The 54614-nt window shown below is 58.9% G+C and carries 63 protein-coding genes and 7 pseudogenes (1 of these 70 running past the window's edge); 32 read left to right on the plus strand and 38 right to left on the minus strand.

The genetic code is table 11. The features are described 5' to 3' along the window. A partial coding sequence (locus EO99_RS0120625) for an SDR family NAD(P)-dependent oxidoreductase (protein ID WP_029620478.1) occupies positions 1-236 on the plus strand: 236 nt, incomplete at its 5' end. 30 nt (positions 237-266) lie between these two features. Here EO99_RS0120625 and EO99_RS25970 read toward each other — a convergent pair. Next, positions 267-1939, minus strand: a pseudogene (locus EO99_RS25970) (sensor histidine kinase). 662 nt (positions 1940-2601) lie between these two features. Here EO99_RS25970 and EO99_RS0120635 point away from each other — a divergent pair. The 5 genes and pseudogenes from EO99_RS0120635 to EO99_RS0120645 all read left to right on the plus strand — a co-directional run bounded on the left by EO99_RS0120635 (position 2602) and on the right by EO99_RS0120645 (position 6345). Beyond that, positions 2602-3243, plus strand: a complete 642-nt coding sequence (locus EO99_RS0120635; protein WP_235776893.1) for a hypothetical protein — start codon at positions 2602-2604, stop codon at positions 3241-3243. Positions 3244-3322: 79 nt separating this feature from the next. Further along, entirely contained in the window at positions 3323-5197 is a 1875-nt protein-coding gene (locus EO99_RS25975) for a methyl-accepting chemotaxis protein (RefSeq protein WP_051680002.1), read from the plus strand. A gap of 189 nt (positions 5198-5386) precedes the next feature. Continuing rightward, positions 5387-5611: pseudogene (locus tag EO99_RS28700) on the plus strand (hypothetical protein); the annotation flags it as partial. Then, positions 5612-5986, plus strand: a pseudogene (locus EO99_RS28335) (type II toxin-antitoxin system VapC family toxin); the annotation flags it as partial. 107 nt (positions 5987-6093) lie between these two features. After that, on the plus strand, positions 6094-6345 hold the full coding sequence (locus EO99_RS0120645) for a hypothetical protein (RefSeq protein WP_029620481.1): 252 nt from the start codon (positions 6094-6096) through the stop codon (positions 6343-6345). Positions 6346-6839: 494 nt separating this feature from the next. Here EO99_RS0120645 and EO99_RS0120650 read toward each other — a convergent pair whose 3' ends face one another. Beyond that, positions 6840-7748: an alpha/beta fold hydrolase gene (locus EO99_RS0120650; RefSeq protein ID WP_029620482.1), complete on the minus strand. Its 909-nt coding sequence runs from the start codon at positions 7746-7748 to the stop codon at positions 6840-6842. A 99-nt stretch (positions 7749-7847) separates the two neighbouring features. On the opposite strand from EO99_RS0120650, the gene EO99_RS0120655 reads away from it, so the two are divergent. Further along, positions 7848-8468: a TetR/AcrR family transcriptional regulator gene (locus EO99_RS0120655; protein ID WP_037112626.1), complete on the plus strand. Its 621-nt coding sequence runs from the start codon at positions 7848-7850 to the stop codon at positions 8466-8468. A gap of 126 nt (positions 8469-8594) precedes the next feature. Here EO99_RS0120655 and EO99_RS0120660 read toward each other — a convergent pair whose 3' ends face one another. Continuing rightward, positions 8595-9530, minus strand: coding sequence for an AraC family transcriptional regulator (locus EO99_RS0120660; RefSeq protein ID WP_037112628.1), 936 nt, complete (start codon positions 9528-9530; stop codon positions 8595-8597). 72 nt (positions 9531-9602) lie between these two features. On the opposite strand from EO99_RS0120660, the gene EO99_RS0120665 reads away from it, so the two are divergent. Further along, a complete protein-coding gene (locus EO99_RS0120665) occupies positions 9603-10430 on the plus strand; it encodes an oxidoreductase (RefSeq protein WP_029620485.1) in 828 nt (275 codons plus the stop codon). Between the two features lie 70 nt (positions 10431-10500). Here the strand turns inward: EO99_RS0120665 and EO99_RS0120670 are convergent, their stop codons facing one another. The 13 genes from EO99_RS0120670 to EO99_RS0120730 all read right to left on the minus strand — a co-directional run bounded on the left by EO99_RS0120670 (position 10501) and on the right by EO99_RS0120730 (position 20577). Beyond that, complete coding sequence (locus tag EO99_RS0120670; protein ID WP_029620486.1) at positions 10501-10974, minus strand: GNAT family N-acetyltransferase; 474 nt, start codon at positions 10972-10974, stop codon at positions 10501-10503. 41 nt (positions 10975-11015) lie between these two features. After that, a complete protein-coding gene (locus EO99_RS0120675) occupies positions 11016-11591 on the minus strand; it encodes a DUF308 domain-containing protein (RefSeq protein WP_029620487.1) in 576 nt (191 codons plus the stop codon). Positions 11592-11638: 47 nt separating this feature from the next. Next, positions 11639-11998 carry a hypothetical protein gene (locus tag EO99_RS0120680; RefSeq protein WP_051680003.1) on the minus strand — a complete coding sequence of 120 codons (360 nt, stop codon included), beginning with the start codon at positions 11996-11998 and terminating at the stop codon, positions 11639-11641. 145 nt (positions 11999-12143) lie between these two features. Further along, positions 12144-12920, minus strand: a complete 777-nt coding sequence (locus EO99_RS0120685; protein ID WP_029620489.1) for a molybdopterin-binding protein — start codon at positions 12918-12920, stop codon at positions 12144-12146. Then, positions 12917-13771 (minus strand): cytochrome b/b6 domain-containing protein, encoded by an 855-nt coding sequence (locus EO99_RS0120690; protein WP_029620490.1) that lies wholly within the window; start codon positions 13769-13771, stop codon positions 12917-12919. The genes EO99_RS0120685 and EO99_RS0120690 overlap by 4 nt, the downstream gene beginning before the upstream one ends. A gap of 95 nt (positions 13772-13866) precedes the next feature. Next, on the minus strand, positions 13867-14496 hold the full coding sequence (locus EO99_RS0120695; RefSeq protein ID WP_029620491.1) for a hypothetical protein: 630 nt from the start codon (positions 14494-14496) through the stop codon (positions 13867-13869). A 71-nt stretch (positions 14497-14567) separates the two neighbouring features. Further along, the gene (locus EO99_RS0120700; RefSeq protein WP_029620492.1) at positions 14568-15158 is read right to left on the minus strand and encodes a TetR/AcrR family transcriptional regulator; all 591 of its coding nucleotides are present in this window, start codon (positions 15156-15158) and stop codon (positions 14568-14570) included. Between the two features lie 43 nt (positions 15159-15201). Then, on the minus strand, positions 15202-15594 hold the full coding sequence (locus EO99_RS0120705) for a RidA family protein (protein ID WP_037112646.1): 393 nt from the start codon (positions 15592-15594) through the stop codon (positions 15202-15204). A 105-nt stretch (positions 15595-15699) separates the two neighbouring features. After that, complete coding sequence (locus EO99_RS0120710) at positions 15700-16683, minus strand: aldo/keto reductase (protein ID WP_029620494.1); 984 nt, start codon at positions 16681-16683, stop codon at positions 15700-15702. 76 nt (positions 16684-16759) lie between these two features. Next, positions 16760-17515, minus strand: coding sequence for an SDR family oxidoreductase (locus EO99_RS0120715; protein ID WP_029620495.1), 756 nt, complete (start codon positions 17513-17515; stop codon positions 16760-16762). A 126-nt stretch (positions 17516-17641) separates the two neighbouring features. Then, positions 17642-19060 carry an MFS transporter gene (locus EO99_RS0120720; RefSeq protein ID WP_235776894.1) on the minus strand — a complete coding sequence of 473 codons (1419 nt, stop codon included), beginning with the start codon at positions 19058-19060 and terminating at the stop codon, positions 17642-17644. A gap of 84 nt (positions 19061-19144) precedes the next feature. After that, positions 19145-19798: a TetR/AcrR family transcriptional regulator gene (locus tag EO99_RS0120725; protein ID WP_235776895.1), complete on the minus strand. Its 654-nt coding sequence runs from the start codon at positions 19796-19798 to the stop codon at positions 19145-19147. 395 nt (positions 19799-20193) lie between these two features. Next, positions 20194-20577 (minus strand): winged helix-turn-helix transcriptional regulator, encoded by a 384-nt coding sequence (locus tag EO99_RS0120730; protein WP_029620498.1) that lies wholly within the window; start codon positions 20575-20577, stop codon positions 20194-20196. A gap of 47 nt (positions 20578-20624) precedes the next feature. On the opposite strand from EO99_RS0120730, the gene EO99_RS0120735 reads away from it, so the two are divergent. Further along, positions 20625-21434 carry an SDR family NAD(P)-dependent oxidoreductase gene (locus tag EO99_RS0120735; protein WP_029620499.1) on the plus strand — a complete coding sequence of 270 codons (810 nt, stop codon included), beginning with the start codon at positions 20625-20627 and terminating at the stop codon, positions 21432-21434. 97 nt (positions 21435-21531) lie between these two features. Here EO99_RS0120735 and EO99_RS0120740 read toward each other — a convergent pair whose 3' ends face one another. Further along, positions 21532-22404 (minus strand): AraC family transcriptional regulator, encoded by an 873-nt coding sequence (locus EO99_RS0120740; protein ID WP_029620500.1) that lies wholly within the window; start codon positions 22402-22404, stop codon positions 21532-21534. Positions 22405-22534: 130 nt separating this feature from the next. Here EO99_RS0120740 and EO99_RS0120745 point away from each other — a divergent pair, with 130 nt between their 5' ends. The 4 genes from EO99_RS0120745 to EO99_RS0120760 are packed head-to-tail and all read left to right on the plus strand — an operon-like array spanning position 22535 to position 25047. Next, positions 22535-23278: an SDR family NAD(P)-dependent oxidoreductase gene (locus EO99_RS0120745; protein ID WP_029620501.1), complete on the plus strand. Its 744-nt coding sequence runs from the start codon at positions 22535-22537 to the stop codon at positions 23276-23278. Between the two features lie 11 nt (positions 23279-23289). Further along, on the plus strand, positions 23290-23691 hold the full coding sequence (locus EO99_RS0120750) for a VOC family protein (protein ID WP_029620502.1): 402 nt from the start codon (positions 23290-23292) through the stop codon (positions 23689-23691). Positions 23692-23695: 4 nt separating this feature from the next. Continuing rightward, complete coding sequence (locus tag EO99_RS0120755) at positions 23696-24037, plus strand: YybH family protein (protein ID WP_081852153.1); 342 nt, start codon at positions 23696-23698, stop codon at positions 24035-24037. 20 nt (positions 24038-24057) lie between these two features. Beyond that, a complete protein-coding gene (locus EO99_RS0120760) occupies positions 24058-25047 on the plus strand; it encodes a saccharopine dehydrogenase NADP-binding domain-containing protein (RefSeq protein ID WP_029620504.1) in 990 nt (329 codons plus the stop codon). A gap of 46 nt (positions 25048-25093) precedes the next feature. Here EO99_RS0120760 and EO99_RS0120765 read toward each other — a convergent pair whose 3' ends face one another. The 4 genes from EO99_RS0120765 to EO99_RS0120780 all read right to left on the minus strand — a co-directional run bounded on the left by EO99_RS0120765 (position 25094) and on the right by EO99_RS0120780 (position 27629). Next, on the minus strand, positions 25094-25480 hold the full coding sequence (locus EO99_RS0120765; RefSeq protein ID WP_210165094.1) for a VOC family protein: 387 nt from the start codon (positions 25478-25480) through the stop codon (positions 25094-25096). Positions 25481-25506: 26 nt separating this feature from the next. Beyond that, entirely contained in the window at positions 25507-26220 is a 714-nt protein-coding gene (locus EO99_RS0120770) for an SDR family NAD(P)-dependent oxidoreductase (protein ID WP_268871313.1), read from the minus strand. Between the two features lie 120 nt (positions 26221-26340). Next, positions 26341-26889 (minus strand): nuclear transport factor 2 family protein, encoded by a 549-nt coding sequence (locus EO99_RS0120775; RefSeq protein WP_235776896.1) that lies wholly within the window; start codon positions 26887-26889, stop codon positions 26341-26343. Beyond that, positions 26889-27629, minus strand: coding sequence for an SDR family NAD(P)-dependent oxidoreductase (locus tag EO99_RS0120780; protein ID WP_029620508.1), 741 nt, complete (start codon positions 27627-27629; stop codon positions 26889-26891). Before EO99_RS0120780 ends, EO99_RS0120775 begins: the two co-directional genes overlap by 1 nt. Before the next feature lie 140 nt (positions 27630-27769). Between EO99_RS0120780 and EO99_RS0120785 the strand changes: the two genes are divergently transcribed. Beyond that, positions 27770-28384: a TetR/AcrR family transcriptional regulator gene (locus EO99_RS0120785; RefSeq protein WP_029620509.1), complete on the plus strand. Its 615-nt coding sequence runs from the start codon at positions 27770-27772 to the stop codon at positions 28382-28384. Further along, positions 28350-28691, plus strand: coding sequence for a hypothetical protein (locus EO99_RS27630; protein ID WP_156034928.1), 342 nt, complete (start codon positions 28350-28352; stop codon positions 28689-28691). The genes EO99_RS0120785 and EO99_RS27630 overlap by 35 nt, the downstream gene beginning before the upstream one ends. Here the strand turns inward: EO99_RS27630 and EO99_RS28505 are convergent. Both EO99_RS28505 and EO99_RS28510 read right to left on the minus strand, forming a co-directional pair. Then, a complete protein-coding gene (locus tag EO99_RS28505; protein WP_210165092.1) occupies positions 28654-29127 on the minus strand; it encodes an SDR family NAD(P)-dependent oxidoreductase in 474 nt (157 codons plus the stop codon). The two genes, EO99_RS27630 and EO99_RS28505, sit on opposite strands and share 38 nt — an antisense overlap. Beyond that, complete coding sequence (locus EO99_RS28510) at positions 29093-29410, minus strand: SDR family NAD(P)-dependent oxidoreductase (RefSeq protein WP_210165093.1); 318 nt, start codon at positions 29408-29410, stop codon at positions 29093-29095. Before EO99_RS28510 ends, EO99_RS28505 begins: the two co-directional genes overlap by 35 nt. Positions 29411-29639: 229 nt before the next feature. On the opposite strand from EO99_RS28510, the gene EO99_RS0120795 reads away from it, so the two are divergent. After that, positions 29640-30590 (plus strand): AraC family transcriptional regulator, encoded by a 951-nt coding sequence (locus EO99_RS0120795; protein ID WP_029620510.1) that lies wholly within the window; start codon positions 29640-29642, stop codon positions 30588-30590. A gap of 345 nt (positions 30591-30935) precedes the next feature. On the opposite strand, the gene EO99_RS0120800 is transcribed toward EO99_RS0120795, so the two are convergent. Beyond that, positions 30936-31835: a LysR family transcriptional regulator gene (locus EO99_RS0120800; RefSeq protein ID WP_029620511.1), complete on the minus strand. Its 900-nt coding sequence runs from the start codon at positions 31833-31835 to the stop codon at positions 30936-30938. A gap of 191 nt (positions 31836-32026) precedes the next feature. Here EO99_RS0120800 and EO99_RS0120805 point away from each other — a divergent pair, with 191 nt between their 5' ends. The 5 genes from EO99_RS0120805 (at position 32027) to EO99_RS0120825 (ending at position 35900) form a co-directional block, all read left to right on the plus strand. After that, a complete protein-coding gene (locus EO99_RS0120805) occupies positions 32027-33310 on the plus strand; it encodes a serine hydrolase domain-containing protein (protein ID WP_029620512.1) in 1284 nt (427 codons plus the stop codon). A 33-nt stretch (positions 33311-33343) separates the two neighbouring features. After that, positions 33344-34225: an NmrA family NAD(P)-binding protein gene (locus EO99_RS0120810; protein ID WP_029620513.1), complete on the plus strand. Its 882-nt coding sequence runs from the start codon at positions 33344-33346 to the stop codon at positions 34223-34225. A gap of 74 nt (positions 34226-34299) precedes the next feature. Then, positions 34300-35130: an aldo/keto reductase gene (locus EO99_RS0120815; RefSeq protein ID WP_029620514.1), complete on the plus strand. Its 831-nt coding sequence runs from the start codon at positions 34300-34302 to the stop codon at positions 35128-35130. A 237-nt stretch (positions 35131-35367) separates the two neighbouring features. Further along, positions 35368-35613, plus strand: coding sequence for a CopG family ribbon-helix-helix protein (locus EO99_RS0120820; protein WP_029620515.1), 246 nt, complete (start codon positions 35368-35370; stop codon positions 35611-35613). Continuing rightward, a complete protein-coding gene (locus tag EO99_RS0120825) occupies positions 35610-35900 on the plus strand; it encodes a type II toxin-antitoxin system RelE/ParE family toxin (RefSeq protein ID WP_029620516.1) in 291 nt (96 codons plus the stop codon). The genes EO99_RS0120820 and EO99_RS0120825 overlap by 4 nt, the downstream gene beginning before the upstream one ends. A 106-nt stretch (positions 35901-36006) precedes the next feature. Here EO99_RS0120825 and EO99_RS0120830 read toward each other — a convergent pair whose 3' ends face one another. The 5 genes from EO99_RS0120830 to EO99_RS0120850 form a co-directional block, all read right to left on the minus strand. After that, positions 36007-36300, minus strand: coding sequence for a type II toxin-antitoxin system RelE/ParE family toxin (locus EO99_RS0120830; RefSeq protein ID WP_029620517.1), 294 nt, complete (start codon positions 36298-36300; stop codon positions 36007-36009). Further along, positions 36300-36554 carry a type II toxin-antitoxin system ParD family antitoxin gene (locus EO99_RS0120835; RefSeq protein WP_029620518.1) on the minus strand — a complete coding sequence of 85 codons (255 nt, stop codon included), beginning with the start codon at positions 36552-36554 and terminating at the stop codon, positions 36300-36302. The genes EO99_RS0120830 and EO99_RS0120835 overlap by 1 nt, the downstream gene beginning before the upstream one ends. 147 nt (positions 36555-36701) lie before the next feature. Further along, positions 36702-37964, minus strand: coding sequence for a type II toxin-antitoxin system HipA family toxin (locus tag EO99_RS0120840; protein ID WP_029620519.1), 1263 nt, complete (start codon positions 37962-37964; stop codon positions 36702-36704). After that, positions 37961-38188, minus strand: a complete 228-nt coding sequence (locus EO99_RS0120845; RefSeq protein ID WP_029620520.1) for a helix-turn-helix domain-containing protein — start codon at positions 38186-38188, stop codon at positions 37961-37963. The genes EO99_RS0120840 and EO99_RS0120845 overlap by 4 nt, the downstream gene beginning before the upstream one ends. 147 nt (positions 38189-38335) lie before the next feature. Then, complete coding sequence (locus EO99_RS0120850) at positions 38336-39247, minus strand: HNH endonuclease (RefSeq protein ID WP_029620521.1); 912 nt, start codon at positions 39245-39247, stop codon at positions 38336-38338. 155 nt (positions 39248-39402) lie between these two features. Between EO99_RS0120850 and EO99_RS0120855 the strand changes: the two are divergent. Continuing rightward, positions 39403-40881 (plus strand): annotated as a pseudogene (locus tag EO99_RS0120855) (hypothetical protein); the annotation flags it as partial. Between the two features lie 171 nt (positions 40882-41052). Here EO99_RS0120855 and EO99_RS0120860 read toward each other — a convergent pair. After that, entirely contained in the window at positions 41053-41316 is a 264-nt protein-coding gene (locus tag EO99_RS0120860) for a hypothetical protein (RefSeq protein ID WP_029620523.1), read from the minus strand. 346 nt (positions 41317-41662) lie between these two features. Between EO99_RS0120860 and EO99_RS25985 the strand changes: the two are divergent. The 4 genes and pseudogenes from EO99_RS25985 to EO99_RS26915 all read left to right on the plus strand — a co-directional run bounded on the left by EO99_RS25985 (position 41663) and on the right by EO99_RS26915 (position 43186). Continuing rightward, positions 41663-42306: pseudogene (locus EO99_RS25985) on the plus strand (plasmid pRiA4b ORF-3 family protein). Continuing rightward, positions 42209-42463 (plus strand): hypothetical protein, encoded by a 255-nt coding sequence (locus tag EO99_RS27870; RefSeq protein ID WP_162179331.1) that lies wholly within the window; start codon positions 42209-42211, stop codon positions 42461-42463. The pseudogene EO99_RS25985 and the gene EO99_RS27870 overlap by 98 nt, the downstream one beginning before the upstream one ends. 107 nt (positions 42464-42570) lie before the next feature. Next, positions 42571-42834 (plus strand): annotated as a pseudogene (locus EO99_RS26910) (type II toxin-antitoxin system RelE/ParE family toxin). A 37-nt stretch (positions 42835-42871) separates the two neighbouring features. Continuing rightward, positions 42872-43186, plus strand: coding sequence for an addiction module antidote protein (locus EO99_RS26915; RefSeq protein WP_077067133.1), 315 nt, complete (start codon positions 42872-42874; stop codon positions 43184-43186). A gap of 130 nt (positions 43187-43316) precedes the next feature. Here EO99_RS26915 and EO99_RS26920 read toward each other — a convergent pair whose 3' ends face one another. Then, on the minus strand, positions 43317-43610 hold the full coding sequence (locus tag EO99_RS26920; protein ID WP_029620524.1) for a type II toxin-antitoxin system RelE/ParE family toxin: 294 nt from the start codon (positions 43608-43610) through the stop codon (positions 43317-43319). After that, the gene (locus EO99_RS26925) at positions 43607-43915 is read right to left on the minus strand and encodes a type II toxin-antitoxin system RelB/DinJ family antitoxin (protein WP_077067134.1); all 309 of its coding nucleotides are present in this window, start codon (positions 43913-43915) and stop codon (positions 43607-43609) included. Before EO99_RS26925 ends, EO99_RS26920 begins: the two co-directional genes overlap by 4 nt. Before the next feature lie 130 nt (positions 43916-44045). Here EO99_RS26925 and EO99_RS25995 point away from each other — a divergent pair. Next, a pseudogene (locus EO99_RS25995) lies at positions 44046-44919 on the plus strand (hypothetical protein); the annotation flags it as partial. A gap of 327 nt (positions 44920-45246) precedes the next feature. Here EO99_RS25995 and EO99_RS0120890 read toward each other — a convergent pair. Genes EO99_RS0120890 through EO99_RS26930 form a run of 3 tightly spaced genes read right to left on the minus strand, consistent with a single transcriptional unit; the run spans position 45247 to position 46550 of the window. Further along, on the minus strand, positions 45247-45741 hold the full coding sequence (locus tag EO99_RS0120890; protein WP_029620525.1) for a DUF523 domain-containing protein: 495 nt from the start codon (positions 45739-45741) through the stop codon (positions 45247-45249). Then, positions 45738-46193, minus strand: coding sequence for a GNAT family N-acetyltransferase (locus EO99_RS0120895; RefSeq protein ID WP_029620526.1), 456 nt, complete (start codon positions 46191-46193; stop codon positions 45738-45740). Before EO99_RS0120895 ends, EO99_RS0120890 begins: the two co-directional genes overlap by 4 nt. Before the next feature lie 9 nt (positions 46194-46202). After that, positions 46203-46550 carry a DUF3088 domain-containing protein gene (locus EO99_RS26930; RefSeq protein ID WP_077067135.1) on the minus strand — a complete coding sequence of 116 codons (348 nt, stop codon included), beginning with the start codon at positions 46548-46550 and terminating at the stop codon, positions 46203-46205. Between the two features lie 176 nt (positions 46551-46726). On the opposite strand from EO99_RS26930, the gene EO99_RS0120905 reads away from it, so the two are divergent. The 3 genes from EO99_RS0120905 to EO99_RS0120915 all read left to right on the plus strand — a co-directional run bounded on the left by EO99_RS0120905 (position 46727) and on the right by EO99_RS0120915 (position 49818). Continuing rightward, complete coding sequence (locus tag EO99_RS0120905; RefSeq protein ID WP_029620527.1) at positions 46727-47350, plus strand: hypothetical protein; 624 nt, start codon at positions 46727-46729, stop codon at positions 47348-47350. 327 nt (positions 47351-47677) lie between these two features. Further along, on the plus strand, positions 47678-48100 hold the full coding sequence (locus EO99_RS0120910; protein ID WP_051680004.1) for a thiol-disulfide oxidoreductase DCC family protein: 423 nt from the start codon (positions 47678-47680) through the stop codon (positions 48098-48100). Positions 48101-48165: 65 nt separating this feature from the next. Next, positions 48166-49818: a DUF4166 domain-containing protein gene (locus EO99_RS0120915; RefSeq protein ID WP_235776897.1), complete on the plus strand. Its 1653-nt coding sequence runs from the start codon at positions 48166-48168 to the stop codon at positions 49816-49818. 270 nt (positions 49819-50088) lie between these two features. Here the strand turns inward: EO99_RS0120915 and EO99_RS26935 are convergent, their stop codons facing one another. From EO99_RS26935 to EO99_RS0120930, 3 genes are all read right to left on the minus strand, one after another. Continuing rightward, positions 50089-50670, minus strand: a complete 582-nt coding sequence (locus EO99_RS26935) for a type II toxin-antitoxin system VapC family toxin (RefSeq protein ID WP_077067136.1) — start codon at positions 50668-50670, stop codon at positions 50089-50091. After that, positions 50660-50956: a hypothetical protein gene (locus EO99_RS0120925; protein WP_029620531.1), complete on the minus strand. Its 297-nt coding sequence runs from the start codon at positions 50954-50956 to the stop codon at positions 50660-50662. The genes EO99_RS26935 and EO99_RS0120925 overlap by 11 nt, the downstream gene beginning before the upstream one ends. 222 nt (positions 50957-51178) lie before the next feature. After that, positions 51179-51760 (minus strand): carboxymuconolactone decarboxylase family protein, encoded by a 582-nt coding sequence (locus EO99_RS0120930; protein ID WP_029620532.1) that lies wholly within the window; start codon positions 51758-51760, stop codon positions 51179-51181. 779 nt (positions 51761-52539) lie between these two features. On the opposite strand from EO99_RS0120930, the gene repA reads away from it, so the two are divergent. After that, positions 52540-53751: a plasmid partitioning protein RepA gene (gene repA, locus EO99_RS0120935; RefSeq protein WP_029620533.1), complete on the plus strand. Its 1212-nt coding sequence runs from the start codon at positions 52540-52542 to the stop codon at positions 53749-53751. Next, positions 53751-54614 carry the 5' portion of a plasmid partitioning protein RepB gene (repB, locus tag EO99_RS0120940; RefSeq protein ID WP_081852156.1) on the plus strand. 177 nt of this gene lie beyond the right edge of the window, so 864 of the gene's 1041 nt are visible here — the first part of the coding sequence; it begins with the start codon at positions 53751-53753; its stop codon lies off the right edge, out of view. Before repA ends, repB begins: the two co-directional genes overlap by 1 nt.

Genomic DNA, 54614 nt, shown 5'->3' on the forward strand with positions numbered 1-54614 from the left:
ATGCCCCGCGCGGCGTGCGGGTAAATGCCATCGCACCGGGGTGGATCGCAACGCCGCTGACCCAGGCGCTGCAGGACGATCCGGCACGCGCCGGTCCGATCCTGGCGCGAACGCCGATGGCGCGCTGGGGCACGCCGGAAGACCTGCAGGGCCTGGCGCTTTTCCTGACACGTCCCCACGCCGGCTTCATCACCGGGACGATCATCCCGGTCGACGGTGGCTACGCCATCTCCTGACAGTGCCCCGACACGCGACATGCTGCCGGTTCAGCGGCGAAACTCGGTTATCCCTCGCCGGATGGCGCACTCGGTTCCGGTAAAAAAAATCAGTTGGAAGGCGATTCCCTCAGGCCGATAGTCCAGTCTGGTCTCGGCCCTCGCCTTGGACGGAAAGGCTCTTTCGATGAGGACGGAGCCAAAGCCTCGCCTCGTCGGTGCCGAAACGCGCGGTCCGCCGCTCTCTGTCCAGTCCAGTATGACGTTGCGGCCATCGCACTTCCACTGAACCTCGACCCGCCCCTGTTGGCTGCCCAGGCTGCCGTACTTGGTGGCATTGGTTGCCAGTTCGTGGATCACCAGCGACAGCGGCAAGGCGACGTCGGCTTCAAGCATCACCGGCGGTCCTCCACATGGATGCGATCCTCGTCGGGATCTATGTGAGCCCGCAGTGCCGCCGAGACGACGTCGGCGACAGATGAGGAGGACGTCTCTCTCGAGAGGATAAGGTCGTAGGTCGAGGCAAGCGCCGCCAGCCGCTGCGAAAATGACTTGTAGCGCGCCGGATCGGCGCGACCGAACGTCTGGCTGGCGATGGCCTGCACCAGCGAAAAGCCATTCTTGACGCGATGTGCCAGTTCTCCGACAAGCAGGCGTCTCTCCTCCTCCTCCTCCTCACTGCGGCGACGGCGATCCTCAAGCTCGTCAAGGAGCCGGTCCAGCGTCGCACCGACATTGGCCAGCGCGTCACCGGTCCTCATGCCCGTCCTTGCCCTTGCGTCACCCTCCCGCCATCGGTCCATGACACCTGAAATCCGGCCGATAGGTCTGAGGATGAATCGGTCGCCGATCAAGATCGCCATGACGAATACCGCAAGTGCTCCGCCGCAGATTGCCAGAGCATTCATCAGCGTTGCCCGGTTCAAGGAACCGAAGGCTTCTTCACGCGAGAAGCCCGCGCTGACATAGAGCGGACTGGAAGGGAGCGCTATGGGGCGATAGGCCAGAATCCTTTCTGTTCCGTCCTGGCTTTTGACCGTGGTGACTCCGGGACGCGTGGCGTGGATGAGCGCCCGATACTCATCGGGGATAACCGTGCCGACGAACCGTTCCGGCAGGGGAACCCGCGCAAGGATGGACCCCTTGCCGTCGGCGATCGTCACGGCGTTGCCTGGGGAAACGCCCCGTTCGGTGAGGCGGCTTTGCAGCCAGTCGAGGCGAATCCCCGAAACGACAACGGCTCGGACACTGCCTGCTTCAAGCAACGGCATGGCGAGCGGAAGGACGGCCGCTCCGGAGATGCGGCTCGACGTGTAGGTGCCGACGACGAAGTCCTTGGTTGCCACCGCCTGTTGGAAATAGGCGCGATCGGCAAAACGCGTCCCGCTGGCGGGGTCGAGGCTGCTGCAGATAGCATTGCCGTCCAGGTCGACCACGAAAATGGCGCGGATGTTGTCAACCCTGTCGGCGACCGAGCGAAGGGCGCGTTTACATTCCGGCACGTCGAGGTCAAGGACGGAAGGCATCGCCGTGACAGAGACCAGCAGGGCATGAACACCCTCGATAATGCGCTCGACCTCCGAGGCTGCCTGTCGTGCGGCCTGGGACGCGGAATCATGGATCTCCTGGCTTCGCTGCTCGCGAAGCGCGTATTCGTTGTACGCCAGCATTGCCACGACCGGCGCAAGTGCCGCAAGCGCTACGGCGACCAACTTCTGCCGCACGGATGTCCTCCCTCACTCCCGCTACCTAGCACGAGATCTTGCCTTGGGCTATTGCATAGCAGGCAACGGCCCGCCGGAAGAAGTCACGGCTCAACTCGGCCTCGGCTGGCCCACGCGGTCTAATTCGGAACGCAGAGTCCCGGCGAAGGAGCGGAAGTCGCAGTTTCCGTGCAGCCTGATCACCCGGCATGGGCAAAGTTCTCCGGCAGCGGCGCTGTCGGGCGCGAGGCCCCAATCAAGATAGAGCCATTCCGCGACACTGGGCACGGAGAGCGCGACGGCAAGATCGGGTGACGGCGGCTTCGTTGGTGACCGCCCGGAATCCCTTGATGCCGGATGGCGCTGCGCAAGCGCCCTTGCGGAAAGACCGGAACCGGACGGCTGTGCATGACACACCGGCATGCTTTGGTGGTCCTTAATTTCCATGTTGACGGTTCTTCAGCCCCGCCTCTTTAGATGCGTTCTCAGGCGGCAGCAAACTTCAATTGGGTGTCTCTCGGGTGTCGCCCGTCGCGCGATGCCCGTGCGTCCTTGGCCAACAATAGATCCGGCACGACGCCATGGCCCGGCATGAAACCGTCGCCAGCTCCGCAACCTCCCGACCCAACACCCGATCTGCTGCCGGGGCCCGAGATACATATTAAGATTTTCTTCAAAAGAATATGCAAAAGTTTCGGACATGGAGGAGAAAACACATGGTCTTATCTCGCGCTCTACTTGCTGCCGCCTTGATCGCGGCTATGGGTCATACCGCACGCGCCGAGCCATCCCCACCGGACAGTGCGCTCATCACGGCGCAAGTTCTTCAGGAGATCAACGACTGGATCAATACCGACATCGTCCGTGTCAGCATCATTGCGCAGAACAAGCGTTATGACCATCCTGGCGCGGCGTCGATTGCAGCGCTCGACAGCCAGTGGGTCAAGGAGCGCGAGAATCCGGACAAGCCTCTGATCGCAGCCACGCTGTCAAACCCTCTGTCGGTCTATCTTTCGCGGATGCAAGGGAAATCGCTTGGGCTTTACCCGGAGATCTTCGTCATGGACCAGAATGGCCTCAACGTCGGCCAAAGCTCCATCACCAGCGACTTCTGGCAAGGCGATGAGGACAAGTTTCTGAAGACCTTCGAGGTTTCTGCCGATGCTGTGTTTATCGACGAGGCCGAGTACGACAGCGAGTTCGGCATCTGGCGGACGCAGGTGAGTATGACTGTCAACGATGCCGATGGCGGCCAAAAGATCGGCGCCGTGACGGTGGAACTCAATCTGACGGAACTGGAGCGCCGTGCCTCATCCGGCACGTGAAGCTGGTCGGTTTACCGCACCTTCAAGCATGCTTGGACGGTTTCACGCCAAGCAGAACAATCCCGATAGGACTTCAATCGTGATCAGAAACATCTCTGTAGCATCCAAGGGCTTTGCCGCTTTCGGCATCCTCGCTCTCATCGCCGTGGCATCGAGTGCCTACATCTTCAACAGAGCTGTGGTTGCGACCGACCTTGTCGAGAACAATCAGACGATCGTTCAAATGTTGAACGCGACCGGTGAGCTTGCCGATGTGGTGACGGCCACAGACCTGGCCGTCAAAAGCTTCCTGCTGACTGGCAATCGCGACTTCGTCGAGACCTATCAGAGGCTTGGCGCCAGTGCCGCGGAGCAGTACGCGTCGCTCCAGCAGCTGTTTTCCGATCATGCCGCTGGCGAGCTCCCTGCCCTGCGCACAGCCTTTGCCGGCATCCAGGATTGGCGCACACAGGTTACCGACCACCAGATCCAGCTGATGCGCGATCCGTCGACGGTGGAGCTCGCACGGGCATTGCAGGCGACAGACGCCGGCGCTGACGCTCTCGATCTCTTCTACACTCAACTTCGGACAATCTCCGAGGTCCTGCGGCAGCGAGCCGGAGACGCGGCCGCTGCGCAGAAGCATGCGCTGGAACTGGTAGAATGGATCGGGGCGGCGTCGGCGCTGCTGATGATCCTGGTTGCCATCATGATGGCCGTCTTGAACTTCAGGTTGGTTTCGCGTCCCTTGCGGCAGTTCAGCGAGATCATGTCCCGGCTCGCCAACGGCGACCTCGATGTACCCTCCGTCAAGGCTGGACGTGATGAAATCGGCACGATGGCGTCGACACTGGAGGTCTTTCGGGACGCAGCCGTTGCCAATCGCCGCCTCGAGGCAGAGGCCGGCGATGCGCGCCAACGTGCCGAGGGCGACCGGGCGGCAGCGCAACAACGGGCCGAGGCGGAAGCAGCGGAGCGTTTGCGCATTGCGACTTCAGGCCTGGCTGCCGGATTGAAGCGCCTTGCCGAAGGTGATCTTTCGTTCCAGCTTACGGAGGCCTTTGCTCCCGATTTCGAGCCGCTGCGCCACGACTTCAATCAAAGCGTCGTGCAACTGGGTTCGACGTTGGCGGCGATCTCCAGCGGCATCACCCGAATGGAAGCCGGGACCGCCGAAATCGCCGCGGGCGCGGACGATCTGTCGCGGCGGACAGAGCGACAGGCAGCATCTTTGGAAGAGACCGCAGCCGCCGTTGAAGAAATCACGGTCAACGTTGCCAATTCATCGCGGCGCACGGGTGAGGCGCGCGAACTGGCTGGACGTGCAAACACGGCAGCCTCCCAGTCGTCACAGGTCGTCGGCCATGCGGAAGAAGCGATGCGCCGGATCGAAGGTAGCTCGAAGCAGATCTCGAACATCATTGGCGTGATCGACGAAATTGCCTTCCAGACCAACCTGCTTGCCCTCAATGCCGGCGTCGAGGCGGCCCGCGCCGGCGAGGCCGGGCGGGGCTTTGCCGTCGTCGCCCAGGAAGTGCGCGAACTCGCCCAGCGTTCGGCCAATGCTGCCAAGGAGATCAAGACACTGATCCAGACGTCGACGACCGAAGTGTCCGGCGGCGTTGATCTGGTGCGCAAGGCTGGCGAAGCGCTTCGCACGATTGGTGGATTCATCGAAGAGATGAACACCCACGTCGATTCGATCGCCACGTCGGCGAAGGAGCAGTCAACGGGTCTGAGCGAGGTCAACCAGGCTGTCAACTCCATGGACCAGACGACCCAGCAGAACGCGGCGATGGTGGAACAGTCAAGTGCTGCATCGGCCGCCCTTGCGTCTGAGGCAGCTGGACTGAGACAGCTTGTCGAGAGTTTCCGGTTGGCCGGGAAAGCCGGCCGCGAAGAGCTGGATGAGGAAGCGCGGCGGATGGCCCGTCCTATCGAAGCGGCGCCTCCTTTGCGGGCCGCTCGCCGGTAGGGCCGGTTGAGCGGTCGCGGCGGGAAAAATCCGAAGCAAGCAAAAGCACGGGGCAAGCGAAGTCCGCACGCGTCTGCCGATCTGGTTATCCCAGACCGTGAGCCCGCTCATCGTCAATGTGATCAGCCCTCAGTCGCTTCCAGCCACCGTCCGGGTCGAAGCGACGAGCTATTCATCGACCAAGGAGCAATCGATGGGGGGCCGGCACGGCTTGACGACCGCCGTTCTCAGCAGCACCTCTCTGATAGTTCTTCGGAAAAGAGAGGGACGCATTGCAAGGGCACGAAGGAGACGGCTGCTGTCGTTCGCCAGGCACTGGAGACAGTTGTGCGCGTTGAATCCGGCAAGCGGTTGATCGCTCTCGGTGGCTCTACTCCCGACGCTGATGCTGCACCACGCCGACGGAGCCAAGCGATCCTCGTAGACACCTCAGTTTGGATCGATCATTTTAGACGCGGTGACGTCGAGCTGCGAAGAAGCATCGAGGATGACCGGCTGCTCTGCCATCCCTTCGTTGTCGGTGAACTGGCGCTAGGTAGTCTTTGAGAGCGGGATGCCGTTATAGCTTTCCTCGCAGCTCAACGCGAAGCGCCGGTCGCAGCCTACTTTGAGGTGATGACGGTAATCGACCAATACGCGATATTCAGCATGGCTACTGGTTATACAGATGCGCACTGCTGGCTGGCTTCAGTACTCCTTGATCGGCGGGCAAGCTTGTGGACAAGAGATAGACGCCTGATGGGCGCAGCCCAAAAGGTTGGCGCCACAGTTCATGAATCTCTGCACAGCCCCCACCAGAAGACAAGCGACGCCTGTTTAGGGTTATACGCCTTGAACCACTGCGGGCGGAGAGTCAGAAGAATTTCGAGGCGGCCTAGCGTGGCACGCTTTTCGCGATGACCCTGGACCCAGACAGCCTTGCAGCCAGATTCCGCAATTGGCCGACCGACATCTCGGTGGAACAGTTCCTCCAGATTGCTTACGACATGAGCAAGATCAATGCCCAGGAGAAGGTAGATATGGGGCTCCTCATCCATCTCATCGCTTGGTTGTACGAGGAACCGGCGCTTCTTGGCCCTTGGCATATGTCGACCCGAAACACTGAAGAGACAATGGCCGAGGTCATTGCTACGCGGCTCGATCTCTGACCGCGTGATTTCGATGTGATGCTCTGCGCTGCAACTGTCGCCGCGGCAATGCGAACCGTCGACGAGACAGTCAGCCGTGGCGCGGTGAAATACGGACAGATCCCGACCGTCGCTGACACTAATGACCGCCTGGCTCAAGCGATACGACGCGCGAGCACGCTTCCGTTCTGCGATCCCATCACGCCAAGGCCCAGGTGAAGGATAAGCAGTTTAAACTCCGGCCAAATGCGGTCGGCTGCCGCGACGTCACCTTTCAGGTGTAAACGCGCTTATCCCCGCTTCGCGCCCGACAGCCGAAGCTGCCAGCAACTCTCCTCCACATAAGGCGACTGATTCAACGCACTGAGAGGGGAGAAAGGCGCTCTGCCCTCTCTCCCCCACAAGCGCTAAACCGGTCTCCCCATACTTCGGCCTTCGGCCTGCAGCACCGGTCGCATTTTCATGAAATCCGTCTCCGCCCTTCGGTGGGTGATCCCCCAAACCGGCTCCCTATGCTACTTGCTGCCCTGGGCAGAAACCGCAAACCTGGCCAGATCCTTGTTGAAACGCGCCGCTTCTTCAACGAAAGGCGCGTGACCGGAATCGTCGTAGATCTCCCACTTGATCCGATTGTTCAAAAACTTTGCGCGTGCAATGCTTGCCTCAGGCAGTACCAGATTGTCCTTGCCGCCGTAGATCAACAGAACAGGCACTTTCGCCCTGGGCAGGCCCTCTTCTGCCTGAACCGTCATCGAGGGGACCGTTCGGGTCATCAGCCACGATGCGGTGGCTGCGTTGGAAAGGAGCCGTTCAAACGTTGTCCGGTCTGGCGGCGTTTGGAAGCAGAGAGCCAGAAACGTCCGTACCGCGTCGAGATGCGTCCGCAGGTCCTGTGACGCTAGTCCTGCATAGACCTCCGGGTGCGGCGTGATGAGGTCCGGTTTCAGCTCGATCACACCGTCTACGTAAACCAAACCGCCAATCCCGGCGTCGCCATGCGCGGCAAGATAATTGGACAGCACTACGCCACCAAGAGACCAGCCCACAAGAACGGGGTTCTTTGCATTGCTTTCCTTCAACACCGCCGCAAGGTCGTCTGCCCAGCGGTCACCGTCTTTATAAGCGGAGGCATCATCCGGTTTTCCCGACTGTCCGTGCCCCCTAAGATCATAGGTAATCAGCCGAAACCTCTGCATGTCGGGGTCGCTGGTCTGCTTGTCCCAGTTGATGCGGCTGCCGAGCAGGCCATGGACGAATACGATCGGCTGACCTGCGGGGTTTCCTGTTTCCTCGACGGCGATCGACACGCCATCGGATGATTGCACGGTGTATTCTCTGTCGGCAGCCGCGGCGGCCGACACGCTCGAAAGCAGCACAGCAGCGACGAACATACCTTTTGCGGCTCGGGTGAAACGTCCTGACATAAATTCTCCGATGCGTTGCGGCCAAGACCATCTTAACTGTAGTGGGCACTAAAAACTAACAACTTGATTTCTTCTGTCAAGCAGTCTTTAGTGATCACTATGGATAAGCCGATTAGAAGACGGCGGGGCGGACCGCGAACCTTCAACCGCAACGAGGCGGTCGACATCGCCATGCGGCTGTTCTGGCGGCACGGTTATGAGGGTGTGTCGCTCAACGACCTGACGACCGCGATCGGGATTGCGCCGCCGAGCCTCTATGCCGCGTTCGGCAGCAAGGCGGGGCTTTATCGTGAGGCCCTCGATCGTTACTCCGGAATACCCGGCGCGCTTCTCAACCTCGATAAAGCGTCATCGCTGGACGATGCGGTGGCGTTGATCTTGCGACAGGCTGCTGATGCCGCCACAGATCCCTGCGGAGAACCAGGATGCATGGTATCGAGCGGAATGCTCCAATGCGCAGAAGAGCATACCGCCCTCGCCCTTGTATTGTCGGAGCGCAGGGATGCTATGCGCGAGACAATTGCTGAAGCGCTCCGGCGTTGGCTTGAGCCAGACCGAGCGTCCTCTGTAGCTCGCTTTTTGGTCGTCGTGCTTCAGGGCATGTCCGTCCAGGCCCGCGACGGCGCCACCCGCGAGGACCTTGAAGAGGTCGTGCAAGAGGCTTCATGCGTTTCCGCACGCGATAATGGGGCGCCGGCCAGAGCAGCGGGAAGTGTATAAGCTCTTGAGCGGATTCGAACCATCGGCCAGTATCAAAAGCTATCTAAGGTGTTTCAGAACCTTCGCTTTTTGCTATTCAGGGTGTATCGGCGGCTGATGTGCCGGTAGCTGCTTTACCAGAAACGCTCATGCAGCTAGCTCGCCGAGATGCTGCCTGATCCACTTGGACTCTTCAGAAGCTGTTCGTCCAAAGTGCCTTTTGAAGTCACGGCTGAACTGGGCAGGGCTCACGTATCCGACCAATACCGCGACTTCGGCGATCGTTTTATCGCTGCGAGCAACCAGCAGTCTGGCTTCGTGAAGTCGCATTGCCTTGAGGTACTGCATCGGGCTTGTACCGGTGAGGTCCCTGAAGTGGACGTGGTAGGATGGAACGCTCATGCCTACATCGCGCGCTAGGCCTGCTATGGTAACCTCTAAACCCATGTTCTCCCTCATCCAGGCGAGGCTCTTTATGATCTTTCCGGACGAGCCTTCTTGCTTGAGCGCGGCGATCATCGTGCCGCCTTGGGGACCAAGTAGAAGCCGAAATTGCAGTTCGCGCAGTATACCTGCACCAATTACGGCGCTCGCTATCGGATCGTGAAGAGCCTTCAGGAGACGGAGAAGAACATCGGCTATGTCTGGTGCCATCTTGCTTGAAGCAAGTCCCCGCGTCTTTTGAACTTTCAGTTCCGTATGCTGCTCGATCTGCAAGACGATGTCGGCTGCCATTTGCATTTCGAATTCAATGTAGACAGCCAGCAGGGGCCGCTCCGGCGTGGCATCGGATTCCATCCTGAACGGAACGGGCACGGAAACGGCAAGGTAATGCTCCTCGTCATAGAGGAAGATTTCACCGTCAAGGCTACCTCGCTTGCTGCCCTGTAACACAAAAACGGCGCCTGGCTTGTACAGAACTGGAACGTCGCGCAGCACAGCTTCTGACCGCAGGATCCGAACGAAGGGGGATGCCGTGGGATTGTAGCCATGATGAGGAGCGAGATCGGTGGCAAGCTCGACAAGGTCCTCTGGGTCGGGTGCTTTGGTCGTATCATTCATAGGATTTGGCAAGAAACTCATATGTTCTGCAATCGGAAGATCGGTTCGCTCATAGTATTTACAAACTTCGGAATACGCCAAGGAGTTTGTAACATGTTACCAAAAACCATCTTCATTACTGGAGCCAATTCTGGTTTCGGTTTCGCAATTGCGTCTGCGGCTGTGCAGATGGGGCACAAGGTCATCGGTACCGTCCGCTCGGAAAGCGCCCGCGCCGTCTTGGTTGACGCTCTTCCGGAGGCCTGCCCTGTACTTTGTGACGTCACGGATTTCGAGCGCCTCCCGCAGGTCGTTCGTCAGGCGGAGGAGGAGCATGGACCGGTTGAGGTCTTGATCAACAATGCCGGCTACGGGCATGAAGGCATAATCGAAGAATCTTCGATCGAGGAAATGCGCCGACAGTTCGACGTCAACGTGTTCGGTGCGGTTGCGGTCGCCAAGGCGTTTCTTCCGAGGTTCCGGGAGCGCCGTCGCGGTTTCATTGTCAATGTCACGTCTATGGGCGGCATGATCACCATGCCGGGGATCGGCTACTACTGCGGCAGCAAGTTCGCCCTGCAAGGCATCTCCGAAGTCATGCGTTCTGAGATGGCTCCATTTGGCGTTCATGTCACGACGCTCTGCCCCGGATCTTTCCGGACGGATTGGGCTGGACGTTCCATGGTTCGTACCGATCGCTCGATTGCTGACTACGATGCTCTCTTCAATCCAGTTCGCGAAGCCCGCCAGGCGGTCAGCGGCAAGCAGCTCGGGAATCCCGACAAGCTTGCCGTTGCTGTGCTCGACTTGATTGAGTCGGACAACCCGCCACCTCAGCTTCTGCTTGGGAGTGATGCGTTCAAGCATGTATCTGACCGCATTGGGCGGCTGCAGCAGGAATTAGAAGCTTGGAAGTCAGTCACGTTGTCAACTGACGGCTGAGCGATCTCAACCGGCGATCGCGCCTACTACTGTCCAAGGTCGGCAGTGGCAGGCGCGGTCGCCTCTTCCATCATTTAGTGTCCATATCCAACGCCGCCTTCTTTCGCATGAACACCCTTCGAAAACCGTCCTGCTCGGCCCGGTCGTACTGCTCCCAACCGAGCTTCTGGTAGATCTCCAAATTTTCGTGCATCAGCTCGTTGGTGTAGAGCCGGAGTTCGTCTTTGCCTTGCTCTGCGGCGTAGCGCTCCGCGTGGTCGAGAAGTTGGCGCCCAAGGCCACGTCCCTGGAACCGGGTTGCGACCGCCACATTGCCTACAAGCAGATGATCTTCCGTGATCCGCAGCACGATCAGGCCAGCGATCTCATCTTCAACGACAACAAGCCAAACATCGCGATTTTCGACCAGAGGCCCGTAATCTTCTGTCATGGGCGCGGGTTCTCGGCCGATCCGGGTGACGTAGTGAGAGTAGGCGTCGCGGACGATTTGCCTGATTGCTGAAACATCAGCATCACGAGCGAGACGGATTTGAGACTTGGGCACTTCACGTTCTCCGATCACTGGCGCCTGACCTCGAAGCGCCGCTACGACATGCGCGAGCGCATGCTTCCAACCGTAAGCCAGACGGCGGTGACGAGGAAGTAGATAGCCCCGAAGGCAGCGTAGCCCGCGACATTGGCGATCGATGGGGCCTCCGGCATCCTTGCCTGGAAGAGGAAGAACACGCCAGCCAAGGCTGATTGGCCGCCGCTGAGGATCATTGCCCATTGGCCGCCGCTCGTCTTCCAGCGTCGAACAGCCGTGCTAAGCTGGAGGAGCCCCGACAGGACCGCCCACAGGCCGAACGCGGCAAGGACCCAGTTCATGCTGATCGTAAGTGCAACAGCTACCGCAATGGTCATGACCGTGCTGGCGGTGACGTTGAAGGCTTGACTTTTATTGGCGGTCAAGCCGCCGTTTTTCGACGCGTCAACCAGATTGGCGCCGGCGTCCCACGCCGGGTAGCCGATCAACAGTGCGGCGGACACCGCTTGATTTTCGCGCGCCAAAGTCAATGCCGCCACCACCCAAAGGAATGAGAAACCGGCGCGGACGTAGGAATAGCGCTGCAGCCAGTTGTGGTCCGCATCATCAGCGATGCCTGCTTGGTAGTTTGTCATAGGATCTTCTTTCTGTGTTGGGTTATCGTCGCGGGACCCACAGGCGCCTAGAGGTAGCCGATGTGTTTTCCGAATGGCGTAGTTTGAGACCAGTCACCCTGACCGATCCGCTCGCTTTCTCCGGAGAGGCGGGCAGCCCGCCCGTCCAACGATGCTTCGTCACCTGAAGCGGCTCGCTCGCCGCCTTCTCGAAGCAGCGGCGAGAGATCGGACTGCGGACCGTCGAACTCTTCGGACTTGTTCCTTGCTCGCGCCTCAAGCGCAGCGGTGATGGCCGACTGGCGCTTCGCGACCCACGTGTTGTCAGGATCCGAGGTGATCGATGTCGTGAAGCATAGCTCAGTCGCCGCAGACGGCAGGACCGCTGACACCGCTGCAACTCTCTCGACGCCTCTGTGGCTGCTCATTAGAAACCTCATCTTGATTGGATTTTCGGTACGGTACTTTGAGTGTCGGAAGACCAGCGGATGAACCGGAGATCGCAGAACTGGTCTGGAAGACGATGCTCTCGTGAGGTGCCGCCCACGACATTTTTCGGGCTTGGATGCCGGATTAAATCCCCGCATACCACTCGTAGCCGCGGTCTTCCCAGAAACCGCCGTTCCCACCCCACAGGCTCGAAAAGCTGTCGACGAGCTCGATGCGCATCAGGTACTTGGCTTGCTTATAACCAAGCTGCCTCTCGACCCTCAGGCGCAGCGGTGCGCCGTGCCCGATGCTGAGCGGCTGGTCGTTCATCCCGTAGGCGAGGATGGTTTGCGGGTGAACGGCATCGACAAGATCTATACTCTCGTAATAGACGCCACTGCCGTCCAAGGTCTTTTCCAGTTCGTCGGCACAATGAAAGACGACGTAGCGGGCATTGGACTTCAGCCCAGTCAACATCAGGATATTGGCGAGCGGCACGCCGGTCCATTTTCCAATGGCGCTCCAACCCTCGACGCAGTCGTGGCGCGTGATCTGGGTGCGCGCCGGAAGCCTCTTAAGCTGTTCCAAAGAGAGCTTCACCGGGCGCTCCACCAGTCCATCAACCTTAAGCTTCCAGTCCTTGAACTTGCCTTCCGCCAACATGTTGTACTGTTCCCTGTCGGGAGCACTTGTGCCGTTGACGCGAAACGACGGAGATATGTCGGCCTCGCCGTATTCGCGAGCAAGTGCGTCTTTACCCTGAAGGAGGCGCTGGGTCTTCATGGTGAGACTTTCCGCCGATCGTAGAACGTTTGCGATATCGTCGTTCTGGTCAAGCAGATCGCAGCCGGTCAGCGTGATCGCTCCCGCGCCGAGTGTGGAGCCGACCAGGAATTGCCGGCGGGAAAGAAAGTGGCTCATGGCCGCGTGTCCTTCTCTTCGATGGCGTAGCGCCCGGTAATCATCGAGCGGATGTTGTTCCAGGTTCCCGATAGGATGACCATGGCGATGTGCACGATCACGAACACCATGAGGAAGGAGGCCGTGAGGAAGTGGATCGTCCTGGCTGATTGTCGTCCGCCAAAGATGTCGACCAACACGGGCAACGCAGCGTCGACACCGGGCGACATGGTCAGTCCCGTCAACACCATGAGAGGAAGCAGGACGCCGATAACAGCCAGGTAGGTCAGCTTCTGAAGTGCATTGTAGTGCTTGGCTTCCTCTCCCTGGGGAAAGCGTAGCCGGGCGTGATCGATGACCTCGCGCCCCAGATGACGCGGCGAAAGATCGCGTGCTGTCGGCGCAAGATCGCGCCTGAAGTGACCGCTGAAGACACCAAACCCGAGGTAAATGAGCCCGTTGATGACGAAGAGCCAGGCAAAAAAGAAGTGCCAGCGACGCCCGGCAGCCAAGTCCTGGAAGGATGGCAATGTAGCCCAGGCTGGAAAGGCGCGTTTCGTTTGCCCCTCGTCGGCCGTCGAGACCCCCAGGACGCCTGTTGTTGGGAGCTCGATCCCACCTACGCGAAGGAATCCGCGGGCAGCATTGCCCTCTCCTGCCGAACCGATGGTGAGGACAGCCGGATCACCATTCGCTCCATAATGTCCCCAGTAAAGCTCCGGGTGAGCGTTGAAGATCTGCAGCCCGCTCAAAAGGAGGAAGCTGAGGCAAAGCACGTTGATCCAGTGCGTTAGCCGGGTCGCGATGGAATGCCGGCGGATGAAAACTCTCCGCACCTCTGCAAGGTTATCCTTGCTGGCATATTGGGTCATGACGGAGCTCCGCCTGCGTGCTGGGTGTACGATGAAAACCAAGAAAATCGCCGGCCACACCGCTTAGGCGGGCGGCCTGACCGGCGCAGGCGCGATTACATCGGGGGAACCACGCCATTCTTGCCCACGAGAACCTGATGTGCCGTTGCTCCGGTTGGTGTCTTCTCGGCGGGGATGAAGACCACTTCACCCGCAACGAGATCTTCCTCGGTGGCTGGAGCCAAGGTGACAACTGGCGTGCCTTCAGGAATGGAGATCTTCTTTTCCTTGCCATGGTAGGAGACCGTCACGGTCCGGCCGTCGACGTCCTTGACGGCATCTGCCACAGTGGCGTTTGTCATGCTGCTGTCTGGTTTCAGATCCCAGCCATAGCTTCCCTCGCCGGTTCCCTTCATGGCGGGCGGGAGGATGAGAACCTCCAGCGCACCATCGCCACCTTCCTCTTTTGGAAGCGAGGCAATGCCTACGAAGTCGCCAGGCTTGATATCCGTTACCTTGGCCGCAGCGACGCTTGAGACCTTCCAGTCATCGGCAAGCGCGACGTCGAGCATCTCTCCCTCTCTCGTCTTCACCTTGAGGGTGGAACCGCTGTAGCTGAGGATGCTGCCCCGGACGTTGATCCTTTGAGCCTTAACCTCTTCAGCGTGGGCGGGAGTGTTCGATACCGAAGCGGCCAGCAAAAGCCCGGCTCCGATAACGAAGGCGGGAATGATGTTGTTTAGCATGCTTATCTTCCTACTAGTTGATAGGTGAGAAAATGAAGAAAAATGGCATTGGGCGATGACCGCCCGCTACCTTAGTGAGCCGCCCGGGGTGACAAGCGGCGAAGGGTGGGAGCAAGAATGAGGGCGAATGTCTCGCCGTCCCCATAAGCACGAGCCGAAAGCATGGCGCCATGAACCGACGCCATGAACGCCTCGGCTTCGACATCAGGCGAAGCGGACAAGACGAGAGATCCCTCCTCGCCTCCCCGCTGCATGACAGATGTCAGCCACTTCGAGATGAGGCGGAAAAATGCTCTGACTTCCGCCGCGACCTCTGGAGGCAAGACCGGCAATTCGCTCGCGAGCATTGCGCACACGCAGAACGGCCTGCTCGCATCTTCAATGCACTTGGCCCAATGGTTGGTGTAGGCCTGAAGCAAAGCCAGCGGATCTTGCACCTTCTGCTCAAGAGCAGCGAAGCCCGCTCGCGCATCCTCGACATAGCGAGCCACCAACACACGAGCCAGATCCACCTTGCTGGGAAAATGATGGTGGATGCTGGCTTTGCGGATACCGACGACCTCGGCGATATCCGCGTAGCTGAAGCCGTTGTAGCCACCGTTGGTGATCAACGTTCTCGTGCAGGCAAGGATTTCTTCGGAAGTCGTACCAAGATTGCTCATGCATTCTGTCTACCTTTTGGTAGGTAGAGTGTCAAGCGGACAATCACCCTGGTCTGACGGCGACGCATTTCACTTCCGCTAACAAGCCGGGGTGAGCGAGTTCAGTGACACCAACACAAGTCCAGGCACAGGTTCCTCTCGGGAACACCTGGTCTTTGATCAGCCTGAACACATCCATGTGCCTGGACATATCGACGTGATAGGTGGTCATCTCAACTACGTCCTCAAAGACGCAACCCGCGGCTGCGAGCACAATGCGAAGGTTTTCCCACATGGCCTGAAACTGTTCGGCGGGGTCTTCAATGGCCTGGAGATCCTCCCTGCGTCCAACTTGACCGGCCAAGTAGATCGTATCGCCGACCCTAACCGCCGGCACATATCCGGCGCGATCGACGATCTTCTGCATTTGCTCGGGGATGACGTTTTCCCGGTTCACGATCTTCTCCTTCTTGATAATGCGTTGCACTGGTCACTGAGCGAAGAATCCAGGTACGCGAACTCCTCCCCCATCGCGACCAAGCTCGGGGCCGCCGGCATTTCGTCACGCAAATCCAACGACCGGGTGTGGAACATAGTTGCTCTCAAGGGCGGCGATTTCCGCCGTGGTGAGCTTGACTTCCAGCGCAGCGACAGCGTCGTCCAGGTGCTGCAACCTGGTCGCTCCGATGATGGGTGCCGTGATCTCGGATTTCGACAGGATCCAAGCCAGCGCGATCTGCGCTTTGGGAACCGCCCTCTCCTGCGCAATCCTTGCAACAGCCTCCACCACGCGCCTGTCGGCGTCCTCGGTGGTTCGGGTATATAAGCCTTTGCCGATCTCGTCGGTTTCGGAGCGATCGCTTTGCATGCTCCATTCGCGGGTCAGACGGCCACGTGCAAGCGGGCTCCACGGGATGACGCCAATACCTTCTGCCTTGCAGAGCGGAAGCATCTCCCTCTCCTCCTCCCGGTAGAGCAGGTTCAGGTGGTTCTGCATGGAGACGAACCGGGTCCATCCGTTCGCCTGCGAGACTGCCAGCATTTTCGAGAACTGCCACGCGTACATGGACGACGCACCGATGTAACGTGCTTTGCCCGCCTTGACGACGTCATGCAAAGCTTCCAGCGTTTCCTCGATCGGCGTATCAGGGTCGAAGCGGTGAATCTGGTAGAGGTCGACATAGTCGGTCCCCAACCGCTTCAGGCTGGCATCGATCTCCGAAAGAATGGCTTTGCGGGACAGACCGGCACCATTTGGTCCCGGCTTCATCCGGCCGTTGACCTTCGTGGCGATGACGACGTCGTCTCTCGTCGAGTAGTCCCTGATGGCGCGGCCGAGGATTTCCTCGCTCGTTCCGTCCGAGTAGACATTGGCGGTGTCGAAGAAGTTTATCCCCAGTTCGATCGCTTTGCGGATAAAGGGGCGACTTTGCTCTTCCGCCAGCGTCCATGGATGGCTGCCGCGATCGGGTTGCCCATAAGTCATGCATCCAAGGCAGAGGCGGGAGACCTCAAGACCGGTATTTCCGAGGCGGGTATATTCCATGTTTATCTCCCAGTTTTTCGTGAGAATGAATATGAACGTGACGAACGAGGCGTCAGATCGCCGCCTCGTGCAGTGCTCAAGCGCTGATGCCGCCGTCAACGAGAATGCCCGAGCCGGTGATATAGGCGGCACCAGGTCCGGCGAGGAAAGCGACGGCCTCTGCGATTTCCCTCGTCTTGCCGTACCGGGCAATCGACAGTTTCGGCAGGATAGCAGGTGCGAGAGCACCGTCGGCAGGGTTCATGTCGGTGTCGATCGGGCCTGGCCGGACCAGATTGACGGTAATCTCCCTTGGACCCAGTTCACGCGCGAGACCGCGCGTGAAGCTTTCCAGCGCGGACTTGGTTGCTGCATAGACCGCGATCCCCGCGAACGGGACAGCCAGACCCGCATTGCTCCCGGTACTGATGATACGGCCGCCGTTCGGGATGTGTTTCAACGCCGCCTGAGTGATCAGAAACACGCCGCGCACATTGACGTTCAGCTGCAGATCGATCTCCTCCAGGGGCTGTGTGGAAAAGTCACCGGAGAAAAGGACGCCGGCGTTATTGATCAGAATGTCAAGGCCGCCAAGGTCAGCAACGGTCCGCTTGACAGTCGCGATCGCGGCTTCCGGGCTGGCGGCATCTGCCTGAATGGCGACAGCTTTGCGGCCCATGGCGCCGATCTCGGCGACGAGAGTTTCGGCCTTTTCGGCCGACTTCTCATAGGTGATTGCAACGTCAGCACCGTCCTCCGCGAGCTTCAGCGCGATGGCCGCTCCAATGCCGCGCGCTGCACCGGTGACGAGCGCGCGTTTACCAGCGAGTGGAAGGGTGGGGATACTGTTCATGGAGGCGTTCCTTCTGAAATACTTCTTTTCTGTAGAGACAAAATTTCCGGCTTGCTGACCGATTGGAAGGCGTGATTTCACGCCGTGAGCCGACGCGCCGATTGGACTGCCAAGCAATATCCGCGGTCATCGGTGGACCTCTGCGTTCGATGCCGAGCCGACGGAAAGCCATCCTGCAATCAGAAGACAGATTGCAATTGCGATCGCTGCAATGCTGTAGGCTTTGCTGACGGACATAACGTCGGTCGCGGATCCCAAAATTGCGAAGAACAACCCGCCGACGATTGCCACCGCGAAGGCGCCGCCGATCTGAAGCATTGAGTTGACGAGGCCGGAAGCCAATCCGGACTGTCTTCTGTCGACCCGCTGCACGACGCTTTTCAAAAGGTTTGGAAGCGCGATCCCCTGCCCCATCCCGATGAGAAAGAGCGCAGGAAACAGGAATTGGGCATGACCACTTGAGATCATGGCCGCTGTTGCAAACAGGCCGACAGATTGCAGCCCCATACCAACCGCCGCGGAATGTCTTCCGAAAACCCTGAGAATGCGCTCGCTCGCGAAAGGGCCTAGGACAAAGCCGACTGCCGCGGGAAGGATCGCCAACCCGGCTCCGAAAGGTGTGCGACCAAGGCCGCTCTGCTCATAGACGGAGAACACGAGCCAGAATGCTGCGAGCGCGTAGAAGAACAGGGCAGCTGTCAGCCCGCGCTTCAATCCCGGGACATCAAGCAGGCTGGGTGCAAGGATGGGATCTCCTCCTGCCGCCTCCAGATGTCGCTCATGTCGCCAGAACAGGAGAAAAAGCAGCGGGGAAGCGGCAAGCATCAAAAGTAGCCAGATCGGCCAGCCCTGCTCGCGACCCTCGATCAGCGGCGCGATCAGTGCAAAAAGTGCAAGCGCGATCAACAATGCTCCGCCCAGATCCAGTTTGCTTGGATGCTCCGATCGGGTTTCGCGCAATATGAAGAAGGCCAACGGCGCGGCGGTCGCGATCACCGGAAGGTTGATCAGGAAGATGGATCTCCATCCAAGACCGTAAATATCAAGCGCAATCAGCGCTCCACCGAGAAACAGACCAACCATCGATGCGACACCGAAGGTCAGGGCGTAAAAGCTGAGTGCCTTTGATTTTTCGTGGTCAGGAAATATTGCGTTTATTGACGCCAAAGCCTGCGGCGCCATGATTGCCGCAGCAAACCCCTGAAGCACCCGACCGGCGATCAGGACTGATGGAGACCAGGCAAGTCCGCATAACGCAGATGCGGCCGCAAACCCGACCATTCCAGAGAGAAAGACATTCCGGCGACCGTAGAGATCCCCAAGCCTGCCACCGGTGATCAGCATGACCGCATAGGTGGTGGCATAGCCTGAGATAATCAGCTGCATCGTCGAAGCAGAAGCCTGGAAGTCCTCCCGGATAGAGGGCAGCGCCACGTTGACGATGAAGAAATCGAGCGGTGGCAAAAAAGCCCCGACCAGGAGAATGACCAGCGCGGCCCATCTGCGTGGATCGAGCTTGTCTTCGGTGTCGCAGGAACGTTCCACATTCATCTCCTTGTCGTCCGCGAGAGGCCGGAGAAAACCCGGCACAACTGCAGTATTTCGGAACCATTCAGTTCCAAATTGAAGTCAGCCAAGCGCCTTTAAGGCAAGGTCGATCATGGCCCTCGTCTCTTCGCGATCCGCTCCTGCCTTGCCCAGAACCCTCATGCCCTGGATCTGGCAGACAAGGAACCTGGCAAGTGCCCGTTCATCCAGCCCGGAATCGATTTCGCCAGCAGCCTGGGCCCTGATGAGCGTGGCTGCATAAAGGTCTTGCAGTCGCCGAAACAGACGGGAAATTCGAGCTGAAACCTCTTCATCTCCCGGAAGCATTTCCACCGCTGCCAAGACAACAAAACATCCGCGCAACCCCTCTTTTCCGGAAGAAAAGTGAACCTGCTGCGAGAATGCCTCGCGGATTGCGGCTTTTGGCGATGGGTTGGAGCGCAGCGTTTCACCCACCGTGCGAATGGCATCCTCGATATAGGCATCAAGTGCACGGAGATAGACGCCCCGCTTGTCTACGAAAGCTTTATAGAAACTGCCTCGTGATAGATCCATGCCTTCAAGCAGGTCGGGCAGCGATGCATCGTGGTATCCACGATCCCAAAATACATCCATCGCCTTGCGAACTGCATCATCGAGTTCGAATTCGCGAGGGCGACCAACGGAGGGCGATGTCTGAGCGCGTTTGACCATGAGGCCTATATGGAACCATTCGGTTCCTATTGCAAGCGACATTTTGAAGATTTAAAGGACACGCTTGGAGGAAGCACGAATTACCCTTGATCCGAGCAACGAGGCTAACCTGTCGTTTCCGTGGAGGCGCATGCCTGCTCCCTCGTCAGCCGTATCTGCCAATGCCGACATGGATCTGCGTTGCCACGTCTGCGAAATTGAACACCCAAACAGCCATTTCCAGAAGCATGATGACGGGATTTGTCTAAAGAGGAGAGGAATAAGGCGATGAGGATGAACGTGACCAAGCTGACCAGCACGATTGCTGAGTAGCGCCTAGCACTCGTAGACTGTGGAGGGCTGTCGCTTTCGGGCGCCATCAAAGGCCAAAGGCAGCGCCGAGAAAAGAACCGGCATGACGCGTTCGCACCCATTGCAGCCATGAGCGCGCATGCGTTTCAGGCAGACGTTCGGGGGTGTTCCCGAGAAAACTCTCGGACGGCCATCAAGACCGGCATAAGACCGCGGCCAGCCCTCGAGAGACTGTATTCAACGTGGGGCGGCCGTTCGCCGAAATCTTGCCTCTCAACAAGGCCATCATTCTCCAACTCGCGAAGATGTTGCGTCAGCATTTTCTGGGAGATGTCAGGAATGTCTCGCATGAAATGCGATGCCCGCATCGACGGCTCGGCAAAGAGCCGGAAGAGGATTGGTAGCTTCCATCGACCGATGATCATTCGAAGCACCCTGGCGATATGTGCGACCGATCCATCGGGGCCGAGACAGGCCTCCCTCGGTTCTCGTTCGACAGGCACTTTAAAGTGCGTAATTGCCTCTTTCATCGTCTTATCCCCTTATCGGTGCATCGCAGTAACATGGGAATTGCCAGGTGGATTTGAAACTTGATGGAAAAGTTGCGCTTGTCACAGGGAGCAGCAGGGGTATCGGCGAAGGAATAGCCAAAGGCTTGGCGCGTGAGGGTGCTATCGTCATCGTCCACGGCCGCAACAAGACCATGACCGAGGAGGTCGCCCACGGCATCGTCACCCATGGTGGGCGTGCCTACGCGGTCTTCGGCGACCTGACGAATGACGATGACGTACAAGCGCTCACCGATGATGCACAGGCCTTAGTAAAACCCGTGGAAATCCTGGTTAACAACGCGGGTGGGTCTGGCGAGGTAGAAGACTGGACCACCACTCGCCCGGAAACATGGGCATCCGGTTACGACCGGAACGTACTGGCGGCAGTAAGGGTTACAGCTCGGCTGCTGCCAAGCATGCGGGCTGCCAAATGGGGAAGAGTGGTCAATATCTCCAGCATGGCGGCAATGATCGCTCCTGCGAAGAGGCCGGATTATGGTGCCGCAAAGGCTGCGATGATCGCGATGACGGCGTCACTGGCAAAGGAGGTTGCCATGGATGGCGTTACAGCAAACACGGTATCGCCCGGAACCATCCATAGCGATAAATTGGAAGAAGGCTTCCGTAAGGCAGCCGCCGGGCAAGGACTTGCGTCCGATGCGTCATGGGCCGAAATCGAGCAAACTGTGCTACCAATGTTTGCCCAGGTTCCGATGGGAAGGGTTGGAACGCTTGAGGAAATCGCCGATGCCATCGCTTTCCTCGCAAGTCCGCGGGCCAGCTATATCACTGGAGCAAACCTGCGCCTCGACGGTGGCATGTGGCCCGGACTTTGATCTTCGGAAAGTCAGTTCTGCCTGGCAAGCAGACGAAGTGGCCTTCGGCTCAGATTGGGACTTGACCCAAAGACCCGTAACCGTAGGCACGCCGCGCTCAAGCCCTCAGCCTCGCCGCGTCTTTCGATGGCGGTAGGCCGAACTGCCGCGCATATTCGCGGCTGAACTGCGTCGGGCTCTCATATCCAACGCCAAAGGCGATGGACGTCGCGTTGCCATCGCCCGCGATGAGGCGGGATCGCGCGTGTAGCAATCTTACATGCTTCTGATACTGCAGGGGACTGAGTGCGGTCACGGCCTTGAAGTGGCGATGGAAAGCCGAAACACTGAGCGCCGCCATCGCCGCCAGGGCCTCGACGCGTAGCGGCTTGGCGAAGTTTTCCCTGATCCACTGAATGGTAATGCCTATGCGGGATAAAGCTGTGTCCGGGGTGGCGATATCGCGCAACATCCAGCTAAGCGGTCCCTGCAGCACCCGGAAGAGAATTTCGCGCTCATAGGCTGGCGCGAGCGCTGTGATCTCCCCCGGACGCTCCATCAAGCGCAGCATCCGAAGCCAGGCATCGAGCAGTTCGGTCGTCACGGGCGCGACCGAGAAGCCGGGACTGTAGATCTCGCCGCCGGCAGGTTTGGGCAGGTCAGCCAACAGGTTCGCGACGACCGCGGGCTCGAGCGTCAGGCTGATGGCGAGATAGGGGTCGCCATCTTCAGACGGATGCACGGAGCCTACCGCGGGCAGATCGACCGACATGACGAAATAGGTTGCAGGATCATAGCGAAACGCGCGATCGCCGACCGTCATGGTCTTCGATCCGGTGAGGATCAGGTTGACCATGGGCTCGTAGACAGCGGCAAGCTGATGCTCCGGGATTTCGCCCTGAACCATGGCGACGCGCGGAATGCCTGTCTCCGTGCGACGGTTCTTCGCCCGCGACGCCAATTGCCTGAGTTCCTGAAGCTGTGTGTCCATGAAGTTGTTGTTTCACACGGACGGCGCGGATTCAACGGAAAAGCAGAAATAGGCAAGATTCGAAGAGGATCGTGAGAGCGGGAGGTGGGGCACGCGACTATCACTTGGTCATCCAATCGAAGGAGCACCAATGAGCATCGTCATCATCACCGGCGGAAGCCGCGGCCTCGGCGCCAGCATAGCTACCCAATGCGCCAGACGCGGCATGGACGTCATCATCACCTACAACAGCAACAGACAATCTGCCGAGACGGTTGTCGGCACGATCGAGGCTGACGGCGGCAAGGCCATCGCTCTCGAGCTTGATGTCAGCGATAGTGCGAGTTTCCCGGCGTTTCGCGACGCAGTGGGCGAAGCACTGGAGAAGACCTGGGAAGCGCAGACCTTCGACTTCCTCGTCAACAATGCGGGATACGGGCTCTACAATCCCATCACGACCGTGACCGAAGACGAGTTCGACGGCCTGTTCCGCGTGCATCTCAAAGGGCCGTTCTTCCTCACGCAGGTTCTGCTTCCCCTCATGGCCGATGGCGGGCACGTCGTGAATGTGACGAGCGCGACCAGCCGTGTCGCCACTGCGGGCGTGGCACCCTATGCTTCCTTCAAGGGTGGGCTCGAAGTGCTGACCCGGTACATGGCCAAGGAGTTCGGCGAGCGCCGCATTCGCGCCAACTCGATTGCTCCGGGGGCGATCCGAACCGAACTCGGCGGAGGTCTCACGCAAGTATTCGAAGCGACGCTCGCCGGGCAGACGGCGCTTGGGCGCGTCGGCGAACCCGACGATGTCGGCTGCATGGTTGCCAGCCTCTTGTCGAACGACAACCGCTGGATCAACGCCCAGAACATCGAAGTCGCCGGCGGCTACATCATCTGAGGAGACCGAACATGCTCGACCATATGTTCCTGACGGTAAGCGACACGGCACGCTCGGTGGCCTTTTACGAGAGGGTTCTGCCGCTCCTTGGGATCACCGCTCGCCTCGATTACGACGGCGAGGACGGTCCGCAAGGTCATCCCGATCTCAAAGGCTTCGGTGCGAACGGGCGGATGTTCTTCTGGCTGAGGCAAGGTGCGGCTGCGCCCGGCGCCGTGCATGTCGGCTTTGTTGCCGGTTCCGAAGCCATGGTGAACGCCGCCCATGCCGAGGCCTTGGCGGCCGGCGCCACCGAGATTCACGCCCCGGGGCCGCAGCTTCACTACGATCCGCGCTATTATGCGGCGCAGGTCAGGGACCCGGACGGCTACAGCCTCGAATTTGTTTTCAAGAGCTGGCAGCATGGGAGCTGATGCCATGAGCGCGACCACCTTGCGCACCGTCGCGGATGCGCTGATTGCCGCTACCAATGCCTTCGATGTGGACGCTGCTTCAGCAATGTTCACGCCGGACGCGGTGATCGACGATCCATCGACGGGTCATTGTTTCGAGGGTCACGCGGGCATCCGCGATTACGTCGAGCGGTATTTCATCGGCTATCACACGGTCACCCGCTGTCTCTCAATCGAGACCATCAACGAAACACAAGGTCGCGTACGGGTCGATTTCACCGGAGACTTCGGCCACGAGATTGGCCGCCTCGATATCTCGATCAATGACGATGGACTAATCACGCGCATCGACGCCGACCTCGAGTAATTCAGAAAAGAAGATCTCCTATGAACACGCTGATGATTTATGGAGCCGCCGGTTATACCGGTGGTATGGCAGCGGAGCATGCCGCTTCCGCTGGACTGAACCTCGTTCTTGCAGGTCGTGAGAAAGACCGCACGACGCTTGAGGCAATGGCGCGCTCTCTTGGCGCAAGTATCCGGCTCTTTTCACTCGACGACGCAGATGCCGTCGCGACCGGCCTCGACGGCATTTCGGTGCTGCTGAACGCCGCTGGTCCCTTCGCCAACACGGCCGAGCCGCTGATATCCGCCGCGATCCGGGCCGGGGTCCACTATCTCGATTTCTCGGCTGAGCTCGACACATACCGCGAAGCCTTGGCGCTTGATGCCCGGGCCCGCGCGGCCGGCGTTATGCTGCTGCCGGGAAGTGGTGGAAGCGTCGCCATGCTGGGCAGTCTTGCCGGTCACGCCGTTGCGCGCGTCAGGAATCCCCGCAAGATCAGCATCGCGCTTGATGTGGCAGGCACAATGTCGAGAGGATCGGCTATCAGCGCGAGCCAGAATATCGCACCGGAGACGCTTCAGCTCGTTGACGGCGAACTCGTCACGCGCGGCCCGGACGAACTGCGTGATTTCGATTTCGGAAGCGGACCCCGATCGTCTTTTCCCGTAACGCTGCCTGACCTCTTTACCATCTACCATGCAACCGGCGTGTCCGACGTCGAAACCTTTGTTCATGTTTCTGCCGGCGCGTTCCCCACGGGAGAGGTCAAGCAGATGCCTCCCGGTCCCAGCTTCGAAGAGCGTGAGGCGAGCCGCTATCACGCGGCCGTCGAAGTTACCGACGCCGACGGAACGGTGGTTCGCTCGCTGCTCGATACGGTGAACGGTTACACTTTCACGGCCACGGCCGCCGTGGAGGCGGCCCGGCGTGTGCTCGCCGGTGAGGTTCGGCCCGGCTTCCAGACACCTTCCGGGCTGTTTGGCAATGGCTTTGCCGAAACGATCGCCGATACGCGGATTATCGATCTCTAGCAGATGGAGATCAGAGGGCTTGATCCATGGCCTGATTTGCGTTGCTTCAAGCCCTTTGGCAGACCGCTTCGATATTGTTGCCGTCGGGATCAAGGACATACGCCGCGTAATAGTTTGCATGATAGCGCTCCCGGATTCCGGGGGCGCCATTGTCCGTTCCACCACTGGCAAGTGCTGCGGCATGAAACGCATCGACTGCTAGCCTGTCATCAGCAGTGAAAGCGACATGGATCGGGAGTTCCGCCCCGCTCTGCTGGTGAATCCAAACGCTCGGATAACCGTTCTTGCCAAAGCCGTATCGCTGGCCGCCATGAGTCGTGCGGGCCGGATCGAGGCTGATGACGAGCGTCAGCCCCAGAGGCGCCAGAGCTGCCTCGTAAAATCGACGAGCCCCCTCCGCCTCTGCGACCGGGAACTCGACGTGATTGATGATATCGGTGGACATGGTCGTTCCTCCTCTCAAGCTTGTGACGCGCCGCCATCGGCGAACAGTTCGACGCCGTTGACGTAGCTGGCGGCATCGCTCGCCAGGAAGGCGGCGACCTCTGCGATTTCCTCCGGCTCACCGATACGACCGATCGGGCTCTTGTTCTTGAGGAAAGCCATACCCTCTGCCGCATGCTCTCCAAAAGCATCCCGCAGCGCTTGAGTGTTCGTCGGGCCTGGGCTGACAATGTTGATACGAATCCCGGTGCCCTTGAGATCGCTGACCCAGCTACGGACGAGATTGCGCACCGCCGCCTTGGTGGCCCCATAGATGCTCATCGTCGGGCCCGGGTCGATGGAGGCGGTAGAGCCGACGATAACAATGGACGAACCCGGCTGCATGAGCGGCAAGGCGCCTTGCACGGTGAAGACGATGCCTTTGACGTTCGTGTCGAACTGCTGGTCATAGGCCGCCTCGGTAATCTTCCCCAATGGGGCGTGGACACCGCCGCCGGCATTGGCGACGAGGGTATCGATCCGCCCGAACTCCGACCGGATCTCGGAAAACAGCGCATCCAATCCTGCTGTGCTGGAAACATCGGCAACGATGCCGATAGCGTCGCCGCCAAGTTCCGTGACGGCACGATCCAGCGCATCCCGGCGACGCCCTGTGATGACAACCCGCATGCCCTGCGCCGCCATCTTTTGCGCGATGGCAAAGCCGATCCCGCTGCTGCCGCCGGTCACGACGGCCACTTTGCTTTGGTCTGATGGGCTCACTGTATTGTTCCTTTATAGCTCGTTGCACTCACCACGGCTGCCTGCCTTGGTTGCTGAAGAATTTGACTGTTGGGCCGTCGGTCCCAATCAAAGCTGTCCGGATTGCGGCGCGGCGACATGGAAGCTGACATCACCGAAGAGGCGGGGCTGCACCCGGCGTGACGCGTAACGCCACTTTCCATCGCGTCGCTCGAACGTGTCCACGTAGCGCCCGGTCACTATCGGCTGCAGCGGCAGGCCGGGCATTTCCTGATGGACGGTGAAGTAGCTCACTGACGTTGCCGTCGTTGCACTCTCGATGTCGATGAGGATGTTCGACAGTGCATGCCAGGTCCGCGGTGTGCCATCCTGGTGATGCTGCACGTTGTCTCTGAAGAACCGGGCGACCTCGTCGTGGCCATTGACGACATCATCGCCCACCTGGAACCGGGCATCGTCCAGCAGTTCGGCATTCTCAGCGATCTTTCCGTCGTCCAGGTTATGGACATAGGTTGCGAGCAGCCGGTTAATCTCACTCTCGATTACGAGACGGTCGAGAGCGTCGGGGGTGTATTCATTGACGGGCATTGAGGTTCCTTTTTCATGACGGTTGCCACGAAGTTCGTCAGCCTGGGATTTGTTGGGTTTGCGGGCCATCAGACCTGCGAAGCGCCACCATCGGCGAACAACTCGGCGCCATTGATGTAGCTGGCGGCGTCGCTTCCAAGGAATGCCACGGCGCCGGCGATCTCTTCAGGCTGGCCGATGCGGCCGATCGTGCTGCGATCGCCGAGATAGGCGATCGCTTCCTCTGCCTTGTCGCCGAGAAACGAACGGAGAGACGCCGTGTCGGTCGGTCCCGGGCTGAGGATGTTTATGCGGATACCCGACCCCTTGATGTCCATGACCCAGCCTCGGACCATGGCGCGCAGCGCGGCCTTGGTGCCGCCATAGACACTGAGGCCCGGACCCGGCTGAATCGACGATGTCGAGCCGATAATGACGATCGCACTGCCCGCGCCCATCAGTGGCAGCGCCTTCTGGACGGAAAAGGTCACGCCCTTCACGTTGCCGTCGAACGCCCGATCGAAATGCTCCTCGGTGATCGAAGCGAGCGGGACGATTTCACCGGCGCCGGCATTGGCGACCAGCAGATCGAGGCGACCATGTTTTGCCTTCACATGCGCGTAGAGCCGGTCGAGGTCGGCGAGGTCTGATGTCTCCGCCTGAACGCCCTCGGCGTCGTTGCCCAGCGTTTCGACGGCGGCGTTGAGTTTTTGCGCATTCCGGCCGGTGATGATGACCTTCGCACTCTGCAATACGAGTTCCTGCGCGATCGCTAGCCCGATCCCCGACGTACCGCCTGTAACGACAACTATCTTCTGCGCGAACGACATGGTGGCTCCTTAGTTGGTGATTTCATGTAGCGAACGCTATAAATCATCAGATTGTCTCTCGGCAAGCATTATATATCGATCGCTACAAACGCGCTTCTTACCGACTTGAGAATTGTTGTAGGAGCCGCTATATCTGGGACATGGAAAACAACACCGTTTCGCCTCCCGCCACCCGACAGAGACGACCGCCATTCGACCGCGAGAAGGGTGTCGAAATTGCCAAGTCCTTGTTCCATGCGCGCGGCTACGATGCGGTGAGCATTGCCGATCTGACGCAGGCGCTGGAAATCAACCCGCCGAGCCTTTATGCGGCCTATGGCAGCAAGCTCGCGCTATTCGAGCGCGCGATGCGGTCGTACCGATCGACGGACTTTTTGCAGATTGAGAAAATCCTGCGTCCCGGCAGGCTGCCAGCAGAGGCGCTGACGGACCTTATGATCGCTGCCGCCCGCCATTACACAAAGGATCGCGACAAGCGTGGCTGCATGATTACCGAGGCCCTGCAGGGCGACGACGAGCAGGCGTGCACGCTGGCTGGCGAACTGGCGAGAGAGCCCAGAGAACGGATCCGAAACTACATCGCCGCGCACGCGCCGAAGTCAGAAGTTGATCGGATCAGCGACTATCTGCTGCTGAACTTGCGCGGGCTGTCGGCCTACGCCCGCCTGGGCTACACCCAGAAGAAGCTGATCGATTGCGCCCGCACCGCTGGACGCGCCCTTGAAAGAGAATTTGCTCACCCGTCGCCAGCCTAACGGATCAGACGAGGATGATGTGGCCGCCGGCAGCTTCGTCACTTTTGTTTCAGCGGCCTGTGACGCGGGGATCTCTTCCGACCGACGATCTTCGATCGCAAAAGATAGGGCCGACAACAGCTCTGCTGGTGCCGGAATTGGTTCCAGCGGCGTTGGCAACTTTGTTCTTGAAGGTCATTCATTGACTTTTCTCCTCTCGGGTAAAGGCCAGCCGGGTTCGCTCGCCGGAACGATATCCACGGCTGTTGCCTTGTTCAGGCTCCTGATGATCAGGGCTGATCGGTCGGCCGAACGACGATCTCGTTGATCGCAACCCGCCGGGGGCTCGTAATGATGAAGGACACGGCCTCCGCGATGTCCTCGGCGTGCAGGCGTTCGACATCGCCGAACATTGCCTTGAAGCCTTCCCACTGTCCCTTGGCATCCCATAGGCCGGTCGCAGTCGCTCCTGGCTCGATGACAGAGAAGCGGATCGACTGTCGGGTGAACTCCTGCCGCCAGGCTTCGGTCGCGGCCGTGACCGCAAACTTGGTCGCATTGTAGATGGCGACCTGCGCCGCAGCAAAGCGTCCCGCGACGGAGGAGATGTTCACGGCATCCACGACCCTGCAGGGGCTTTCCTTCACAGCCTCCGATAGATGCGGAAGCGAAGCCTTCGTAACGTACATGAGACCGCGCAGGTTGATGTCGATCATGATGTCCCAGTCCTTAAGGGGACTCTTGATGGACGGGCCGTTGAGCATGACGCCAGCAGCATTGATAATGCGTGTCGAGACGACCGAACCGGTCGACGGTCTGAGAGACGACCCTTTCGGCCTCGGCCGATGTTCTAAGATCGACTTCAATCGGGAAAGCCTCTCCACCGGCAGCCGCTATTTTTTCCGCCACACTTTTCAGCCGCTCGACGTTGCGGCCAGCGAGGGCCACTCTTGCGCCCGACGTGGCCAGGCGCAGGGCGGTTGCCTGGCCGATCCCGCTCGATGCTCCCGTCACGAGGGCGACGGTGTTGTTCAGTGTTTCAGACATATTTTGCTCCTATGACAGTCTCGGTTCCGTAAACGGCCAGGATCCTCCAAGGATCGGCTCGGCTTGAAACCGGGACAGAGTAAGATGACGAATCATCTAGGGTGACCCTGATCCTTCCCGATTATTGCCCAATCCTCTTGGTGACGGAGTTTTGGGGTGTGCGGAAACGGAACCACTTCTTGAACGACTTCGTTTTGGCACTTATGTCTCACCCTAGGAGCGTGCGGCCATGGATCTCAGGGAAAGTGCTGGAAACAGAGAGTTGCGGGAAGCGACGGCCTCAGCGCGGGCGCGTCTCGCGCAGACCATTGAAAAGAAAATCGGAAGTCTTGAGGAACTTCACACCGACATTGCTGGACTGACACTCGTTCGACGGGATCGGCCGATCCCGCCTACTCCCTATCTTTACGAGCCGTCGCTGGCGATGGTCGCGCAAGGGGCCAAGCATGTCGTACTCGGAGACTCCTCGCTCTGGTACGACGAGTCGCATTTCCTTTTGACTTCCATGAACCTACCGACAATAACACGGGTGGTCGAAGCGACACCGGAGCGCCCCTACCTGTCGATGGTGCTAAAGCTCGATCTCGCCGTTGCCAGGGAGATTATGACCGATCTCGATGTTACCGGAATGGAAACTTCCGGAGGTGCCGCAATGGCTGTCGGTCCCGCTACGCCGGAGATGTTCGACGGGGTCGAGCGCCTTCTCACGCTGCTGGACCGTCCGGCCGAGATCCCGATCATGTCCGGCCTGATACGGCGAGAACTTCTGTTCAGGGTGCTGACCAGTCCGGCCGGGGAGCGGCTCCGGCAGATCGTCAGGATGGGTACCGACGGGAACCGGATCGCACGCGCCGTCGCCTGGTTGCGTGAGCACTTCAGATCGCCATTCAAGGTCGCCGAGCTGGCAGAGCACTGTCGCATGGGCGTTTCCACGCTCCACCATCACTTCAAGCTGATGACGGCGATGAGCCCATTGCAGTTCCAGAAAAACCTTCGCCTCCACGAGGCTCGGCGACTGATGATGTGCGAGGACCTGGACGCGACGAGCGCTGCAATCGAAGTCGGTTACGAGAGCGTCACGCAGTTCAATCGCGAATATCGCCGTCTGTTCGGCGCTCCGCCGATCGGCCACGTCAGATCATTGATTGGCGACGGCTCTTTCAGCCCCATGCAGATCTAGTCCGACGCAAGACGAAGGCCGCCGGGCGGACCCGAAGGCCTCGTTAGTTGTCCAGTCCAGAACCCGGATGACGCGGATATAGGTGCCATCCTCCAGAAGATGGGTGGCAAAGCTGTGCCTCAAGCCGCCGTTGAGGTTGAACGGTGATGGCATTATCAAATGCAGCAGGACGAGCTTCTTGTGAACGGAATCGAACCGTAAGCACTGTTCATTGGGAACAGCATTGCGGCACGATGCCAACCGGAGCTCGGATTTGACCCGTCATCGAGGAATGACCTGCTCCCGTCGGCTCATGCGACCGGTATGCAACACCAATCATGCGGCGCGGCGATAATGCACCCCGCGCTACGTCACCGCGATTCGTTGAACGAAATCCAGAAAAGCCCGCACCTTGGCCGGCGGCATGTGGCGCGATGGATGATAGGCGTAAAGCGGAAACCGCTCGCCGGACCATTCCCTCAGAATCGTCGTGAGCGCCCCGCTCTCAAGCCACTCGTCGAGACCGATGGCAAAGCTCTGGAATATGCCTTGCCCCGCGAGACAGGCCGCGACGGCAGCGGAGGGATCGTCCATGACCAACCGCCCTGCCACCTTGATCTCGATGGCACCGTTATCACCCTGGAATTCCCAAGTGAACGGCCGCCCGGTCTGCGGGTCGCGAAAGAGAATGCAATCATGGTGCATCAGGTCGTGGGGCGTGGCTGGAACGCCGTGACGGTCGAGATAGGCTGGGGCGGCACAGGTCAGCACCGGTACGTCCAGCAGTTTGCGCGCGATCAGCGACGATTCGTCCGGCGGACCGAAACGCACGGCGACATCCGCGCCGCTCATCATCTCTTCGCGATAGTTGCTGGTGGTCAGATCGAGCGTCAGGGCGGGATAGCGCGTCAGAAATTCACCGATCCTCGGTGCCAGCACCATGCGCGCGAACCAGGGATCGATCGAAACCCTGAGCCGCCCGCCGACGAATGCCGCGGAACCGGCGGCTTCGGAGGCCGCTTCCTCCAGCCCGGCCAGCAACGGCATGATCCTGGCATGGAAGCGGGCGCCCTCTTCCGTCAGCGTAACCTCACGCGGATTGCGGTCGAACAATCTGACGCCGACGCGTTGTTCGAGCCGCGCTACAGCACGACTGACCCCCGATGGCGTGAGGCCGAGAACATCCGCAGCCCGCACGAAATTGCCCGCCTCGATAACCGCCCCGAAAACGCCGACCCCGGTCAGCAGCCGCGTGTCGAAACTCATGCACCCTCTCCGCCGCAAGGTCGGCCTTCGCCGACCGTCTCGTCATGATGATTTTAAGTCATCTTATCTTTGATTTTAATGCGCGTGAATCATCTTTCTTCGTCCCGTAAATAGTTCCTCAGCGCCCGGGCGGCGCCAGCGGCATGCCGGAACCGTGGAAATCTCCGGCCTTGCAGAGAAGGACTTCATCCATGAATGCGATCTCACGCAGAAGCCTGTTGGCGCGCGGCGGCCTCTTGCTGGCAGCCGGCACAGCCGCTGCGAATACGCCGGTTCATGCGGTGGCAGCCAAACCGCAAGCGCGGTCCGGAAATTTCAAAAAGATCGACATGGCGATGGAGCAGGCCGTTCGCGACGGGACCGTGGCAGGAGTCGTTGCCACAGCCGCGGGACCGGACGGCATGATCTACGAAGGGACATTCGGAAAGGCCAATACAGTGACCGGAGCGATAATGCGCGCCGATACGGTGTTCTGGCTGTTGTCCATGACGAAGGCCTTCACCGCCACGGCCTGCATGCAACTCATCGACCAAGGTAGGATCGATCCCGAGGACGATGCGGCGAAATATCTGCCGGAGCTCGCCAATCCGATGGTGCTGGAGGGTTTCGACGGCGACGGCCAGCCACGCCTGCGCCCGGCCAAGCGTGCCATCAAGGTGCGTCACCTGCTCACCCACACCTCCGGCTATACCTATTCGATCTGGAGCGATGCGCTGACCCGCTACGAGCAGGTCACAGGAATGCCGGACATAGCGACCTGCAAAAACGGTGCTTTCCTGGCACCGCTCGAATTCGATCCCGGCGATCGCTGGCAATACGGCATCAGCATGGACTGGATCGGAAAGCTGGTGGAGGCGGTCAGCGACCAGTCGCTGGAGGTCTATTTCCGCGAAAACATCTTCGCCCCGCTCGGCATGACCGATTCAGGCTTCCTGATCGGCAGCAAGCAAAAGTCCAGGGTCGCCACCTTCCACAACAGGAACGCGGACGGCGGACTGACACCCGCACCCTTCGAAATGCCACAACGGCCGGAATTCTTCATGGGCGGCGGCGGCGCCTTCAGCACGCCACGCGACTACATGACCTTCCTGCGGATGATGTTGAACGACGGCTCCCACAAGGGCGTGCGCGTGCTGAAGCCGGAAACGGTCGCGTCGATGATGCGAAACCAGATCGGCGACCTCGACGTGCGCGCCATGACGACGGCCCAACCCGCCTATTCGCAGAGCTTCGACCAGTTTCCCGGTGAGCACCACAAGTGGGGATATTCCTTCGACATCAATACGCTGCCCGGTCCGAACGGTCGGTCGGCGGGCAGCATTTCATGGGCTGGCCTGCTGAACTGCTATTTCTGGCTCGACCCGGTGCAAAAAGTGACCGGCGCCATCTTCACCCAGCTTCTCCCATTCTACGACGAAAAGGTCGTGAAGCTCTACGGCACATTCGAACGCCGCCTCTACGACGGCCTCGCCTGATCCATTCCCGACCTCAACACCAGGAGACATATCATGTATGCGATTACAGGAATTACCGGCAAAGTCGGTGGCGCGCTGGCGAAAGCCCTGATCGAAGCCGGAGAGCCGGTCCGTGCGGTGCTGCGCGATCCCGCCAAGGCGGAAATCTGGCGCAAGCGCGGTTGCGAAATCGCCTTTGCCGACATGGGCGACGCGACGCAGCTTGCCGCCGCGTTCCAGGGCGCCAAGGGCGTCTTCATTCTGCCGCCGTCGGAATTCGATCCGGCGCCCGGCTATCCGGAAGCGGCAAAGCAGAATGAGGTGCTGACGACCGCTCTCCTTGCCGCCCGCCCCGAAAGGGTCGTCTGCCTCTCCACCATCGGCGCCGACGCGGAAGTCGACAATCTGTTGAGCCAGCGGACCATGCTGGAAGAAGCCCTCGGCGAACTCGATCTTCCCGTCACCTTCCTGCGGCCCGGCTGGTTCATGGAAAATGCCGCCTGGGACGTGGCCTCGGCCCGCGACAAAGGCGTGCTGCACAGCTTCCTCCAGCCTGCCGACAAGACATTCGCCATGGTGGCAACGCAGGATATCGGCCGGCTTGCCGCAGATCTGATCCGCGAGCAATGGATCGGCAAGCGGGTGGTGGAACTGGAAGGCCCGGCTCGGGTCTCACCCAATGATCTCGCAGAGGCTTTCGCGTCGGTTCTCGGGCATCCGGTGCGGGTGGAGATCGTCCCGCGGGAAAGCTGGGAGGGCCTGTTCCGTGCCCAGGGTACGCGTCACCCGCAGCCGCGCATGCGTATGCTCGACGGTTTCAACGAAGGCTGGATCGACTTCAAAGCCGACGGCGGAAACCGCGTCAGGGGCACGACGTCACTTGAGCAGGTGATCGAAGCGCTGGTCCGGCAGGCGGCGGCGAACGAGGCCGCCTGAGCCCGCCGGGAGAACGGGCGGCGGACGGCTTCTGCCTCTGCCGCCGCGTCCCTCGCAACTCGAAAGGAATGATCATGGAAACGATTGAGACTCACGGTGTCGCGATCCCCCGCTTAGGACTGGGGACTTTCCGGATGCCTGGCGATGCCGCCCGACCGGTGGTCGAAAGCGGGCTTGCCCTCGGCTTTCGCCACATCGATACCGCCGCCATGTACGACAATGAAGCCGCCGTCGGTGCGGGGCTCGCGGCCTCCGGCATAAACCGCGCTGACCTCTTCGTCACCACCAAGGTCTGGCACGACAAGCTCTCCCCCGATGCCCTGCGGCGGTCCTTCGACACGAGCCTCGGCAAGCTTCGCCTCGACCATATCGATCTCTTCCTCGTCCATTGGCCATCGGGAAACATGAACATGAGCGCGACGCTGGACGCGATCACCGAACTGAAGGAGGAAGGTCTGGCGCGCGCCATCGGCGTCTGCAACTTCAACCTGCCCATGATCCGGCACGCGGTCGAGGATATCGGCGCCCCCATCGCCGTTCATCAAGTGGAATATCATCCGTTCCTGTCGCAGACGCCGATGCTGAACTACCTTCGCCGCAAGGGTATTCCAATGACCGCCTATGCGCCGCTTGCGCAAGGCCGGGCGGCAAAGGATCCCGTTCTCGCCAGGATCGGTGAGAAGCACAGCGCCACCGCAGCCCAGATCGCCATAGCCTGGCTTCTGGATCAGGAAAACGTCATCGCTATCCCCAAAGCCGCTCGCCCCTCCAGCCAGAGAGCCAATCTCGATGCGCTCAACATTCACCTCGACGAGGAGGACCGCGCGGCTATCGCGGCTCTGCCGAAGGACCTACGCTACGTTGACCCGCCCTTTGCTCCAGACTGGGAGGCTGCAACGCTCTGAAAAGCAGGTGCTTAATCTCGGGATAGTTCGAGGATACCCCTCTATTTAGCAAGTAACGTCCGCACTGACGGCCCAGTGGTTACACTGCTGAGCGTGGGGCGGCAGTCATCAGCGGGATGATCATCGATTGGCCAGCCTCAACCAAGGCAACACGAGGGACTTGGGAAATAATCAATTGAACCTTGACGAACCAAAGTGGTTCAAGGATATTCAAGGTGAACAAGAGAGGACCTTTTCATGACCGCATTCACGATCCGCGTCCCGGACGAGGTGGCCGACCGTCTGAACCAGATTGCTCAAAAGCTCGACCGTTCGCGCTCTTACATGGCAGCTCAGGCCATTGAAGATTTTGTGTCGCGCGAAGAATGGCAGCTCGCGGAAATTGAAGCCGGAATTGCCGAGGCTGACCGCGGCGAATTCGCCAGTGACGACGACGTGGCGCGCGTCGTCGGCAAATACGTCAAGGCGACTTCTCGGTCATGAAGCAGAGGCGCATCCGCTGGACCGTGCGGGCGTTGCGGCGACTTGACGAAATCGGCGCGTACATAGAACAAGACGACCCAGATGCCGCTGCACGGGTCGTTGCCCGACTCGTAGCTTCCGTCGATATGCTGGCAGAGATGCCAGCCGCTGGACGCATCGGTCGCATCGCCAGCACGCGCGAAGTGGTCTTGTCCGACATTCCTTACATCATCCCTTATCGGGTTCGCCAGGACATCGAGATCATTACCGTAATGCATGCCTCTCAGAAATGGCCGAAGAGGCTGTAAAGGCAGTGCGTCACCTGGGCACAACACCGGCAGCGGCGAAGCTGCGATCGCCTTGAAGGGATTCGAACCGACGACCAAGACGTAATAGAGTCGGAGAAAAAACTGATTAGGGAGAATCTCCTGCCCAATCTTCGTGGACGTGCCGGATACGGATCACGAAAACCGTTCCGTCTTCGTTGATGCGATAGACGACGAGGTGAGCTTTGAAGGGATGGATCCTGACAGGCGGAGAAATTTCATGGCGCTCGCGCGCCATTCGTGGGTTTTCGGCGATGAGTTCGAGTACGGCGAAGAGCTCGTCATGATATCGTTTGGCCACCGGTGATCCAAAGGCGCGGATACCTTCTTCTGCGATGGAAACGATATCCTCTTCCGCCCGGACCGAAAGGCTGAATGGCATCAAGCACGTCCGCGGCTAATCTCAGCTAGCTCGGTTGCTGCAGCGAACAGCTCGTCCCTTGAACGACGCCCCAACCCACTTGTGATCCCGTCGTCGACAAAGCGCTGCATCTGGGCAATCTTGTCCGTACGAGCCTGGTCTCTGCGGATTAGGTCCCTGACGTAATCGCTTACGTTTGAATATCGACCCGTCTTGGCTTGTGCTTCAACCCAGTCTTTCATGGGGTCCGGCAGGGATACATTCATCGTCGCCATCACAGTCTCCTTAGACCCCAAGAATAGCCGCTGATGGCAAAGTTTGTCAAATAGCTAGTGATTGCGCGATACGCTTTTGAAGGGATACGAACCGCCAGCCCGTTGGTCGAAGGATCAAGCGCTGGATATCCGAAACCATTCAACTGCTCAAGACATCTGCTCCGCGGCTCTCTGTAGCAAACCAGCCCGACTAGAGATGACCTTGCGAATTGCACTCAGGATGGGGTGCCTGATCCCCTCGTCGGCCAGTTCTGCAACAAGGGTATCGGCCTCGCTCACAATCATTTCCGCCATCTGGGCAAGATCGCGAACAAGGATGCGCTGGGAAGATTTAGTGTCGGGCACCAATGCCTTCCAATGCTTCAGCTGGATGGTGTCGGGCACATCGCGGCCGCCAATCTTCATGGCGAGCCTCTTTGACAAGCGGGGATAAACAGCCGTGCAAACGACATCGTAGATCGGTGCCAGATCCGGTCCATCGGAGCCATAAAGCAGGGCGTAGTTCTTGCCGTGGGCATCGGCGTTGCCGACGAGATAGTGGAAGATCAGCATGCGGATGAACCGTAACCGATCCGCGACAGGTCTAGCGGAGGCCTGGTCGATCAGCCCGAGAGCCCGTTCTGTTCCCGGTCCGCCCTCGGCCTCATACTTCAGCTCCGGCGGTACGCTAAGGGCCTGGCAAAAGTCTTCCTGGTGTAGGCGCTCTATGATGCCGTCTGCAGCCTGCGTCCGATCATAACGTTCAACCAGGAGAAAGGCAGTCGCCCCGTCTAGGCGTATCTCGACATGGGGTACCGGCAGCTTGAGGCGGGCACCCAACCGCATACAAAAATACTCGTTCTCCACTGTGCCTTCCAACGCCTGGATGACCGGTTTCAAGATATGGGTCGTTGGTCGACCATCTCTCGCCAAGGCAATGGAATCTCCATCGACAATAACCGCCAGTTTATCCTGCGCGCCGGCGAGCGATAGGCGAATGCCCTCGTCTCCACCAAGCAAAGGCCGGGTCCGCAGCCTGCTGAGAATTTCATCCAGACGTTCCGAAGTGAGAATTTCGGCGTGGGATCGGCCAGAAGGTTCGGGCGCCGTGCCTGTAGGGTAGAGTGACAAAGCACCTGCGCACTCGCCCCCGATAACTTCCAGTAGCCCGAAGGCATTGCCTGCCGAGAGGCCGAGCGCACCAGCGAGGCGTTGCCGCGCCCCCTCGTCCGGCAAGAGACCGGAGAAAAAAGGGCGCACTACCTGATCGCCAAAGGGCTCTTCTTGCAGGGGCATCGAGAACGAGATCGCACGCGATCGTTGGTCCAGGAGATACGCGCCATCATAGGCAAAAGTCAGCAAGCCGTCGTCAAGTCGGCTGAGTAGGCCCGCCTTCGTGTCGCGAAAATAGACGTCCAATACCCGGGTCATGATCGCGGGCCCTGGCGACGCCCGACCGAAACAACGAGGCCCAAACCAGCCAGGACTTGCATCGCACGGCCAATCTGGCAGCTCTCTTTGCCGGCCTCGAGTTCACGCAGAAAACGTACGCCCACACCAATCACCCCTGCGAGTTGCTCCTGGGTTAACCCTTGCTGTTTGCGCTCCTGACGGATCAGCATGCCGAGGCTTTTCGTATCTTTGATCTTTTCCATAATCACCCCTATCGGGATGATTATATCACCAGACGGCATGAAGGGAAGTCAAAAGAACCGATCGGGATGATTTTAGGATTATTGGCGCCAACGGACCGAAATAGACCCGCTCAGGATGAAACTACAGCGCAAGACTTACCCTGGTGCTCACCGCTTGAAGCAGTTCTCACGGTGCCATCTCAGGAACTGGGGATGTGGCCGCTCGAAAACCCGGCCTGGCACGATCGCCTTCCCGGTCTTGTTGAGGAGTCCTTGAATGCTGTCAGGATCATTCGCCTGACGCGATATCAGGATATCAAGATCGTCCGAAAGACCAATTAGACCGCGGTCAAACATCCAGTGCGCGGTTCCCGAAAGCGCAATCCCGTTGGAAAGAATGTCAGGTCCATTCGCTTCCACCGGGCGAATATGAGCGGCATCAACCTCCGCTCGGCCGCCGCCATTGATGAGCTTCAACCCCGTGATGGCGCATCGTTTGTCATAGGCGTGAAGAACGAGCCGACGAAACAGCCGATTTCGAACAATCCGCGATGAGAGTTGCGTGACCCGGTCGCGCTCTTGCTCGAACATGAACGGCGCTTGAGCTTCATCCGCAAATCCGTCGATCGCGGGCGTCGCCCTCGGCTCATCCAGCCGAGGCAGTTCAGGCTCATGCTCGTCGATGCCGATCGACACGATGCGGTTAAAGTCTACCGCGGAAATTGGACGCACCGCCGCCTGGGCTCTGCCTGAAATGCGCCCCTCTTCATTCAGCACACCTCGTTCTATGACACCGTCTGGTCCGCTAAACGGAACGGGATTGATAAAGTCGAGATAGCTACCGTGTTCAATCAGCGCCAGATACATGCCGGGCGCCTTCGGATCAGCAATTACCCGTTCAACCTTGGCGACAGCAAAATAGCCGCGGGTCGCTGCGACTTTCCGAGGCTCGTAGTAGATGATCCAGGCACCCACACACGCCTGGACACGACCGAGATACTGGCCCGGGAACTGGTATTGTTCAGCCGGGCTATCGTCGTAAATCGAATCTGACCGGTGGATGAAAACCCCGAATCCCATCTGCAACCTTTAGCACCAGGCTCTTGATGCTTCATTTGAAATCTGGGGACCTAAGCCTGGCCCCAAATGCTCGCCGCTGCGGCAATACCATTTGTTAAATGTCCGCTCCTACCCGCCCGCGCTCGGCACTGGTGCCGAGAGAACGGAATAGAAGCATGACAAAACACGATCTTTCAACTCATCACTTTCAACGAAAAATCTCGGATTTCTGCGAGGTACGCATCGCGCCAATCGCCTCACAGCGAGCTCTGGAAAGCATCCGGCCCTATCTCATAGGTCTTGTCATCCACCGCCGGCCACCACCGATCGTTAGTGGCCGTATGGATTGGACGGTCATTGGCGAGGCATGCGGGATTGAGGGCGATTTGACAGCGGAGTTGAAAAAGCAGCTGCGTCCGGGTTTGGACGCGATTATCCGCTGGCTCGGAGCGGCACCTGTCGCTGAGGACATCCTGTCGGCGAAACCACGTGCGAAATCGAAGAAAACTGTTCCCCGCAAGTCGGAAACTGTGACGCGTTCCAGGCCGCAACAGATCCTCTCCGACAAGACCCCGGCTACCTCTTCGTCAGTGGCGAGGGGACCACAACCGAAACCAATCAGTCCATTCCCTGAGCCATTGTTTGAGGCGACCGACGATCCGGCCAGCTTTAACGATGCGCTCATTTATCACATGCGCCGGTTCGGCGAGAGCTACTGGCAGCTTTACCGCGCCGTCGTTCGCCTGGGCGAGACATTCGATGACAAGACTCTGCTGTCGTGGGTTCAGGGCGAGCGCGTGCCGCGATCTCTGAAGAGCTTCGAGATCCTGTCCCGTATCGAGCGGCGCTACCGACTGGGACAGGGTTATTTCAGAGCAAAGTTGCCCCACCAATCCCGCTCCCTCTACGGCCATGATATGGGCGACATCAGCTCTGCGGAGCGGCGACGACTTGCATGGCATCTTCCGGACGATTTCAGCAGCTTGCCGTTTTCCAAGCGGGAGGGAATCGTCGAGTGGGTGCGCCGGGTCATTATCTCGAGCTCGACTGATTATCGCCGCTACCAGGCGGCGGCCGTCAAACAGCGTTATGCAATACGATTTCCGGGGATCACCTATGGCGGAGGCACCCTGTCTCCACGACCACAAATGAACCCGGACAGCACGAGCCACAATCCCGAGGCCTTTGAAGATCCTGATCTCCTGTCCGGCGTCGTCGAAGCGCCGCCGCGGTTGGCTATCGAGATGGCCGATCTGATCCGCTTTAAGACATCGACGCTGACCGCAATCGGCTTCCAACGAAATGGAGTTTGGGGAGAGGAAACCGCATCCCAGAAGGTCGAGCATCTCGGCCTCATGTTCGGTGCACTCGCTGCCTCCCCCTCCAGCGTCGTCAAAGGGCGCGGTGTGCCGCTCAGCCAACTAACCTTTGGCCTGTTGATCTTCCCGGGCGTCTGGGACTGGTACCTCCAATGGCGGGAGCAGCGCCGCGGCTTCTACACCAAATGGGAAGAAGACATGCTCATGGTGGCGCAAGCTCTCACGCGGGCAGAGGTGGGCTGGATCCGCCAGCATCCGGAGCTACTGAAGAAGGTTCAGCCAATCGAAGGGCTGATCGCGCCGGAGGAAATAGAATTCGCAGCACGCGACTGGCACATCGATGAAAATGTCGATATCGAAGCTTTCACGATGGCTGATGCTGGAGCATAAGGGCGGTCCCGCCGCCGAAAGTCCAGCTATCGAGCAGTATATAAGAAGAGTTTGCCTGATCGATGATCGACACAGACTGGTCGAAGAGCCTTTCCCATTCGCTCATCAGAACAGCCCTCAGGCGGCTAGGGCGAGCGGATATCCGGCTAGCTGCGAGAATTTCTTAGCAATCTCGGATGCGGCCCCGTGGTCAATTTCCATCTCATCGAGAAACTGGTGCTGGAGCTCGGCTTTCACTTCGGAATAGAATGAGAATGCGGAAGCATCGAAATTCTCAACGCTCGCGAAATCGGAAATCTTAGAAGCGAGTTGCTCAGCCGAAAGGTTCGTCCCGTAGGGGGCGTTCACCGTCGACAGAACCTTAAATGCAACGCTAGACATCGTCATCACCATCAGTTTTCAATAAGCTATGTAATGCATATCCTTCAAAAACGCAAGAAACACCGCAGATGCAGGCATTCAACAGCAATTACACAAATGGGAAATAATGTCGCAACGAGCAAGCGCCCGTCGCGAGGTAATCAACGACCCTGAAACGCCGACGACCGATTATAACATCCATGATCGCAATAAAGTCCCGTAGGCCTCAGAATATTGGACAGCCGACAAGTAATCCGGCATGAAGGCTGCGCCCTGATGAAATCGAATGCGCCACGGCTCGACATATCCTGGCGTGCGGCGCGAGCTACCGTCTTGACGATCGTCCTCCCTCCATGTCCCTCGGACAATGTTCAAAGCCGCAAACGCTGTGCAGATCAAAGTATCCCTCGACGAGGTCGCGCCGGATGTCTGGCGCCGTCTGGTACTGCCAGTCCATTGTAACCTGGAGCATCTGCATCTGGGCATTCAGGCCGCGTTCAACTGGTGGAACTATCATCTCTATGAATTCCGCATCGGTGGTCTGCGGTATGGGGATGTCGAGATCCTGACGGAAGATGCGACCGATGACGATCCTCGGGTCCTCGATCAGAGAGAGGTTCGCTTGCTGGACTTAGAGCGAGGTTCTGTCTTCAGCTATCGCTATGACTTCGGGGACGGTTGGCGGCATACCGTTGCGGTCGAGGAGGTCTTGACGCTCACTGCTACACCCAAACACGCGAGCTCATCGCCGGCGAAAGGGCGCGCCCGCCCGAAGATGTCGGTGGTGTGTCCGGACATGAGCGGTTGCTGGAGACTATAGCCGAGCGGAACGCTCGGGAATATGCCGAAACCACTCGATGGTGCGGTGGCTACTTTCATCCGGAGTGGTTCGACCTTTCGATCGCAGACAAGGATGTTCGCAATTGTCTGCGTTCAAACGTCAAACGGCGCCTATATCAACCGAAGCCGGAAGCCGTCCCGAAGAAAAGAAAAGGCAATGGGTCAGGGTGAGCGCCTTGAACGGATACGAACCGCCGACCGTCGGCCAGATCAGTTATATTTGCTGCAATTTTCGCTTCGAATGACCGACCTTTGGCCGCCCGAAGCGGCCAAAACGCGTACGGACAGCCACAGCAAAAAAAGTGGTCATCGTGATGATGAAGATTGAACCTATTCAATCATTTGGCTGACCACACTCAGGCCAAAGCCTCAAAAAGCCATATTCCCGGATAACCACCGGCTTGATATTTTGTCCCCTATGGGTTACATCCCTTCATGTTCACGATTAGGCGCACCCGTGATTTTGCGGACTGGATCAAAACGCTGAAGGACTTTCGTGCCCAAGCTCGAATTGCCGACCGCATTGACCGTCTGGCTGCAGGAAATCCTGGGGATGTAAAGCCAGTCGGCGAAGGCGTGAGCGAACTCCGCATTAAATATGGGCCTGGTTAGCGGGTCTATTTTGTCCGGGACGGGTCGGTCGTTTATGTTCTTCTCTGTGGTGGCGACAAGAGTACGCAAGACAAAGACATTCGATAAGCTAAAAAACTAGCACAGCAATTGAAGGAGTAATCGCATGCCACTTGAGACGCTTGAGTACGACTCCGCCGAATTCCTTGGGAGTGAGGAAGCGATTGCTGAGTATCTTTTAGCTGCCAGCGAAGATGGAGACGCAAACCATATTGCTCGGGCTCTTGGTGTTGTCGCGCGCGCGCGCGGAATGTCAGATCTTTCTCGGAATACCGGACTTACAAGACCTGCTCTCTACCGGGCATTAAGTGGGGATGGCAATCCAGAGTTTGGGACGATCGCAAAGGTAGCTGACGCACTTGGTTACAGGCTAAATCTTGTTTTGAAATCCGACAGGGGATCGACCGCCGCAGTGAAATGAACGGCATATTCGAGCATTGGCTAGACGTTTTTTTGCTCCGTGCCCGAGCGAGGCTGCCCGTCTCTCATGGTTTAAGCTCTTGAACCAGTTCGAACCACCGACCCGTTGTTCTCAGTGGCCAAAACAAGGTCTAGCTCGTTGGCAAGGTGTCTGGCCATTCCTGCGCGTCATGAAGGACGCGAAGAATACGGACCGCTGTTTCGGTGATTGCATAGGCCGCGACGTACGGCGTGCCGTTAATGACCAGTTCGCGGGTCCCGGCAATTCTGCCAACACGACCGCTCGCGGGGAAATCTATCAACCGGCGAACCGCAGCAACGATCCGCTCGTCGACCAGAATGGCTGCTGACGGATTTTCTGATTCTATGTACGTAAAGATGGCGTCGCGATCGGATAACGCGAACGCAGACCAGGTAAGCTTCACGATTTTCGCTCACCCGCGTTGAGACGGGCTGCCGCTCGGCGTTCAGCGAAATGCACCTCGACTTCATCGTCCGAGACGTCCGGTCGAGTATCGTTCAGCGCTTCAAGTACCTTGATGCGAAACCAAGCGTCATGGGCCTCGCTGCCTGTAAGAAGCTCCAGCGGCAGCGCACCCTCATTGGCCGTCCGGGTAAGTAAGATACGAACCGCGTCCGATACGGTTAGTCCCATATTTCCAAGCACTACGGACGCACGATCCCGAACCTCAGCATCAATACGAGTTTGTACCAGTGCATTTGCAGCCATATCGATCTCCACTTTGGCTGGAATGATAATGCAAATGAATGACAAATACCATAGCCTCTCGAGCTGCCTTCACCAGTCCTCGTCTCCATGAATTGCTCTTGCACACTTGAGCAAATGCTCGCAGCTGCCCAACTGGCACGGCGCATGCGATGCATTCCACCGACATGCCGCCAATCGCTCGAGGGAAATCCAGCGGGTCATGCGTGTGCATCGCGACCCGCTCGAGCCGATCATGGTGGTGCTTGAAGCAGACAGCCCACTGTCGGAATATCGTAAGATCACAGACGAGATCCTGGAGCGCATGCCGGACGAAAACCGCTATCCCCGGCCGGCCGCAGAGGCCGTCCGATCGTTCCTGTTGCTCCGCCCTGCATCTGGGACTTCGGCAAAAGAACCTTCGACAGCTTCGCTTGTGCCCACGCGGGCATTTTCCGACATCAGAGCGACGACTGGAAGACATGAAATGCGGTGAGCTACGCTGGAGCGATCGAGAGAACGGATGGGAGGTCCTCATTCCGTGGGTCGCCTTCAAGAACTCAGGCTCATCCTTCTTCGGACAAAAGCCGTTCCGGCTGATCCTGCCGGATCTGCTCGCCCTCTACAAATTCCTCGAGGCGTATATCGACAAGCACCGCGGCGTACTGCTGGGCAGCGCCAAGGATCCTGGCACCCTGTTCGTAAAAACAGTGAAGACGACAAGCATCGATGCGGCGTACAACTCGACGAAATTCTACGAGGCTTGGCGAAGCGTGATCCAACGTTATGGGATTTACAACCCCTATACAGGCCGCGGCGCCATCAAGGGGTTGCTGCCGCACGGACCGCATAATCTTAGCGATATTCTGGCAACGCATATCCTCAAGCAGACCGGGTCATACGAGCAGGCCAGTTATGCCATCCAGGACACACCGGATGTCGTTCAGCAACACTACGGTCGCTTCCTGCCGCAGGACAAAGCGGCGCTTGCGGCGAAAATCCTCAATCAGGTTTGGGAGGCCGCATAGCCACTCGGATGAATGGGTGATCCACATCGCCCATGCAGATGCAAATCAAGCCCCGCATCTGCATGGGCCCTGCCGGTCGTCTCCGCCTTGAAGAGAATCGAACCAACGACCCGTGCCTTGTTCATCCTCCCCTGAAGGGCTCCCGCCGATGAGCTGGGAACTTCGGCTGTTCTGCGGATCTGGACATTCCTATCCCTTTAGTCCGGAGTCGGCCCTAACCGGTCATTGGCCGTCGCAAAAATCCGCCGCGAGACATTGAGTTTTGCGACCGAGTTCTGCGACAGAAATTCCCTTTTGATTTCAGCGGTGGCCGATCTGTCGCGAAAGTCAGGAATTCCGCGACAGTCGAGAGCTGAGAGTGTCGATTTCCGTTTCTGCAAAAACCTCTATGCCATGATCGCGGAGCAGGGCGGCTGTGACGCCGGCACCAACATGCGTTCGGCCTCCGAAGCTACCGTCATAGATAAACCCGCTACCACATGACGGGCTGCCATCGATCAACAGGGCAAACCTGCAATCATGCTCGCGTGCTAGGTCCAAGGCCGCATGAGCCCCGGCGATGTAAAGGTCTGTCACGTCAGCGCCCGTCACCTCAATGACACGCGCACCATCTGAAAGAACCGCTTCACCCGACCGTCCTTTGGCAATCTCGGCCGGGGGGCGCGGTACGCTGAATCCGGCTGTCAACTCCGGGCATATCGAAACAATCCGCCCCTCCCTCTGCCATTGCTCAAGGGCTGGATGCGCAACGTGCTTTGCCGAACCATTGTAGCGGACGGGACGGCCGAGCAGGCAAGCGCTGACAAGGATTTTCTCCATCATGGCACCGCCGCTTTCGCTGAAAGCACGAGCCGATAGACGTTGGTTTCCCGCTGTTCGAACCCCAGCCTCTGATAGAGCCTGTTGGCGGCTTCTCGGGACGGTCGGGAAGTCAGGTCAATTTTTTGAACACCAAGGGACGCTGCCTGCCCGATCGCCGCCCGCACCAGCTTTTCCCCCAATCCTTTGCCCCGGTGCGCATCGCGAACGACCACATCGTCAATGAAGGCCCGTACCCCTGTGGCAACACGGAAAACGACGAGGGTTGTGATGCCGACGATCTCGCCTCCGGCGCGGGCAGCCAAGATCGTGATTGCGGGGTCAGCAACCATTGCCTCAAGATCGGTCTGGGCAAATGGCGGGGCGCTGGACGATAATTGAGCTAACAGCGAAGCAATGGCCTGGGTGTCCTCTGAAGTGGCGACTTTGATCGGTTCGGGATAGGCTTCACGCATTGCAGCGACCTACGGATGCGGGACAGGGATTCCGTGCCTGTCGGATAACGCGGCGAGAATCTTGTCCTTGTCGGAAATGAAAGCCACACCCTTATGAGTGCCGGTTTGATGAGGGGATGTTTCTCCCTCGGCCAGCACCAGCAAAGGCAGCGATTGATTTTCCTCCCCAACCAGCTCGATCACTTCACGCCGAGGGCGGGGCCACGTAACCCTCTCTACATCGATGCGGCTGGCAAGTTCGGGAAAGGAGGCCAGTAGACCTTCCACTAGAACACAGTGCCAACAATAGAATTTCTGCCTGGGATAGGCGGGGTCTTCAAATCCCGGCTTCAAGATGATGAGTTTGTCACGTTTCAAGTTTCCCCCTTCCAGCTTCGGCACGTCAGTGCAAAAAATCTATAGGCAATTTGTCGCGAAAGTCCCGAGTTTTGTTTCGGTTCTGCGCCTGATATTTGCGACGTTGCAGAATTGGCATTTCTGCGACTAACCTTCGGACTTTGTATCACATTATTCCGGGCGGGGGAAAAGTCAGCATGATCATCGTCGTCGAGGGCATCAGCGCAGCCGGTAAAACGACTTGGTGCCGTCAGTACGCGGCGCAATACCTGATCAAGGAAAGCTATCCGGAAAAGCGTCCCGATCGGCATGCTGATCCCAGTGAAGCGGCGCGTCTATGGACGGAGTGGAATGCAAAACGATGGGCCGACGCTATAGCAATGGAGAGAGCCAAAGGTGTTGCCATTTGCGATACAGATCCTCTGAAACTGCATTTTATCTGGGCGCTCTGGCAGGTCGGCGAGGCACCGGAGGCCGATTGGCTTGCCCAGCTAGAGTTTACACGAGCAGCTGTTGGCGATCGCCGGCTTGGTTTTGCCGATCGCTACCTGTTCAAGACGATCGATCCTCTGTTCGCACTACAGCAGCGGGATCGCGATACAGCCAGGCCGCGGTCGAATTTCGGCCTGCATCTTCGGCTGCACAACTCGCTGGTGCGGTGGTACCAGACGATAGCGAAGGTGATGCCGGAGAGGCTGGTCTGGGGACTTCCGGGAATGCTTCCCCCGATCGAGATGACGGCCAATCCCCGTCGCTATGATCTGCCGCTGTTCGACAGGTTCATCGGCCTGTTGCCCGGGCCGAGCGGGCGGGAGCCGTAGGCTTTGCGCGCGGGGCACATTGCCGGCCGGTCTATATGTGATAACGTCCATATCATACATAGATCAGGAGCTTAGTTTGGGTCGCTCGATGGTGCTCCGCCTTGAACAGAATCGAACCAACGATCCCTGCCGTTGAATACCTCGCGTAACAGATTCCGTTGGCGAGCAAAGAGCTTAGGCTGCCGGGGTTGGACGAGCTGGGGTTGGCTGGCTGCTCTCCCTTCTGTCCCATCTGCGAATTGCGGGCACCTGACCCAGCAGTCCGGAGTCAACCCTTAGCGGACGACGGTTTCGCGGCGTGTTTGAATCCGTTACAACCATCGCACTATGACAACGATCAACACAGCGACCGCTTCTGCCCGTCCCATTATTCTATTCGACGCCGAATGCGTTTTGTGCTCGGCCAATGCTCGTTTCGTTCTGGAACGGGATCATGCCGCGGTCTTCCGACTTGCATCGATGCAGGGCGAGGTCGGGCAGGCTCTCTATCGCAAGCACGGGATGGACCCGAGCGACCCGGCAAGCATGCTTGTGGTGGAGGGCGATCGGATGCGACGCGACAGCGATGCCGTCCTCAGCATCTATGAGCGGCTAGGATTTCCTTGGTCGCTCGTCCGGATATTCCGCATCGTGCCCTCCTCGCTGCGTGATCAGGTCTACCGCTTTGTGGCGAGAAACCGCTATCGCATCTTCGGTCGACGCGACAGTTGCTGGATAGCTCCAGAACACTACAGAGATCGCATCCTTTGATGGAAGTGACTTATCAAACCGGTACCGACGGAAGACACAAGCGCCCCCGGATGAGGGTCATAATCTTGGGTGGATACGGTGTTTTCGGTGGGCGGCTCATCGAGCTCCTGAGTGACCTCCAAGAACTCGAGCTTGTTGTTTGCGGGCGCAGTCTTGAGCGCGCACGGGAGTTCTGCGCCTTGTATCGAGGTGCGGCGCGGCTTGAGCCATTGGCCCTCGACCGCTTGAATATTTCGGAGGGGCTCCGGACCAAAGCGGCAGACCTGGTCGTGGACGCTTCGGGACCGTTTCAAGACTACGGTTCCGAACCATATCACGTGATTGAAGCGTGCATCGCGGCAGGCGTCGATTATCTCGACTTCGCCGACGGTGCTGATTTCGTTTTCGGCGTATCCCGATTTGACGAACGCGCCAGAGCTGCGGGCGTCTTCGTATTGTCCGGGGTGAGCAGTTTCCCTTTTCTGACTGCCGCTGTCCTTCGCCGAATGGCATCAACGATGGAGATCCAAGAGGTGGAAGGTGGCATCGCCCCCTCTCCCTATGCCGGGATCGGGCTCAACGTCATGCGCGCGGTGGTGGGATATGCGGGCGCGCCGGTGGCTCTAATGCGCGACGGCAAAATGTTCAGCGCTAAAGCTCTCACGGAAAGCCGCCGCTTCACGGTCGCCGTGCCGGGTCATCTTCCCCTGCGAAACCTCCGTTTTTCGCTCGTTGACGTACCTGACCTCCAGGTCCTTCCGCCCGAGCATCCGTCTATGACCGACATCTGGATGGGAGCTGGACCGGCACCCGAAACCTTGCATCGTGTAATCAACCTCTTGGCCAAGGCCCGCGCCCGGTTCGGTTTACCGGCCTTTACCCCCTTTTCTCCCCTGTTTTATGCGGTGCTCAACCGGATGCGGTTCGGCGAACACCGTGGCGGCATGTTCGTGTCCGCTCGGGGACACTCTGACGGCCGCGACGTTGTGCGGAGTTGGCATCTCCTCGCTGAGGGAGATGATGGACCGCTCATTCCTTCGATGGCAATTGAAGCGTTGATCCGGAAGATGATCCATGGCGAGCCCCCTGCGGTCGGTGCCCGGCCAGCGGTTCATGCATTGAAGCTGGAAGATTACGAGGCGCTGTTCGAACGTCGTACGATATCCTCCGGGTTCCGAGACGACAGTGGTGGGGGCACGACCTACCGCGTGCTTCTAGGATCGGCTTTCGACGCGCTGCCCTACGCCGTACGGGAACTCCATGATGGGGCCGGAACGCGTCGCTGGACAGGTTCGGCAACCGTCCAACGTGGGGCGGGGCTCATGGTTGGTATCCTATGCGCTGCCTTCGGGTTTCCAAACAATGGTCGCGAGGTTCCGGCGGCGGTTACGTTTACCAACGAGGCGGACGGCGAAGTTTGGACCCGTACCATAGGTGGCAGGAGGTTCACGTCGTTCCAATCCGTCGGGAAAGGCCGTAGTCAGCACCTCTTGGTTGAGCGGTTCGGCGTCGTTCGAGTTTCGATCGCTCTCGTCCGGGATGGTTCCCGTCTCTTCTTCGTTCCCCGGCGGTGGTCGATTCTGAAGATTCCCATGCCCAAGTGCCTTTTGCCAACAGGAGAGAGTTTCGAGACCGATATTGGCGGCAAGTTTGCTTTCGACGTTACGATACGCGTGCCGCTCCTTGGGCTGATAGTTGCCTACAGCGGCATCTTAAAGTCCGAAGAGATCGCTGTTTAGCAAATTCAGGCTAGCCCAGCTCTCCCTCGATCAGAGGGTTCGTCAAAGTCGTTGGCAGAAGCTAACGGCGCATCAGCATCCCGGCAGCAGTCTATCGCCAGCTCCGATCTCATGGGAGCCAGACCTGAATATGGGGATATCCAGCCTTGCAAAGGTCAACAAGACGAGGAAGCGCCGGCAGGATTTGCAGGTGATTGCCGCGAGTTAACGGCTCCTCAGCCAGTTGCTCCAGTTCATGAATGATACCGACAGAGCGGCTAACCACGACACTCATGGTGATTGCGAAGTTCGATAGAGGATGATCCGCCCGGTTGGCAGGATCTGGGTTAGAAAATCGTAATCACGCACGTTGCCGGTCAGCACGCTCGCTCCTAGTTGACGCGCCTGCAGGAACACAAGCGCATCATTGACGAATCGACGCTCGTGCCCTTCCCCCTTTGGTAGATTGCTCAGTCGAAAAAGAAGGCCCGCCAACACGCCGGCCTGCCCCCAGACAGCAGCGTCGGGTGCATGGAGACGGTGCTGTGGTACGTCCTCCACCGTCGCCTCGAGCGTTTCGAGGACGGCCTTCGTCGATCCATGCTTTGGATCGAGTCGACCGAAGGCATGTGTCAGTTCAGACAAGCAGACCGAGGAATGGTGGCACAGACGATAGGAAAGCAGCCTATCGACCTCATCCGGCGATCTTCCTTGCAGCACGTCAAGGTAGACGGTGGTATCCAGAAACAGCGCCCCGCCGATTGCGGGTTCGTCAGCAACCCACGGAAGATCCTCATCGGCGCGGCGCTTGAGTGTTCCCGAATGCCTTTGGGGCTTTAGTGATCGGAGCGTGGCCCCAAGATCAAATCGCAAGATCTATATCCGCCGGAATGCTGCCCTTTCGGTCAACCAGACGGGCGCCGAAGTCATCCTCGATGGCCAGACGTGACAACGCCAGTTCCAACAGCTCCGTGTCGGATGTGACATGAGCGCGCTTCTTAGCCGCCTCAATCAAATCAGAGGGCACTCGCCCTGAAAGACGCGTATTCTTGGCTGCGCCGAGGAGCCCGGCAGCTTTCGCCTGGTCAAGAACGAGTTTATTGCGCGCCGACGCGACCTTTGCTTCGCTTTCTGCGGCAGCCCTTATTTGTGTAGCCATCAGAACCTCCTGTGTTCAACATTATATATATAGCGTTGAACATTCGGGCAAGACCTGATAGCCGCTAGCCCCCGTGATGCCGAGCCGTCGATCCATTTCTATCATTATAGGGGAGCTGCCCGCCTTGTGCCGGACGAGGTGAGTGAGTGACGGAACAACTTTGTCCAATGGACCAATCGGAATTGAACCGACGTCCCAGCAGGTGCCCTATCGGAAGGACATCTAATTGTTGCGAGCCACCGACAATTCAGCCCGGACACTCAGATCATCATCCAGAAAGTCCGGCTCCGCCTCCGCCCCGACCGCATCGAAATATCGGCTCATGAAATTGCGGAAAGAGGCGGCGAGAGCGATATCGGCGATATTCACGTCGGTGAACCCTACAGTACGGAGATGATCAATATCGGCCTTGCTTATGCGAGAGGCATCGATCGTGATTTGCTCGGCGTAAGCCAGCATGGCTATTTGCTGCTCCGTAAGACCGGCGTTGCGGTAGTCGCGATGCACCGCCAGCGTCTGTTCCCTTCCGATCATGCCGGAGAGCGCCTTAAAGTACACGTAGGAGCAATAGCTGGACGGCACGTGCTTGGCCGCCACCAGCGTGATGAGCCGGAAGTTGATCAGGCCCAGGGAGAACCCATCTCTGATCTGGTGTAACAGGCGCTCGACGGGGCCAAGGATGTCCGGCCTTGCTGACCAGCATTGGGTGGCCTGCATCACGCGCCCCATCGATGCTAGCTCGTTAGCATAGATCGACGCCACTTCGCCCTCGGCTTCGGCCGGCTCTATGGTTCGTAGAAACACCTTCACCTCCTGGGTTGCTGTGAACGGGCATCATTGTGCCTTGCAAGCGTCATGATGAGAAGAGATGGCAACAGCGGCTGTGACGGTTTGTCTGCCGATACGATACTTTCCTTTGTCTACTATAGGGAAGCGATGCCAGCGAACGAGACGCCACTTCTCTTGCGTTAAACCAAATTTGCCGCAAGCGGCGTCCAACTGGCGCACTGGTGGAGATGCTGGGCGAGGATCGCCGGCGTGCAAATTCGCTGCTTGGCTAACAATGAGGTTCTCCCCTGCCGCTCTTCATGGCGTAGTCAAATTTGCTCCTTGATGTGCCTCTGGACGTTCCTTTCGGATAGGCCAGTTCGATCCGCCGGCATCCATGCGCGAATCAGGAGGTGATGGATACAGGCGGCGGTTGTGATCTGCTGCTGGACAATCAGCGTGATATTGAGATGGCCGCGTTGGTAGCAGGTGGAAGCGGCCGTCGAGAACCGGGCCGATCACCATAGAATCACCTGTGAGTCGCATTCTGACGCCCGCAGCACCCGCAAAGGAACACTGAAGGCCCCTCTTGTGCTTGTGGGTTCGGTCAGGGAGCCTCAATGTTGCGGCAGCTTCTCACGTCCTCAAGTATCTAACAAATTGGACGATTCCGTCGCCGCAGATGGTCCTTCTGCAGATCTGCGGGTCTATATGTTGTTGAGTTAGAGAAGCCACCTTTGACGAATGGTCGGAATCAGGTAACCCTTCCTTCGACGGATTATCATCACCGATCACACAAAAACCGTCGAGGCGAGATGAGAGCGAAGCAACAGCACGTCCAACCTGTGGAGTCGTCGGCGGTAAAGATCCGCCGGCAATCCCAGATGTTGTCTGCTCAACTCCAGTCGATCCGCGAGCGGTTGTATGAACCAGCGGCAGCCAAGACGCTGAAAACCTTCACCTCCCGTGAAGTTGCAGCCTTGCTGGGAATTGCAGAATCGACGCTGAGGCAGATGTCGCTGGACGGTGAGAGCGCCATACCGGACCGGCGTGACAACGGTCGGCGCATCTACACGCTCTCGCAGGTGAATCAGATTCGCCAGCACCTTGCGCGCAAGCGACCGGCCGAAGCGCTGCAGTTTTTTCCCCGACGGCAAGCCGGGGAGAAACTACAGGTCCTGGCCGTTGCGAATTTCAAGGGCGGCTCCGCCAAGACCACCACAACGCTTCATCTGGCCCACTACCTTGCGGTTCAGGGACTGCGTGTTCTTGCCATCGACCTTGATCCACAGGCCTCGCTGTCGGCCATGTTCGGGTATCAGCCTGAGTTTGATGTCGACGAAAACGAGACCGTCTATGCGGCTATTCGATACGACGACCGCCGGCGCCCGGTTCGGGAGGTCATCCGGAAGACCTATTTCGACGGGATCGACCTCATCCCGGCGAATCTGGAGCTCATGGAATATGAGCACGAAACGCCGCAGGCAATCGCAGACGGATACGGCCGGGGCGACGAGATTTTCTTCCGCAGGCTGTCTGCGGTCATCCATGAAGTCGAGGCAGACTACGACGTCGTTCTCATCGATGCGCCACCCCAACTGGGCTATCTGACCCTCGGCGCTCTTTATGCTGCGACAGGGCTGCTGATCACCATTCACCCGGCGATGATTGATGTCGCGAGCATGAACCAGTTCCTGGCCATGATGAGCGATCTCATGGCGGTTATTGACGAACGCGGCGGCACGCTCAGCCACGACTTCATTCGCTATGTCATCACGCGCCATAACCCCAACGACGGGCCGCAGGTAAACGTGGTGACCCTGTTGCGTTCTTTGTTCAGGGAAGATGTCCTGGCACCGGCTGTCGTTGAAACCACGGCCATCGCGAGTGCCGGGCTGGAGAAGAAAAGCCTTTACGAGTTGTCGAGGGGGAGCGTGCGGCGCGATACGCTGAGCCGGGCGCTCGAATCCGTTGACTCGGTCAACCGTGAGATTTTCCTTCACATCAAAGACGTGTGGGGCAGGTGATGACAAACCCGAAGGAACGCAGCCTGCGCATGAAAAGCCTGTTTGCCAGCGCCGACCCGGAGGTGCTTTCCAAGCACAATGTCCCCTCTCCTGACGAACAGGAAAAGCGTCGGATCGGCTCTGCAGCAGTCAAATCGATGGACCGGGCCTTCGTATCGATCGAGGAGGAAAACAAGCGTCTCCATGATCAGTTGCTCGCCGCTGAATCGATCATCGAGCTCGATCCGGACCGGATCGTGCCGTCATTCGTCAACGACCGACTGGACATCGAAGGCAACGAGACGTTCCGGGCCTTCGTCGACGGGATCAAGGATGCCGGCCAGAAGCTTCCCATCCTTGTGCGGCCGATAGCGGGCAAGCCTGGCCATTACCAGGCCGCCTATGGCCATCGGCGGCTTCGCGCCTGCCAGGTGCTGAAGAGGCCCGTCAAGGCGATCGTTCGCGAGATGACCGACGAGGAGTTGGTCGTTTCACAGGGGATCGAGAATTCCGAGCGTCTCAATCTCTCCTTCATCGAGCAGGCGTTTTTCGCCTTGAAGCTGAAGGAGCGAAGATACTCCCGGGAGCTCATCTCCGACGCCCTGGGACGCAAGGAGGGGCAGCGGCTCGCCTATATCTCGATCCTGACCAATACGGCGGCCCTCATCCCCGAGGACCTCATTCGCCTGATCGGGCCTGCGCCGTCTGTCGGTCGTCCGAAATGGGAAAAGCTCGGCTCGCTCATCAACAACCGGAGCCTGAGCACCAGCCAGAAGCAGGCCATCGCTGACGTGAAGGCCTCTTCCGCGTGGTTGGAGGGAGGAAGCGACCAGCGGTTTGCACTCGTCATGCAGAGCTTGGATCAATCCTCCAAGGACACGCAA

Source organism: Pseudorhizobium marinum, assembly GCF_000705355.1.
Lineage (GTDB): Bacteria > Pseudomonadota > Alphaproteobacteria > Rhizobiales > Rhizobiaceae > Neorhizobium > Neorhizobium pelagicum.

Coding starts and splice junctions, on each gene's coding strand:
- EO99_RS0120635 (WP_235776893.1), top strand. CDS start 2,602: ATGCAAAAGTTTCGGACATGGAGGAGAAAACACATGGTCTTATCTCGC.
- EO99_RS0120810 (WP_029620513.1), top strand. CDS start 33,344: ATGTATGCGATTACAGGAATTACCGGCAAAGTCGGTGGCGCGCTGGCG.
- EO99_RS0120925 (WP_029620531.1), bottom strand. CDS start 50,956: ATGGCTACACAAATAAGGGCTGCCGCAGAAAGCGAAGCAAAGGTCGCG.
- EO99_RS0120805 (WP_029620512.1), top strand. CDS start 32,027: ATGAATGCGATCTCACGCAGAAGCCTGTTGGCGCGCGGCGGCCTCTTG.
- EO99_RS28510 (WP_210165093.1), bottom strand. CDS start 29,410: ATGTCTGAAACACTGAACAACACCGTCGCCCTCGTGACGGGAGCATCG.
- EO99_RS27870 (WP_162179331.1), top strand. CDS start 42,209: ATGTTCGCAATTGTCTGCGTTCAAACGTCAAACGGCGCCTATATCAAC.
- EO99_RS0120710 (WP_029620494.1), bottom strand. CDS start 16,683: ATGGAATATACCCGCCTCGGAAATACCGGTCTTGAGGTCTCCCGCCTC.
- EO99_RS0120685 (WP_029620489.1), bottom strand. CDS start 12,920: ATGAGCCACTTTCTTTCCCGCCGGCAATTCCTGGTCGGCTCCACACTC.
- EO99_RS0120825 (WP_029620516.1), top strand. CDS start 35,610: ATGAAGCAGAGGCGCATCCGCTGGACCGTGCGGGCGTTGCGGCGACTT.
- EO99_RS0120645 (WP_029620481.1), top strand. CDS start 6,094: ATGACCCTGGACCCAGACAGCCTTGCAGCCAGATTCCGCAATTGGCCG.
- EO99_RS0120760 (WP_029620504.1), top strand. CDS start 24,058: ATGAACACGCTGATGATTTATGGAGCCGCCGGTTATACCGGTGGTATG.
- EO99_RS0120700 (WP_029620492.1), bottom strand. CDS start 15,158: ATGAGCAATCTTGGTACGACTTCCGAAGAAATCCTTGCCTGCACGAGA.
- EO99_RS0120785 (WP_029620509.1), top strand. CDS start 27,770: ATGGAAAACAACACCGTTTCGCCTCCCGCCACCCGACAGAGACGACCG.
- EO99_RS0120830 (WP_029620517.1), bottom strand. CDS start 36,300: ATGCCATTCAGCCTTTCGGTCCGGGCGGAAGAGGATATCGTTTCCATC.
- EO99_RS0120780 (WP_029620508.1), bottom strand. CDS start 27,629: ATGTCGTTCGCGCAGAAGATAGTTGTCGTTACAGGCGGTACGTCGGGG.
- EO99_RS0120845 (WP_029620520.1), bottom strand. CDS start 38,188: ATGGAAAAGATCAAAGATACGAAAAGCCTCGGCATGCTGATCCGTCAG.
- EO99_RS0120860 (WP_029620523.1), bottom strand. CDS start 41,316: ATGTCTAGCGTTGCATTTAAGGTTCTGTCGACGGTGAACGCCCCCTAC.
- EO99_RS0120850 (WP_029620521.1), bottom strand. CDS start 39,247: ATGGGATTCGGGGTTTTCATCCACCGGTCAGATTCGATTTACGACGAT.
- EO99_RS0120655 (WP_037112626.1), top strand. CDS start 7,848: ATGGATAAGCCGATTAGAAGACGGCGGGGCGGACCGCGAACCTTCAAC.
- EO99_RS0120730 (WP_029620498.1), bottom strand. CDS start 20,577: ATGAAAGAGGCAATTACGCACTTTAAAGTGCCTGTCGAACGAGAACCG.
- EO99_RS0120740 (WP_029620500.1), bottom strand. CDS start 22,404: ATGGACACACAGCTTCAGGAACTCAGGCAATTGGCGTCGCGGGCGAAG.
- EO99_RS0120910 (WP_051680004.1), top strand. CDS start 47,678: ATGACAACGATCAACACAGCGACCGCTTCTGCCCGTCCCATTATTCTA.
- EO99_RS0120660 (WP_037112628.1), bottom strand. CDS start 9,530: ATGAGTTTCTTGCCAAATCCTATGAATGATACGACCAAAGCACCCGAC.
- EO99_RS28505 (WP_210165092.1), bottom strand. CDS start 29,127: ATGCTCAACGGCCCGTCCATCAAGAGTCCCCTTAAGGACTGGGACATC.
- EO99_RS0120755 (WP_081852153.1), top strand. CDS start 23,696: ATGAGCGCGACCACCTTGCGCACCGTCGCGGATGCGCTGATTGCCGCT.
- EO99_RS0120750 (WP_029620502.1), top strand. CDS start 23,290: ATGCTCGACCATATGTTCCTGACGGTAAGCGACACGGCACGCTCGGTG.
- EO99_RS0120745 (WP_029620501.1), top strand. CDS start 22,535: ATGAGCATCGTCATCATCACCGGCGGAAGCCGCGGCCTCGGCGCCAGC.
- EO99_RS0120695 (WP_029620491.1), bottom strand. CDS start 14,496: ATGCTAAACAACATCATTCCCGCCTTCGTTATCGGAGCCGGGCTTTTG.
- EO99_RS0120795 (WP_029620510.1), top strand. CDS start 29,640: ATGGATCTCAGGGAAAGTGCTGGAAACAGAGAGTTGCGGGAAGCGACG.
- EO99_RS0120665 (WP_029620485.1), top strand. CDS start 9,603: ATGTTACCAAAAACCATCTTCATTACTGGAGCCAATTCTGGTTTCGGT.
- EO99_RS26915 (WP_077067133.1), top strand. CDS start 42,872: ATGCCACTTGAGACGCTTGAGTACGACTCCGCCGAATTCCTTGGGAGT.
- EO99_RS0120815 (WP_029620514.1), top strand. CDS start 34,300: ATGGAAACGATTGAGACTCACGGTGTCGCGATCCCCCGCTTAGGACTG.
- EO99_RS26925 (WP_077067134.1), bottom strand. CDS start 43,915: ATGGCTGCAAATGCACTGGTACAAACTCGTATTGATGCTGAGGTTCGG.
- EO99_RS0120835 (WP_029620518.1), bottom strand. CDS start 36,554: ATGGCGACGATGAATGTATCCCTGCCGGACCCCATGAAAGACTGGGTT.
- repA (WP_029620533.1), top strand. CDS start 52,540: ATGAGAGCGAAGCAACAGCACGTCCAACCTGTGGAGTCGTCGGCGGTA.
- EO99_RS0120650 (WP_029620482.1), bottom strand. CDS start 7,748: ATGTCAGGACGTTTCACCCGAGCCGCAAAAGGTATGTTCGTCGCTGCT.
- EO99_RS0120895 (WP_029620526.1), bottom strand. CDS start 46,193: ATGCGTGAAGCCTATCCCGAACCGATCAAAGTCGCCACTTCAGAGGAC.
- EO99_RS0120675 (WP_029620487.1), bottom strand. CDS start 11,591: ATGACAAACTACCAAGCAGGCATCGCTGATGATGCGGACCACAACTGG.
- EO99_RS0120800 (WP_029620511.1), bottom strand. CDS start 31,835: ATGAGTTTCGACACGCGGCTGCTGACCGGGGTCGGCGTTTTCGGGGCG.
- EO99_RS0120905 (WP_029620527.1), top strand. CDS start 46,727: ATGATCATCGTCGTCGAGGGCATCAGCGCAGCCGGTAAAACGACTTGG.
- EO99_RS0120690 (WP_029620490.1), bottom strand. CDS start 13,771: ATGACCCAATATGCCAGCAAGGATAACCTTGCAGAGGTGCGGAGAGTT.
- EO99_RS0120775 (WP_235776896.1), bottom strand. CDS start 26,889: ATGGCCCGCAAACCCAACAAATCCCAGGCTGACGAACTTCGTGGCAAC.
- EO99_RS0120725 (WP_235776895.1), bottom strand. CDS start 19,798: ATGTCGCTTGCAATAGGAACCGAATGGTTCCATATAGGCCTCATGGTC.
- EO99_RS0120890 (WP_029620525.1), bottom strand. CDS start 45,741: ATGATGGAGAAAATCCTTGTCAGCGCTTGCCTGCTCGGCCGTCCCGTC.
- EO99_RS0120840 (WP_029620519.1), bottom strand. CDS start 37,964: ATGACCCGGGTATTGGACGTCTATTTTCGCGACACGAAGGCGGGCCTA.
- EO99_RS0120715 (WP_029620495.1), bottom strand. CDS start 17,515: ATGAACAGTATCCCCACCCTTCCACTCGCTGGTAAACGCGCGCTCGTC.
- EO99_RS0120820 (WP_029620515.1), top strand. CDS start 35,368: ATGACCGCATTCACGATCCGCGTCCCGGACGAGGTGGCCGACCGTCTG.
- EO99_RS0120680 (WP_051680003.1), bottom strand. CDS start 11,998: ATGAGCAGCCACAGAGGCGTCGAGAGAGTTGCAGCGGTGTCAGCGGTC.